Annotated in this window: 57 protein-coding genes (1 of these 57 cut by a window edge); 27 read left to right on the top strand and 30 right to left on the bottom strand. The window is 43.7% G+C overall.

Going from position 1 to position 56915, the window contains the following annotated elements; translation table 11 throughout:
• Positions 1 to 149: 149 nt before the first annotated feature.
• The gene (locus tag AB4513_RS16285; RefSeq protein WP_009845705.1) at positions 150 to 1358 is read right to left on the bottom strand and encodes a NupC/NupG family nucleoside CNT transporter; all 1209 of its coding nucleotides are present in this window, start codon (positions 1356 to 1358) and stop codon (positions 150 to 152) included.
• 611 nt (positions 1359 to 1969) lie between these two features.
• Between AB4513_RS16285 and AB4513_RS16280 the strand changes: the two genes are divergently transcribed.
• From AB4513_RS16280 to AB4513_RS16265, 4 genes are all read left to right on the top strand, one after another.
• Entirely contained in the window at positions 1970 to 2446 is a 477-nt protein-coding gene (locus tag AB4513_RS16280) for a hypothetical protein (RefSeq protein WP_009845706.1), read from the top strand.
• Between the two features lie 284 nt (positions 2447 to 2730).
• A complete protein-coding gene (locus AB4513_RS16275; protein ID WP_009845707.1) occupies positions 2731 to 3000 on the top strand; it encodes a PTS sugar transporter subunit IIB in 270 nt (89 codons plus the stop codon).
• Between the two features lie 10 nt (positions 3001 to 3010).
• The gene (locus AB4513_RS16270) at positions 3011 to 4267 is read left to right on the top strand and encodes a PTS ascorbate transporter subunit IIC (RefSeq protein WP_009845708.1); all 1257 of its coding nucleotides are present in this window, start codon (positions 3011 to 3013) and stop codon (positions 4265 to 4267) included.
• A complete protein-coding gene (locus AB4513_RS16265; RefSeq protein WP_009845709.1) occupies positions 4264 to 4713 on the top strand; it encodes a PTS sugar transporter subunit IIA in 450 nt (149 codons plus the stop codon). The genes AB4513_RS16270 and AB4513_RS16265 overlap by 4 nt, the downstream gene beginning before the upstream one ends.
• Before the next feature lie 167 nt (positions 4714 to 4880).
• Here AB4513_RS16265 and AB4513_RS16260 read toward each other — a convergent pair whose 3' ends face one another.
• On the bottom strand, positions 4881 to 5894 hold the full coding sequence (locus tag AB4513_RS16260) for a succinylglutamate desuccinylase/aspartoacylase family protein (RefSeq protein WP_102257520.1): 1014 nt from the start codon (positions 5892 to 5894) through the stop codon (positions 4881 to 4883).
• Between the two features lie 376 nt (positions 5895 to 6270).
• On the opposite strand from AB4513_RS16260, the gene AB4513_RS16255 reads away from it, so the two are divergent.
• The 3 genes from AB4513_RS16255 to AB4513_RS16245 all read left to right on the top strand — a co-directional run bounded on the left by AB4513_RS16255 (position 6271) and on the right by AB4513_RS16245 (position 8992).
• A complete protein-coding gene (locus AB4513_RS16255; protein ID WP_029225491.1) occupies positions 6271 to 7260 on the top strand; it encodes a porin in 990 nt (329 codons plus the stop codon).
• 155 nt (positions 7261 to 7415) lie between these two features.
• Positions 7416 to 8306: a DMT family transporter gene (locus AB4513_RS16250; RefSeq protein WP_102257521.1), complete on the top strand. Its 891-nt coding sequence runs from the start codon at positions 7416 to 7418 to the stop codon at positions 8304 to 8306.
• Positions 8307 to 8374: 68 nt separating this feature from the next.
• Positions 8375 to 8992: a glutaredoxin domain-containing protein gene (locus AB4513_RS16245; RefSeq protein WP_012600280.1), complete on the top strand. Its 618-nt coding sequence runs from the start codon at positions 8375 to 8377 to the stop codon at positions 8990 to 8992.
• Positions 8993 to 9148: 156 nt separating this feature from the next.
• Here the strand turns inward: AB4513_RS16245 and AB4513_RS16240 are convergent, their stop codons facing one another.
• The 3 genes from AB4513_RS16240 to AB4513_RS16230 all read right to left on the bottom strand — a co-directional run bounded on the left by AB4513_RS16240 (position 9149) and on the right by AB4513_RS16230 (position 11299).
• On the bottom strand, positions 9149 to 9283 hold the full coding sequence (locus AB4513_RS16240; protein WP_004731825.1) for a hypothetical protein: 135 nt from the start codon (positions 9281 to 9283) through the stop codon (positions 9149 to 9151).
• 337 nt (positions 9284 to 9620) lie between these two features.
• Positions 9621 to 9971, bottom strand: coding sequence for a hypothetical protein (locus tag AB4513_RS16235; RefSeq protein WP_004731829.1), 351 nt, complete (start codon positions 9969 to 9971; stop codon positions 9621 to 9623).
• A 122-nt stretch (positions 9972 to 10093) separates the two neighbouring features.
• Positions 10094 to 11299, bottom strand: coding sequence for a multidrug effflux MFS transporter (locus AB4513_RS16230; RefSeq protein WP_012600277.1), 1206 nt, complete (start codon positions 11297 to 11299; stop codon positions 10094 to 10096).
• 108 nt (positions 11300 to 11407) lie between these two features.
• Between AB4513_RS16230 and AB4513_RS16225 the strand changes: the two genes are divergently transcribed.
• Together AB4513_RS16225 and AB4513_RS16220 are read left to right on the top strand one after the other, a co-directional pair.
• A complete protein-coding gene (locus tag AB4513_RS16225) occupies positions 11408 to 12304 on the top strand; it encodes a LysR family transcriptional regulator (RefSeq protein WP_102257522.1) in 897 nt (298 codons plus the stop codon).
• Between the two features lie 180 nt (positions 12305 to 12484).
• The gene (locus AB4513_RS16220) at positions 12485 to 14329 is read left to right on the top strand and encodes a bifunctional diguanylate cyclase/phosphodiesterase (RefSeq protein ID WP_102257523.1); all 1845 of its coding nucleotides are present in this window, start codon (positions 12485 to 12487) and stop codon (positions 14327 to 14329) included.
• Between the two features lie 150 nt (positions 14330 to 14479).
• Here the strand turns inward: AB4513_RS16220 and AB4513_RS16215 are convergent, their stop codons facing one another.
• From AB4513_RS16215 to AB4513_RS16205, 3 genes are all read right to left on the bottom strand, one after another.
• Positions 14480 to 15772, bottom strand: coding sequence for a peptidoglycan DD-metalloendopeptidase family protein (locus tag AB4513_RS16215; protein WP_009845719.1), 1293 nt, complete (start codon positions 15770 to 15772; stop codon positions 14480 to 14482).
• A 222-nt stretch (positions 15773 to 15994) separates the two neighbouring features.
• Positions 15995 to 16294, bottom strand: coding sequence for an isoamylase early set domain-containing protein (locus AB4513_RS16210; protein WP_009845720.1), 300 nt, complete (start codon positions 16292 to 16294; stop codon positions 15995 to 15997).
• 123 nt (positions 16295 to 16417) lie between these two features.
• Positions 16418 to 17065, bottom strand: coding sequence for a hypothetical protein (locus AB4513_RS16205; RefSeq protein ID WP_009845721.1), 648 nt, complete (start codon positions 17063 to 17065; stop codon positions 16418 to 16420).
• 32 nt (positions 17066 to 17097) lie between these two features.
• Between AB4513_RS16205 and AB4513_RS16200 the strand changes: the two genes are divergently transcribed.
• From AB4513_RS16200 to AB4513_RS16185, 4 genes are all read left to right on the top strand, one after another.
• Positions 17098 to 17580 carry a GFA family protein gene (locus AB4513_RS16200; RefSeq protein ID WP_170962705.1) on the top strand — a complete coding sequence of 161 codons (483 nt, stop codon included), beginning with the start codon at positions 17098 to 17100 and terminating at the stop codon, positions 17578 to 17580.
• Positions 17581 to 17730: 150 nt separating this feature from the next.
• On the top strand, positions 17731 to 18405 hold the full coding sequence (locus tag AB4513_RS16195; RefSeq protein ID WP_009845723.1) for a YoaK family protein: 675 nt from the start codon (positions 17731 to 17733) through the stop codon (positions 18403 to 18405).
• 228 nt (positions 18406 to 18633) lie between these two features.
• The gene (locus tag AB4513_RS16190; protein WP_009845724.1) at positions 18634 to 20004 is read left to right on the top strand and encodes a YjiH family protein; all 1371 of its coding nucleotides are present in this window, start codon (positions 18634 to 18636) and stop codon (positions 20002 to 20004) included.
• Between the two features lie 456 nt (positions 20005 to 20460).
• Complete coding sequence (locus AB4513_RS16185) at positions 20461 to 22332, top strand: methyl-accepting chemotaxis protein (protein ID WP_009845726.1); 1872 nt, start codon at positions 20461 to 20463, stop codon at positions 22330 to 22332.
• Between the two features lie 166 nt (positions 22333 to 22498).
• Here AB4513_RS16185 and AB4513_RS16180 read toward each other — a convergent pair whose 3' ends face one another.
• Together AB4513_RS16180 and ppiC are read right to left on the bottom strand one after the other, a co-directional pair.
• On the bottom strand, positions 22499 to 23884 hold the full coding sequence (locus AB4513_RS16180; protein WP_009845727.1) for an alpha-amylase family glycosyl hydrolase: 1386 nt from the start codon (positions 23882 to 23884) through the stop codon (positions 22499 to 22501).
• A 283-nt stretch (positions 23885 to 24167) separates the two neighbouring features.
• Complete coding sequence (gene ppiC, locus AB4513_RS16175) at positions 24168 to 24497, bottom strand: peptidylprolyl isomerase PpiC (protein ID WP_269667539.1); 330 nt, start codon at positions 24495 to 24497, stop codon at positions 24168 to 24170.
• 232 nt (positions 24498 to 24729) lie between these two features.
• Here ppiC and AB4513_RS16170 point away from each other — a divergent pair, with 232 nt between their 5' ends.
• Positions 24730 to 25644: a chemotaxis protein gene (locus AB4513_RS16170; RefSeq protein ID WP_009845729.1), complete on the top strand. Its 915-nt coding sequence runs from the start codon at positions 24730 to 24732 to the stop codon at positions 25642 to 25644.
• A 53-nt stretch (positions 25645 to 25697) separates the two neighbouring features.
• Here the strand turns inward: AB4513_RS16170 and hutZ are convergent, their stop codons facing one another.
• The 3 genes from hutZ to hutW form a co-directional block, all read right to left on the bottom strand.
• Positions 25698 to 26228, bottom strand: a complete 531-nt coding sequence (hutZ, locus tag AB4513_RS16165; protein WP_004731858.1) for a heme utilization protein HutZ — start codon at positions 26226 to 26228, stop codon at positions 25698 to 25700.
• Positions 26229 to 26369: 141 nt separating this feature from the next.
• Entirely contained in the window at positions 26370 to 26891 is a 522-nt protein-coding gene (gene hutX / locus AB4513_RS16160) for a heme utilization cystosolic carrier protein HutX (protein ID WP_009845730.1), read from the bottom strand.
• A 58-nt stretch (positions 26892 to 26949) separates the two neighbouring features.
• Positions 26950 to 28359, bottom strand: a complete 1410-nt coding sequence (hutW, locus tag AB4513_RS16155) for a heme anaerobic degradation radical SAM methyltransferase ChuW/HutW (RefSeq protein WP_009845731.1) — start codon at positions 28357 to 28359, stop codon at positions 26950 to 26952.
• Between the two features lie 160 nt (positions 28360 to 28519).
• On the opposite strand from hutW, the gene AB4513_RS16150 reads away from it, so the two are divergent.
• From AB4513_RS16150 to AB4513_RS16125, 6 genes are all read left to right on the top strand, one after another.
• Positions 28520 to 29281: an energy transducer TonB gene (locus tag AB4513_RS16150; RefSeq protein WP_009845732.1), complete on the top strand. Its 762-nt coding sequence runs from the start codon at positions 28520 to 28522 to the stop codon at positions 29279 to 29281.
• A gap of 2 nt (positions 29282 to 29283) precedes the next feature.
• Positions 29284 to 29985 (top strand): MotA/TolQ/ExbB proton channel family protein, encoded by a 702-nt coding sequence (locus AB4513_RS16145; RefSeq protein ID WP_009845733.1) that lies wholly within the window; start codon positions 29284 to 29286, stop codon positions 29983 to 29985.
• The gene (locus AB4513_RS16140; RefSeq protein ID WP_009845734.1) at positions 29982 to 30395 is read left to right on the top strand and encodes a biopolymer transporter ExbD; all 414 of its coding nucleotides are present in this window, start codon (positions 29982 to 29984) and stop codon (positions 30393 to 30395) included. The genes AB4513_RS16145 and AB4513_RS16140 overlap by 4 nt, the downstream gene beginning before the upstream one ends.
• Before the next feature lie 175 nt (positions 30396 to 30570).
• Positions 30571 to 31461, top strand: coding sequence for a hemin ABC transporter substrate-binding protein (locus tag AB4513_RS16135; RefSeq protein WP_009845735.1), 891 nt, complete (start codon positions 30571 to 30573; stop codon positions 31459 to 31461).
• Between the two features lie 142 nt (positions 31462 to 31603).
• Positions 31604 to 32641: an iron ABC transporter permease gene (locus tag AB4513_RS16130; RefSeq protein ID WP_032555081.1), complete on the top strand. Its 1038-nt coding sequence runs from the start codon at positions 31604 to 31606 to the stop codon at positions 32639 to 32641.
• The gene (locus tag AB4513_RS16125) at positions 32641 to 33423 is read left to right on the top strand and encodes a heme ABC transporter ATP-binding protein (RefSeq protein ID WP_009845737.1); all 783 of its coding nucleotides are present in this window, start codon (positions 32641 to 32643) and stop codon (positions 33421 to 33423) included. The genes AB4513_RS16130 and AB4513_RS16125 overlap by 1 nt, the downstream gene beginning before the upstream one ends.
• Positions 33424 to 33814: 391 nt before the next feature.
• Here AB4513_RS16125 and AB4513_RS16120 read toward each other — a convergent pair whose 3' ends face one another.
• Positions 33815 to 34276, bottom strand: a complete 462-nt coding sequence (locus AB4513_RS16120; RefSeq protein WP_009845738.1) for a TetR/AcrR family transcriptional regulator — start codon at positions 34274 to 34276, stop codon at positions 33815 to 33817.
• 529 nt (positions 34277 to 34805) lie between these two features.
• On the opposite strand from AB4513_RS16120, the gene AB4513_RS16115 reads away from it, so the two are divergent.
• Positions 34806 to 35105 (top strand): YfcZ/YiiS family protein, encoded by a 300-nt coding sequence (locus tag AB4513_RS16115; RefSeq protein ID WP_009845739.1) that lies wholly within the window; start codon positions 34806 to 34808, stop codon positions 35103 to 35105.
• Positions 35106 to 35141: 36 nt separating this feature from the next.
• Here AB4513_RS16115 and AB4513_RS16110 read toward each other — a convergent pair whose 3' ends face one another.
• Positions 35142 to 35444 (bottom strand): YnjH family protein, encoded by a 303-nt coding sequence (locus tag AB4513_RS16110; RefSeq protein ID WP_009845740.1) that lies wholly within the window; start codon positions 35442 to 35444, stop codon positions 35142 to 35144.
• Positions 35445 to 35545: 101 nt separating this feature from the next.
• Between AB4513_RS16110 and AB4513_RS16105 the strand changes: the two genes are divergently transcribed.
• Positions 35546 to 36145, top strand: a complete 600-nt coding sequence (locus tag AB4513_RS16105; RefSeq protein WP_009845741.1) for a hypothetical protein — start codon at positions 35546 to 35548, stop codon at positions 36143 to 36145.
• 153 nt (positions 36146 to 36298) lie between these two features.
• Here the strand turns inward: AB4513_RS16105 and AB4513_RS16100 are convergent, their stop codons facing one another.
• Positions 36299 to 37405 (bottom strand): 1-acyl-sn-glycerol-3-phosphate acyltransferase, encoded by a 1107-nt coding sequence (locus tag AB4513_RS16100; protein ID WP_029223825.1) that lies wholly within the window; start codon positions 37403 to 37405, stop codon positions 36299 to 36301.
• 175 nt (positions 37406 to 37580) lie between these two features.
• On the opposite strand from AB4513_RS16100, the gene AB4513_RS16095 reads away from it, so the two are divergent.
• Positions 37581 to 38207 (top strand): hypothetical protein, encoded by a 627-nt coding sequence (locus AB4513_RS16095; RefSeq protein WP_009845743.1) that lies wholly within the window; start codon positions 37581 to 37583, stop codon positions 38205 to 38207.
• 115 nt (positions 38208 to 38322) lie between these two features.
• On the opposite strand, the gene AB4513_RS16090 is transcribed toward AB4513_RS16095, so the two are convergent.
• Together AB4513_RS16090 and AB4513_RS16085 are read right to left on the bottom strand one after the other, a co-directional pair.
• Positions 38323 to 38814, bottom strand: coding sequence for a hypothetical protein (locus tag AB4513_RS16090; RefSeq protein WP_009845744.1), 492 nt, complete (start codon positions 38812 to 38814; stop codon positions 38323 to 38325).
• Between the two features lie 22 nt (positions 38815 to 38836).
• Positions 38837 to 39358, bottom strand: coding sequence for a nicotinate-nicotinamide nucleotide adenylyltransferase (locus tag AB4513_RS16085; protein ID WP_009845745.1), 522 nt, complete (start codon positions 39356 to 39358; stop codon positions 38837 to 38839).
• Between the two features lie 109 nt (positions 39359 to 39467).
• Between AB4513_RS16085 and nadE the strand changes: the two genes are divergently transcribed.
• Positions 39468 to 40298, top strand: coding sequence for an ammonia-dependent NAD(+) synthetase (gene nadE / locus AB4513_RS16080; RefSeq protein ID WP_009845746.1), 831 nt, complete (start codon positions 39468 to 39470; stop codon positions 40296 to 40298).
• A 107-nt stretch (positions 40299 to 40405) separates the two neighbouring features.
• Here the strand turns inward: nadE and AB4513_RS16075 are convergent, their stop codons facing one another.
• A complete protein-coding gene (locus AB4513_RS16075) occupies positions 40406 to 42247 on the bottom strand; it encodes a hybrid-cluster NAD(P)-dependent oxidoreductase (protein ID WP_009845747.1) in 1842 nt (613 codons plus the stop codon).
• A gap of 218 nt (positions 42248 to 42465) precedes the next feature.
• Here AB4513_RS16075 and AB4513_RS16070 point away from each other — a divergent pair, with 218 nt between their 5' ends.
• Both AB4513_RS16070 and pyrC read left to right on the top strand, forming a co-directional pair.
• On the top strand, positions 42466 to 42624 hold the full coding sequence (locus AB4513_RS16070) for a YqaE/Pmp3 family membrane protein (RefSeq protein WP_008215717.1): 159 nt from the start codon (positions 42466 to 42468) through the stop codon (positions 42622 to 42624).
• Positions 42625 to 42816: 192 nt separating this feature from the next.
• Positions 42817 to 43845 (top strand): dihydroorotase, encoded by a 1029-nt coding sequence (gene pyrC / locus AB4513_RS16065; protein WP_009845762.1) that lies wholly within the window; start codon positions 42817 to 42819, stop codon positions 43843 to 43845.
• A gap of 113 nt (positions 43846 to 43958) precedes the next feature.
• Here pyrC and AB4513_RS16060 read toward each other — a convergent pair whose 3' ends face one another.
• Positions 43959 to 44864, bottom strand: a complete 906-nt coding sequence (locus AB4513_RS16060; RefSeq protein WP_102257524.1) for a DUF808 domain-containing protein — start codon at positions 44862 to 44864, stop codon at positions 43959 to 43961.
• Positions 44865 to 45039: 175 nt separating this feature from the next.
• On the opposite strand from AB4513_RS16060, the gene AB4513_RS16055 reads away from it, so the two are divergent.
• A complete protein-coding gene (locus AB4513_RS16055) occupies positions 45040 to 45966 on the top strand; it encodes a M14 family metallocarboxypeptidase (RefSeq protein WP_009845764.1) in 927 nt (308 codons plus the stop codon).
• Positions 45967 to 46166: 200 nt separating this feature from the next.
• Here AB4513_RS16055 and AB4513_RS16050 read toward each other — a convergent pair whose 3' ends face one another.
• The 10 genes from AB4513_RS16050 to xsc form a co-directional block, all read right to left on the bottom strand.
• On the bottom strand, positions 46167 to 47774 hold the full coding sequence (locus tag AB4513_RS16050; protein ID WP_009845765.1) for a BCCT family transporter: 1608 nt from the start codon (positions 47772 to 47774) through the stop codon (positions 46167 to 46169).
• Positions 47775 to 48268: 494 nt separating this feature from the next.
• On the bottom strand, positions 48269 to 48841 hold the full coding sequence (locus tag AB4513_RS16045; protein ID WP_009845766.1) for a malate synthase: 573 nt from the start codon (positions 48839 to 48841) through the stop codon (positions 48269 to 48271).
• Between the two features lie 235 nt (positions 48842 to 49076).
• Positions 49077 to 49997, bottom strand: a complete 921-nt coding sequence (locus AB4513_RS16040; RefSeq protein WP_009845767.1) for a cache domain-containing protein — start codon at positions 49995 to 49997, stop codon at positions 49077 to 49079.
• An 11-nt stretch (positions 49998 to 50008) separates the two neighbouring features.
• The gene (locus AB4513_RS16035; RefSeq protein WP_009845768.1) at positions 50009 to 51349 is read right to left on the bottom strand and encodes a TRAP transporter large permease; all 1341 of its coding nucleotides are present in this window, start codon (positions 51347 to 51349) and stop codon (positions 50009 to 50011) included.
• 37 nt (positions 51350 to 51386) lie between these two features.
• Positions 51387 to 51929, bottom strand: a complete 543-nt coding sequence (locus AB4513_RS16030; protein WP_009845769.1) for a TRAP transporter small permease — start codon at positions 51927 to 51929, stop codon at positions 51387 to 51389.
• 164 nt (positions 51930 to 52093) lie between these two features.
• Entirely contained in the window at positions 52094 to 53095 is a 1002-nt protein-coding gene (locus AB4513_RS16025) for a TRAP transporter substrate-binding protein (protein WP_009845770.1), read from the bottom strand.
• Positions 53096 to 53212: 117 nt separating this feature from the next.
• The gene (locus tag AB4513_RS16020) at positions 53213 to 54679 is read right to left on the bottom strand and encodes an FAD-binding oxidoreductase (RefSeq protein ID WP_009845771.1); all 1467 of its coding nucleotides are present in this window, start codon (positions 54677 to 54679) and stop codon (positions 53213 to 53215) included.
• Between the two features lie 48 nt (positions 54680 to 54727).
• Positions 54728 to 55165 (bottom strand): nuclear transport factor 2 family protein, encoded by a 438-nt coding sequence (locus AB4513_RS16015; RefSeq protein ID WP_009845772.1) that lies wholly within the window; start codon positions 55163 to 55165, stop codon positions 54728 to 54730.
• A 264-nt stretch (positions 55166 to 55429) separates the two neighbouring features.
• A complete protein-coding gene (locus AB4513_RS16010) occupies positions 55430 to 56245 on the bottom strand; it encodes an FRG domain-containing protein (protein ID WP_009845773.1) in 816 nt (271 codons plus the stop codon).
• A gap of 404 nt (positions 56246 to 56649) precedes the next feature.
• A protein-coding gene (gene xsc, locus AB4513_RS16005; RefSeq protein ID WP_004731917.1) for a sulfoacetaldehyde acetyltransferase crosses the window boundary here: on the bottom strand, positions 56650 to 56915 show its end. 1546 nt of this gene lie beyond the right edge of the window; only the last 266 of its 1812 coding nucleotides appear in the window; its start codon lies beyond the right edge, outside the window — the gene reads right to left on this strand; it ends in the stop codon at positions 56650 to 56652.

Raw genomic sequence — 56915 nt, 5'->3', positions numbered from 1 at the left:
CCTTATACACCGCATAGCAATAAAAGTGGTGGTTCAAAATCTGAATCAACTTAACGAGCAGGCACAAAAAAGCGGACACCCTTCTCACGTTAAATCCGCAAGAAAGGTGCCCGCTTCAACTGAATTTAGGCGCTTGAACTGAATCTCGCTTAAAGCAGGATGAAGATACCCGCTAAACACGCACTCATTAGGTTTGCAAGCGTACCAGCAGCGACTGCTTTCAAGCCTAAGTTTGCCACTTCAGCACGACGCTCTGGTGCCATAACACCGATCGAACCTAGCTGAATAGCGATAGAGCCAATGTTAGCAAAGCCACATAGAGCAAACGTCACGATGACTTGGCTATGTTCAGATAACAGCGCTTTGTTCTCAACGAAATCGATGAAAGCAACAAACTCGTTCATTACGATCTTCTGACCAATGTAAGAACCCGCCATTAAGACTTCATCACTCGGGATACCAATCAGCCATGCTAAAGGCGAGAACAAGTAACCGAAGATAGCTTGCAGCGTAATACCCGCAAAACCGAACGTCTCACCTAAGCTTTCTAGGCCAGTGTTCACCATCGCAATTACACTCACGAATGCAATCAACATAGTACCGACAGCCACCGCGACTTTCATACCGTTCATCGCGCCGCTTGCCAGTGCATCGATCACGTTGCTTTGGTCAGCTTTATCGAGTTCGATATGGTCGTAGTCACTTGGTGTGCTGCGCTCAGGAACGATGATCTTCGCCATTAACAGACTACCCGGAGCTGCCATGAAACTTGCTGCGATAAGGTATTTAAGTTCAACACCTAAACCAGCATAACCACCAAGCACACTACCCGCTACCGACGCCATACCACCTGCCATTACAGCAAACAGTTCCGAACGAGTCATAGACTTTAAAAACGGACGAATAAGAAGAGGAGACTCACCCTGAGAAAGAAAGATATTACCTGTCGCTACCAAGGATTCAGCTTTACTGGTGCCCAGCAGTTTTTGCACCGCTCCGCCCAAGATTTGAATCACTTTTTGCATGATACCGAGGTAGTAAAGTGCCGAAATCAGAGCACTGAAGAAGATAATGATTGGAAGTACGCGTATCGCGAAAATGAAACCTTCAGTTGCAAGGTCGCCGAAAAGGAATGCGATACCAGCGTCTGCAAAACCAAGCAGGCTAGAAACGCCATTACTTAGGCTCGTTAGCGCCAATTGTCCCCACGGGAAATATAACACCAAAGCCGCGAAGCCGATTTGAAGTAATAGTGCACGAGAGACTGTTTTCCAGTTAATCGAAGAACGACTTTCAGATAGCAGGTACGCACAAGCAATCAGTGCAAGAACACCGACAAAACCAAATAGAATATTCATAATGTGTCCTAGTAATCCTTAAAGAGTGAACATGAGCCAAACGAATGACATCAAAGGAATAGGACAAAGAACCGCAAGCAAAACGCTACGCGATGAAGGAGCTAACAGGGTTAGCGAATGTAACAACGAGTTGTTCATGTAAAAATCACCTTATACAAGCAGTGGAACGTAGCTGGTCCGGTCCGTGGGGTCATTCACATATCCATGTGACGGCTTGTATTGGCTAAGCACCGGCTTAAAACCGGAAAAGAAGTATAAACAGTTAAGTGAGACTTTCATCACATTTTTCAACGCAAACGATCGCGCGGTCAAGGATTAAACAAAACGCAGTGTTTATCGTCATTTTCGTTCTTCAAAAACTGTAAACAATCTGTATAAGGTTGAATTTGGAATGTTAAGTCCTTAAGCGTATGAGCGTAACCTCTCGGTTAATTCTGTGTGATTATTACCACTTTTCTGTGTTCTCCCTCATTTACTATGACTTCAAGATTCATCTTAAGTTTAGATGCGTATATACTTTGCATTATCTCCCCCATTCATTATCTATAAAACGAGAAGAGCTGATTAGATATAACAGCCATTGAGACTAAGAGAGGAAACACGTGAAGAAAATGGAAGCTCCGCACGACATGAACAATGGAGCTAGATTCAAAACAAATAGACACGGCTATGTGACAGTAGTTGAGTATTATAACACCTATACTGTTATTGTTGCGTTTGAAAACACCGGAAATATCCGCGCTATCAGTGCGGCGAAATTACGTACAGGTCAGTTAACCGATCGCTCTGTCGCACCTGAATCAATTATGATTGGTGAAAAGGTTGAATCCGTTAAGCATGGCATATTAACTATTACCCAAGTTGAATCTGAAAATATTGTGGTTCTGACCAATATCAATAATGAAGAAATTAGAATGTTATTGCCTGCCGTACAGAAAATGAAAGATAAAACCGAAGAAATAGATGGTGAAAATGTTACCTCGCCAAAACCGACTTCTCTTAGCCAACTAACTAAAAGAAATAAAAAGACCAAAGACGTTAATAGCATGCTTAAGAAAATGCTTACCGACTACGGTCGATACGATTAATTCTCTATTTCCTTCAACAGACCCTCTATATATTTACATTCCAATAGACAAATACATTCCCCCCAACCTTTCTCAATAGATACGTTGCATATTCGTGTGAAAAGTTAAATTTGATCAAAGTCTCACTCTGGATCTTTACCACACACAAGCGAGACCTCCGTCACAATCTCATTTTAGCTTTGTGATGGAGATCTTATTGAAATCTCAATATTTCCATTACTATGCTCCCGCACAATAAGAGAACGCAGTTTCTCAACCCCTAAAATCCAATTGAGACAAATATTATGAAAAAGATTCTTGTAGTTTGCGGTAACGGCCTTGGTACTTCACTAATGATGGAAATGGCAGTGAAAGAAGTGGCTAAAAAAATCGGTTTCGAAGCGGAAGTTGATCACGAAGATCTGTCATCAGCTGCATCAAGCAACGCGGATATTTGGGTAGCAGCGACAGACGTTGCAAACCAACTGAAAGAAGGCGGAAAAGAGAACATAATCAGCCTTAAAAATATTTTTGACAAAGCATCAATCGAAGAACAACTAAAAACTTTCATGTAAGGTCAAAATTATGCAGAACTTTTTCGAATTCATGCTCGGCTTATTAAAAGAGCCAGCAATCATGGTAGGCTTAATTGCTTTCATTGGCCTTGTTGCACAGAAAGCTGATATTTCCACCATTCTAAAAGGCACAATTAAAACCGTAATGGGTTTCCTAATTTTAGGTTTTGGTGCTGGCGCTCTTGTTGGCGCACTAAATAACTTCTCAGTTGTATTTACTGAAGCATTCGGCGTAAGTGGTGTTATTCCAAATAACGAAGCAATTGTTGCATTAGCACAAGAAGCATTCGGTTATGAAATGGCTCTAATTATGTTCTTCGCATTCGTTGTGAATATTTTATTGGCTCGTATTACTCCTTTAAAATATATTTTCTTAACGGGTCACCACACAATGTTCATGTCTATGTTAGTAGCGGTAATTTTGTCTACAGCAAACATTGAAGGCACAGTTCTAGTCGCAATCGGCTCTATCATTGTGGGTACATTAATGGTTGTGATGCCAGCGCTAGGCCAAAAGTACACTGAAAAAGTGATGGGTACTGATCAACTGGCTATCGGTCACTTCTCGACACTGTCTTACATCGTGTCTGGCTTCATTGGTAGCAAATTCGGTGACACATCAAAATCAACAGAAGACATCCAAGTTCCTAAAAGCTTAATGTTCCTGCGTGATACGCCAGTAGCCGTAGCAACAACAATGGCTATCTTCTTCATGCTTGCGTCTATTATTGCGGGCGGCGAGTTTGTAGAAACAGTATCAAGCGGTCAAAACTGGGTTGTATTTACCTTCATGCAATCTCTAATCTTTGCTGGTGGTGTTTACATCGTATTGCAAGGTGTGAAGATGCTAATTGCTGAAATCGTTCCTGCATTTAAAGGTATCTCTGACAAACTAGTACCAGGAGCAAAACCTGCTCTAGACTGCCCTATGGTATTCCCAGTAGCACCAAACGCGGTACTAATCGGTTTCCTTTGTTCTTTCGCGGCTGGCCTACTAGCAATGGCAGTTCAAGGTGCACTTGGTTGGACAATCATTGTAGCGGGTGTGGTTCCACACTTCTTCGTAGGTGGTGCGGCAGGTGTTTACGGTAACGCGACTGGCGGTCTACGTGGTGCAATTCTAGGTTCATTCACGCAAGGTCTGTGTATCTCTTTCCTACCAATGCTACTACTTCCAGTACTGGGTGGTCTTGGGCTTGAAGCAACAACATTTGCTGACTTCGACTTCGGTGTTGTTGGTCTGATTCTAGGATGGATTGTTTCATGAGCCTATTCGATTTAATCGGTAACCAAGGCGTTATCATCAACTCTGAAGAGAACCTAACGGTTGATGCTGCGATTGATTTAACCTGTTCAACACTGTTAGCAAGCAAGAAAATTGAAGCAAGCTATGTTGAAGCTATCAAGCAAAAGCACAAAGACATCGGCGCGTACTATGTTCTAGCACCAAAGATTGCGATGCCTCATGCTCGTCCTGAAGATGGTGTGAACGAAGCATCACTGCAGGTGACAGTATTCAAAAAGGGTGTTGATTTAGAGTCGGAAGACAACGGTGACGTTTACCTTTCAATCACTCTGGCAGCGATGGACTCAGATAGCCATATCCATACTATTATGGCGCTATCAGAGTTGTTCCAAAATGATGATGACATTGATGCCATTATCGCAGCGGAAACAGAGCAAGAGATCATCGAGATCTTAAAGCGATACTAGTTACGCTAAAAGCTGTTACTCCAGAGAAAAGCTATCAGACCGAGCCCTGCTCGGTCTTTTTTTTACACGTTTCAAATGACGATGCACCAGATTAACAAAGAGATGCCCGCCGAAGAGCTTTTCAACTCAGAACTTACCAACTACAGAGCTTCTCACCTAAAAGCATCTCAACTCAATAGTCGACAGACAAGCGCCCCCGGCTCCCTTAATGCATCCACGTTATAGCTAAGTACACGTCCGGCAGACGGCGCATGATAACGACGACATTCGTTACCAAAAGCGTCGTATTGAATCGCCAAAAGATCATCTTGCTCTACGCTTTGTAAAAGCTCGACATGAGGCAACACAAATCCACCAATATCAGCGCGGATAGACACCACATTATTGCCCTCTATCCAATCTATACTTGGCAGTGGCTTTTTGTCTCGTAAACCTTCAGCATCAAGCATCTCGTAGTAAGAAAGAATATTAAAAACACCATCTACGGCTCGTTGAATCATGTCAGGTTGAGTAAATTTCCCCATCCCGACCTCCACTGTAATGCTCGGAATTCCACTTCGATTCCAGACCGTTTCAAGAATACCCGGATCGCCGGGATCATTAAGAACACAATCGGGCTGCATTAACCTCGCCATCTCCAAACATTGCTCTACTCGGTAATCAGCAAACACATAAAGTGGATACACGGCACCACGAGTTTGGGTATGCAGATCAACAGCAAATGTCGCGTTGTGTTTGAGTAAGCGATCCCACAGAGATGCGACGAATCGCTCCGCGGCTAAGCCGTGTGCATCCCCCGGAAAGAGTCGATTAAGGTTGGCAGGGCAAGAGCCCGGATCCGAAGAGATAAAATCGCGGCTGTGGTTAAGCAAGCCAGACAAATTCACAGTTGGTACAACTGTCACCGTGCCTTTTAATGTGTTGCCTACTAAATCTCGGATAATTTGCTGAGCAGCCAACACACCGTTTAGCTCATCACCATGAATCCCGGCAGTGATCAGCAACTTCGGGCCGTCTTGACTGCCTTTGAAAACAGAAACCGGCATGTTTTTAGGTTGCCCTAACCCATCACTGGTTACTTGAAACCAAAACTGATGCTCTCCAATCGGTAAGTCTTCAACATTTAAGGCGCCAATAACCTGCCTACCTTGTAAAACATCGCCTAAGTACTCTGTTTTCATCCAACGTCTCCATCTTGTTGAGCAAAATTTATTCTTTTCTAAGTTTTGGCATCATAGAGGATATCTTAATCAGTACAAACAGTTAATAAGATGAAGAAGCTCTAACCTCACCATAAGGTTCACCCATATCATTATCACCTCACCCAAATAGAAACTTGAAAAAGTAACCGAATAAGGAAATACGAGTGGTATACCCATTCACAAACCACTCAGGTTCCTGAAATAAAAGTGCAATAAAATCAACACTTAAAAAGTTCCCTATTCACGAAAATGTAATTTTACAGAAATGAAAGCTTAATTTAGCTGCTCTAGATTAGTTTCATATCGAAACGGAGAGCGCATTGCTCACGGATTTTAAAATACAAGGTAAGTGATTATGAAAAAGGCAGTTCTAGCTTCTGCAGTGGTAGCGGCACTAGTTTCAGGTTCATCGTTAGCAGCAACGGTTTACAGCTCTGATGGTACAGAACTTAAAATTGGTGGTCGTGCAGAATTCCGTGGTGATTTCATTGGTTCCGGTGGTGCTGAAGTTGAAGGTTCAATGAAAGATAAAACTCGTTTCCGTTTAAACCTTGGTGGTAAAACAGAACTTACAGATACTGCAACGGCATTCGGTTTCTACGAAGCTGAGCAAGACACAGGTTCTGATAAGTTTGAAAACCGTTACATGTACGCAGGTGTTGATTTTGACGGCCAAGCCGTTTCTGTCGGTCGCCAAGATATGGCTTCAGTTATCGTATCTGACTTTACAGATATCACTGAGTTTTCTGGTGTGCAGCAAGCATTCGGTGCAGCTTCTGATAAAGAAGATGGTGTATTTGCATACCGTGGCGGCTTTGATGCCCTGCAACTAGAAGCCACTTACCAAACCAACAGCAAAAAAGACTCTGACGGCTACGGCATTTCTGGTGTTTACTCACTGCCAATGGGCTTAGATCTTGGCCTAGCCTACTCAGGTGAAGACCTAGGGGAAAATAAAGGTAGCGCAGACCAAATCCTTGCCGGCCTAGCGTATTCTCTAGACAACCTGTACTTAGCTGCAACTTATTCAACAGGCGACCTAGATGATAAAGCGACAGGTACCGATGCTAAGTCATTCACTGCTATGGAATTTGCAGCGCAATACAAATTCACCAAGCAAGTATCTGCTGCAGTCGTATATACTTACCAAGAAGATGAAATCAACAGCGGAGCAAAAGTAGACGCTGTCGACGGTATTGAATTAGCTGGTTACTACAAACTAAACAGCAATTTCCGCACATACCTTTCTTACTACGTTAATGGTTTAGACGAAGTTAAAAATGCAAAAGGTATCGTGACAGCTGGTGAAGACACACTTCGCCTAGGTGTCCGCTACGATTTCTAATCTAAATCGACTTTAGATAGAGACTAGAAAGGTTGGGCGGTTGCTCAACCTTTTTTCATATTCAAATATTCTGACCAACTTCATCAATGCTTTTTCTGGTTAAGTGGTGCTAAATCCGTATCATAGGTGAACCACATCAAATAATTAGAAGCATCATGTCACAACACCATCCGATCCAAGGCGCTAGCTGGATGCTAACCGCAGGCTTAGCCTTTGCCGTTATTAATAGCCTAACTCAAGTCGCTAGCATTCATTTCGGACTTACTTCTACCACCGTTGCCGTCATTCAATACGCCATCGCGTTGTTCGCTATTCTTCCTTATCTGAAAACGCTGGGCATTCGCCGCGCGCTAAAAACCGACAACCTAAAGTTGCACGTATTCCGTGTCTTCTTGTCTGTTATTGGTATTCAACTTTGGATATGGGCATTGGCTTACCCAGTACCTATTTGGCAAGGCATTGCCCTTCTCATGACGTCGCCATTGTTTGCAACCATAGGCTCAGGACTTTTCCTCAAAGAGAAAGTTGGGGCTGCTCGCTGGGGCGCGACCTTAGCCGGCTTCGCTGGTGCGATGGTGATTCTAGAGCCGTGGGCAGAAGACTTTAACTGGGCAACACTGTTACCGGTTGGCGCGGCTTTCTTCTGGGCATGCTACTCACTCATGGTGAAAAGACTCTCTTCGCAAGACAGTCCTTCAACCATGGTGGTGTACTTGCTGCTATTGATCACACCATTTAACATCCTGCTTGCCGCGCCAGATTGGCAGACTCCAAGCGGCGGTACAATTTGGGCTATCTTGATTGTTGTCGGTGTTATGACGGCACTCGCTCAATGGGCAATTGTAAAAGCCTACTCAGTTGCTGATGCTTCGTTTGTGCAACCTTTTGACCACGCGAAATTACCGTTAAATGTTCTAGCGGGTTGGATTGTATTTAGTTGGGTTCCACCGGGTCGTTTATGGCTAGGGGCTGCTATTATTATTGCGTCAGTTGCATTTATTACCCATTGGGAAACGAAAAAACCGGCGAAAATAAAGAAAGTTTAGGATCGATGAAATAAATAGTTCGACTGTCCGTTCTATATGGATAAGAGAATTCAAACGAGGCCGTAAGCATGAAGAAACCAGTCAAGATTACACTATACCGTTGGGCAGGCAGCTGGGGTCCATTTAAAGTTAATATCCCATGTGGGGAATGTACCCTTACCAAAGACATTCTTAAGGATACTTTTGAGAATGAGTTATCAGATGTCGATGTCGAACTGGAAGTGAAAGATTGGTTGTCTCACTGGTGGGAGCCGCTAAAACTGGGTTCTTGGCATGCTCCAATCCTTGTTGTTGAAGGCAAGGTTGTAAGCCAAGGCGAAGCGCTTAACCGCGGTGTGTTAGTTCAATCCGTGATCAAAGAGTGGACCAAACGCGACAGCCTAAAAGGCAACATCGTTTATGGTAAAGCGACCTGCCCATTCTGCGTTAAGGCAAAGAAAATGCTTGATGAAGCGGGTGTTGAATACCAATACCACGATGTCGTAAAAGACAGCGCAGCTTTGTATCGCATGATTCCAGAGGTCAAAGCGCACATTGGTGAGAAAACACCAGTAACCGTTCCTCAGATCTGGCTCGATGGTAAATACATCGGTGGAGCAGACAACTTAGAAGCATGGATGAAAGAAAATGGTTTAGATACCATCCCGAATAATGTTGTCGACCTATCCAACCAATCGACAGGTTAAACTCACACAGAGTTACAAATCCGATCGGGAATTAATCAGTGTTTTTTGTGTCCATCCACAACAAAACGAGCGATGACCTTCATTAATCGCTAAAACGAAAAAGGCCTTAAACTTCATCGAGTTTAAGGCCTTTTTAAATTCCGTTTTTGAAAATGCTTATTTCGCCATTTTCTTCATCATTCGCTTAAAGAATGATGCTTTTTTTGGCTTTGGCTTGCCATACAATGCTTCGTGCATCATGTTTTTTGCTACCATTTGACCAAGGTATGCGTGGCCTAGTTCGTAATTCATGCTTATCTCCGCACATAATCGATTTTCTTATGCGCGGATTCTACACTTAAAGCGGCCAAAAACAAGATCTAAATCACATTTTAGTGCAACTGACTCATCCTATTGCAACGTCCGTATTCTTGTTTCTGCGTAAATCAGCATTGTATCGTTATATCAATGAGTTAATGTTAAGTCCGTCTAACCTTGATTCACCATACCCATTTGCAATCCAAGACATTGGTTTAGACATTCATAAAAAAAGCAGCTCAAGAGAGCTGCTTTTTAAATACTTAGCTTAGAAACACTGACCTTAAAAAGGACACTATTCGCTAATGCCTAATAGTTAGTAACTAAAACACTAGCTACGCTTTGGCTGTCTGTAAGTTTTACCCGCAATTTGGTATGTGTCTTTTTGCTTTAATTCAAACATAGTTTCAAAGAACCAAGCTGCAAATTTGATTAAGTCATCGCCTTCATTCATGACATGTTCGATGTACTCTTGCTCTTCGCCTTGTTCATTTTCTTGAAGCGTCACGTGGTAAATACGCTTTTCGCCTTCAACTTCAGCTAGCGCAAATTGACCTGTTAGTGATCCAGCAGCCTCAGCGACTTCTGTATCCTCATTGGATTTCAATAACTCAAGTGCTTGAGGCAGGCCATCTAGTGCGCAGATAGCTTTTACCAGTACTTCAAATTCATTTTGCTGCATGTTTATTACCTATTAAATGGACGCTGGTATTGTAGAAAACCATCCATACAAATACAACGTATTAACGACTGTATGCTGAACTATAGCGAGCTAGCTGTTTAACTGGTCTGTACTTCAGCTGCTTAACTGTACTCAACTTCGGTAGCTGTGGCTTTCTTATTCATTCTCGTTGAAGACCAAAGTACTGTAGCCATACAAGCGCCAATAATCAGATAAAACACGCCGAGCTGTAGGTGAGTCGTCACCCAACTCTCGACTAGATATCCACCAAGTAAACCCGCCAAACACATCTGAATTGAACCTGACAGTGCCGACACCGCGCCCGCTTTCTTCTTATGAGGTTCTAATAGCATACTGATCGATAGAGGGAAGGAGATACCTTGAGCGATAGCTAACCACGTAAATGCCCACACTAAGTTAAAGATGGATAACTCATGAGTAAGTAACCAAGTCCCTGAAGCTAAAATGATCAAAATCGCAAGACTCATCAATTGTGGTGTACTAAACCTACGATTGAGCAAGTTCAAAGCCACGCTACCAATCAGTAAGCCAGCCGAAGGGACTATCATCAACGATCCGTATTCAGCGGCTGTCAGCCCCAATTGCTCTTGCATTAAGAATGGAAACAGCGATAGCGACACCAAACTCGCCATGTAACTCATCCAATTATAACTGGCACTGGTCAACACTTGGCGATTCGTCAACAAACGGCCATAGTTCTTGACCACTTGACTGACTTCAAAGCGGCTCTTCCCGTATGGTAAAGTTTCATGAAGAACAAAATAGCCGAGAGTGAATATCGCCAGTAAATACACAAGAACAAACAGGAACACCGCCTGCCAACCGAGGTGGAATGAGATCCAACCACCAAACACGGGCGCAATAATCGGCATGATCGAAGCGGTGACCGAAATATAAGACAGTGCTTTGGTCAGTTGAAGGCCATCATAGCTGTCGCGCAGCACACTTCGCCCAAGAACCGAGGCACTACCCGCACCTAGACCTTGCAACAAGCGACCAACCTCTAACGCCGTCATGTTGTCGGAAAAAACAACACAAACAACAGTACCAATCAAATAAACACCCTGACCTAACAAGAAGATAGGTCTTCTCCCCACGGCATCGGACATCGGCCCGTAAAATAGCTGAGACAAGCCAAAACCCACAAGAAACAGCGTAACGAGCAGCTGTACATCTACCTGAGTCACACTTAAGTCTGAAGCAATTAGCGGCAATGATGGTAAATAGATACTCACCCCTACCTGTCCTGTAGCTATGATCATCATGGCTAAGAGTAGCGGTGTTTTTTTAAAGGTCGATTGGCTCAAAAAATTCCCTATTCGTTTGTTATTTGTTCATCAGATGAGTTTACATTCAAAACCAATAATTGATAATTAGCTAAATTGGAATTTAATTAAGTCCCAACAGGAAATAGTATGGATTGGATTCTTAACGTAAAAAGTTATGTAAAAGTGGTGGAAGAAGGCAGCTTCAATGGCGCAGCGCGTAAACTCAATACCACCAGCTCAGCGATCAGCAAAAGAGTGAACTGGTTAGAAGAACGTATTGGCACTCAACTATTAAAGCGCACCACGCGCTCAATCAGCCAAACCGAAGCGGGGGCTCTCTTTTATCTGCGAGCCAAAGATCAGCTCGATAATTGGCAATCGATTATTGATGAAACCCGATCGGTTAACCAAACGCCTGCGGGCCTGCTAAAGATTGGCGCAACCATTGCTGTTGGTTCTAAGTTTCTCGTGCAATACATGGACGACTTCTTAGAAAAGTATCCAGACATTAAAGTACAGCTTATCACCACCACGCCAGGTCAATTACCTGAGCTTGGCTTGGACCTGGTGATCAGTCGTGAACTGGAACAACTCAACTCGTTAAGCTTCAAGAAAACACCACTATTTGAACACAAAGCCAGCTTTTATGCCGCTCCCAGTTACTTGGCTAAACATGGTTATCCCATCAACGAGCAAGACTTAGAACAGCACAACTCCTTAATATGGGGAGAGCGTCCTATTCGTGAAGTCACGCTAACTAAAGGACAACGCATCACTTTGAACGGTAACTTTGCGACCACCAATCCTGAGGCTTTGTTTCATGCCGCGAAGCGAGGAATGGGCGTACTGTTAACCATCAAAGCAATGATCAAAGAGGATCTTAAACAAGGGACACTGGTTCCAGTATTACCAAATATAACAGCCGACGAAGTGATGGTTTACGCGTACTACCCTAAGCTTGACTACTCACATACACGAACCAAGCTATTTTTAGACCACCTAAAAGATAGGCTAGACAAAGAAAGAAATAGTCAAATTTTTTGAAATATATCGCACTAAATTTGAAAAATCACACAACACGATCGATAATAAACTAGACGCATATCAAAATTATTAATGCAAGTTGCATTGTTAATATTTAAGACGGTGCTGCTACAAGATCGTATACACAAGATCATACACATACAGCTTACACACGATTCTGGTTGGCTACGGATGGTGACTATGACTCAACATACACGCAATTGCATGATAGACACAGAGCGCATTGGCCGCTTACTCAAATTGGAAGGTATCGACCTTTTAGAGTCTGCCGTGCTTACTTTGCATCAAACCTTCGGTACTCAATACACCAGTATCATTGAGAAAAAGCACTTCCCCGATCAAATGGTTCCTTTGGTCATTGCCCATTCTGACCATGTACTGCATGACAAAATAAACGCACGCCATGGTCACATATACCAACAAGCCGTTAATCAAAAACACCCAGATTGCTCATTTGCTCAGTATATCGTTCAGTCACTCCCAACATCAGCATTTAGACAGGAAATCACCTCACAGAACTCAATCGCTATCCCAGCACGCAGTCAAAGTGGCGAAGTCATGGGTGTGCTTTTCTCAACCTTTAGTTCGCCTATGAGTACAGATCAGCAACAAGATGTGATAAAACACCACCAGTTGTTCGCAGATATCGTCATTCACACCTTGCGTGAAATGTGGTTCAACGACCGTTCTGAGCAACTGGTTAATCAACTCAGTTACGAAGTATCACACGATAGTCTAACTGGGCTATTAAACCGTAGCTGCTTATCAGACACCTTGGAATCGATCACTCAGCAGAGTGTCACTCCCTTCACGCTCGCTCTGCTCGACATCAATAGCTTCAAAGCCATTAATGATATGCACGGTAATTATATTGGCGATAAGGTGCTTCAGTTCGTTGCAGAGACCTTGCGCCGAACCTTGCCCGACAACAACCTGACGTTCCGGACGGCTGGCAATGAGTTCGCATTCATTACCTATCATTCAGACCCAATAGCGGTTTGCAAACAAATACTGGATAAGATAAAGCAAGGTTACACTAGTATTGATATCAAAATCGATTTCGACGTCAGCATCGGCATTGCCCGGTCAGATGGAGACAATAAAGACGTAGAGCAAATCATCTTCAACACCAGTTTGGCGCTAAAAGAGTGCCAGCATAGTCAAGATACTCATATTCAATGTTACGACACTCACCTAAGGGTTCGTTACCAAAGGAAAGCCGAGTTAATCGCCGCCTTACGAAGTGAGCTTGATAGCACCATATCAGACAGTCAGGCACCTAATGACAATGGAATGTACGTGGTTGTACAACCAATCGTTGATCACATTGATACACGATGGGATTACTTCGAGGTGTTAACTCGTTGGAAAACCACAAGACATGGCGACATCTCGCCAGTGGAGTTCATTCAGGTAGCGGAAGAATCGGGGTTGATTGTGGAACTGGGTGAACGGATCATCGAATTGGTATGCCGCGCTAAAACAACATTGGAGCGAGGCTTAGGCTACAAAGTTAAGCTTGGAATAAACTGCTCCGCTCACGAGCTTACCGATTCTAAGCGTTATATTTCCTATCTCACTCGAACGATTGAACAGCATCACTTTAAAGCAAACGAGTTTGTCATTGAGCTAACCGAAACCGTGCTGTTATCTCCAACTCAAGAAACAAAGTCAGCACTCGACTTTCTAAGGGGACAAGGGTTCACGATCGCTCTAGATGATTTCGGTACTGGTTACTCAAGCTTAAATTACATTCATAGCTACCCTATCGATTGTATTAAGATTGATGCCACCTTTATTCGAAATTTGCTGACAAACTCAACATCCGAAAGTGTTGTGTGGTTGATTGTTCAACTGGCACACAGACTCAATGTGTCATTGGTTGCGGAAGGCGTAGAGAAGCGTGAGCAATTAGAAAAGCTGCACGCAATGGGGTGTGACAAAATTCAAGGATACCTCTACTCTCCACCTATGCGACCAGAAGCTATCGTTAGCTACGTCACTCACTCAGAACCTCTAGCCTAAACGCCGTTTACTACCTCAACCTAAAATCAAAAAGCCGCGAGCGTATCACTAAACATTTAAGTATTTAGTTCTGCACTCACGGCTTTAAAGGCTACATCATTACTCGCAACCATCTAGCTAACGGTTACCTTGACGACATATAGTCAGCTGCTAGCTATTATTCGATTGTTTTTCTAGAGCTTTCTTTAATAGCTTGTCGGCTTCATCTCTAGCGGCTACGAATGTCGCTTTTTCCTTTTTAGGTACGGAATCGGCCATCGGAATATTTGCTTTCATTGCATTGACAGGACGACCACGTTCGATCAATTCGTAATGTAAGTGCGCCCCCGTCACTCGGCCCGTTTTACCTGATAAACCAATACGCTGACCACGAGATACCGTTTGCCCTTTACGAACGAGGATCTTACTCAAGTGTAGGTAGCGTGTTTTGTATGTGCTGCCATGCTGAATCACCACATAGTTACCCGCATATGGGTGCTTACGAGTCATGATCACTTTACCATCACCTGTTGCTTGAACGGGTGTGCCAATTGGCGTCGCGAAATCTGTGCCGTTATGCGGAGAGACTCGCCCAGTCACAGGGTGTAAGCGCTTAGGATTAAACTGAGAACTTTGACGCCAACCACGGCTCACAGGGTAACGTTGGAAAGCGCGTTGTAAGCTATCGCCATTGGCATCGTAATATTGTCCGTCAGTGTGTAAGTACGCTGAAACAACACGGTTACGGTTCATGATCTTGATGGCTTCTATTTCACGTTTCCCGGTTGCGACACCATCAACGAATTGCGCTTTTTGAAGCACTTCAAACTGATCACCCGCACGTAAGTCTCGGCTGAAATTCAGCTTATCTTTAAGAAGAGTCACAATATGGTCAATCTCAATACTGTTCAGGCCAACTTTGTTCGCTGACATAGAGAAACTGCCATGGATATCGCCCACTAAAGGCTTTTGCTTCCATTCACCCGGAATAGAAATGTCTTCGAATTCGTAGCTGCCGTCATCAAGCAGTCGATAAACCACTTTGTCCGCGACACTAAATTGAAGTTCCATTTTTGAAAGGTTGCCCGTCGCTTCGTCACGCCAAAAGCGTAATGTATTACCCGGACGAAGCGTGTCTAACGCAAGGAAGTTCAAATCGGTTTCCATCACGCTCATCATCGAGTTATAAGAAAACCCAAGCTGAGTGAAAATGCTACTTAAGTTATCGCCTGATTGAATTTGATATTCAAACGTCGGTGGCTCGATAACGGTAGCAGAAGGAGGTGACAGAATTGACTCAATAACGGTTGAGTCTGGCAAATCAAGATCGATCGTTTTCGTCAGATTTGATGGTGAATATTGCAAAGCAACACTTATCACTGCAATAAGTGGCAGACCTAAAATTGCTGCTTTTTTTACAGGTGAAAGCTCAGCAAACGGAGAGGAAAATATTTTTGAATACACGGTAAACAGGTCTTTCTACGATATAAAAGCACAGGATATGCTTTTCAGGCGTATAAATCATCATTGCATTGTCATAATATGATGTGAATCTGCGCAATCTCGGCTAAGTCATTGAGTTACCGTTAATGAAATAGGCACAACTCAAAAAATTAATGAACCAACGATTTAGACATTAAAAAGCAGAAACATCTCGTTCCTGCTTTTTAATTCATGCTATTTCAACTAAGCGTTAACTGTCGATACCAAGCAATTATCTTCACCAAATTCATTCGGGATATAACGATCAGCATTCGCATCGTTCACCCATTGTTGATCATCAACTAGGTAGCGAAATTGAAACTCACCATCTTTCGGAAGACGAGTTTTAAACTTGTAAACCTTCCCTTTCGCCAGTTTTTTCATTGGGGTCGCTTTCCAATCCAGAAAGTCGGCAACGATAGATACGGAATTAGCTTCTTGAGCTTCTAGCTCGAAAGTCACTTCAACTTCATCTTTCGTCTTAAAAAAACGTTTATTAATCATTCGCAAGCTCCATTTGTAAAGTAAGCAGACACAAAGCTAAGTGTGTCTAAATTTCATTCATCTACTTAAGATAATATGTAATTTAGCTCACATAAACAACAGTTCCTTGTCCTAACAAAAATGTCACTGCCCATCAATTGATTGCATATTGAAAGAAAAACTCATTAACACCTTTTCAGATTGCAATTCTGGAAAAGATTGTCCCGCAGAATGTCGAGTAAAGCCGATAAAACCTTCCCCAGAGAGTTTGCTATGTGAATCGAGCAGCTGAGTAATCTCTAAAGTTTGGATTCTCACCCGGTCACCAAGAAAGAATTGGTCAACTAACACGACGCGGCTTCGATGCTGGTCATGTTTAAACAGGCCAAGGTAATAGAAAACGCCACTGCCTTGGTTAGATACCCACATAGGTGCAACAAAGAAACTCGCCTTGCCTAACGTGACACTTGAAAGGTTGTTGGTGTCTACGGTGACCACACCACGCTCAACACCGGAGTCATACCGCCCAAACGCGATTGATCTTGGTCCATCGACTTCATTAATAAAGGCGTAGGCGTTGGTTTCAGGAACTTTGATTGTCCATGGGTTAGTCGTCTTCAAATCAAAAACGGTTTCAACAACAGGGTCATAACTGACTTGAGAAGAAGGAAACTTCGCCAAGATCTCTTCGTCACTTAAGCTAAAGCGATAAATACCCGCCAGTATCACCACAACCAGCATGACAATAGGAATCAGTAAAATCAGAGGTATAGGTAAGATTTTCTTTTTCATGAGCAATTATATTCTTTTGTTTTCATCCAGTTGTGCAGACCATAAAGGGCTTTAGTATAATTATCAATACAGGGTTAACCAGAAGTGGAGCATGGATGGATATCAATCATATTAAAGAGAAGAATATCAGAAGTTGCGAATGCCGCTGTGGAGCCGTCAATTTAGTCTGCAGAGGCGAGCCTCAACGCACCTCCGTATGCCATTGTTATGAATGTCAGAAGCGCACCGGAAGTGTGTTCGGGGTTCAGGCTCGATTTCCCATAGAACAAGTGACACTCAACGGAGAGGTCACTTCCTTTTCACGTATCAGTGACACGGGCAATGAAGTCACCTACCAGTTTTGCCCTAAATGTGGCACTACCATGCTATTGCAGTCGGTTGCCGCCGCCGATTTTTATGTCGTCCCGCTCGGACTATTTAAAGAGCAAGACTTTCCGCTACCAAGCTTTTCAGTCTACGAAGAACGCAAACACGGATGGGTCAAATTTGACCATCAGATGAGTCATTACAACTAGCTTGTTACTGACCATTATCTCTATAAAGAAACAGTATTGGAACAAACTGCAAGACTGTTGCCTAAGATCAAATATCAACGTTCTACAACGCTAGCGTATCTTTTCGCTAGCGTTATAATCGGCTCCTCTTTTTAACCCAGGGTGAACCACATGATTTCAAAACTACCTCGCTGGGTTGAATACGGCGCCTTACTGTTAGCGGGCCTTGCTGGCAGCGTTAATGCTATTGGTTTACTCGGCTTCCAACATCAAGCTATCTCCCATATTTCAGGCACCATGTCTTTACTTGGCAGCAGCCTGCTCACGCCGACTTCAACTTCTATGCACCTCCTGCTAATCATTATGAGCTTTATGCTAGGTGCCGCGTTCAGCGGATTCTTTATCGAAAATCAAGCATTGAAGTTAGGACGCCGTTACGGTGTTGCGCTATGTATTGAGGGTGGATTGCTGTTCTTGGCGCTTTGGGCACTGTTACAAGGCTACACTTCAGGCCAGTATTTCGCTTCAGCCGCGTGTGGTTTGCAGAACGCAATGATCACCACCTATAGCGGGGCGATCATTCGCACCACACACATGAGCGGGATCATCACAGACCTTGGGATCATGATTGGCGCACGCTTAAAGGGGATGCCTTTTGACCGCCGTAAAGCCAAACTTCTTATGTTCATCGTTGTTGGCTTTCTGTTTGGTGGTTTAAGTGGTGCTTGCCTGTTCCAGCGCTTTGAAATTTTGGCACTGGCTTTCCCTGCCTCTTTCGCGTTCATTGTCGCGTTTAGCTACTGGCTCTACCTAACTTATCGAACTGAAGCCTCAGTAAATTTATAAACGCCTAGTAATAACCATGAGAATATGTAACATCTGCAACACTTTATTCTAAACTCATAATTTGTTGCAGAATAACCTGCGTGAATATTTAGCGATATTTGATGAATAGTATTGCAAGTGATATTAATACTCGGTAATCTTGCACCCAATGAGAAAATACGGATGTTTAGAGAATAAAAATGCCAAGGATGTGGCTTTTTTACATGTAGAAATACGAGAATAATTAACATGTCTAACAACACGAATACTGCTCAACCAGAGAAATCTAAAGGCAGTTTCTGGGTTTTCTTAATCCCATCTCTGATTGGTTTGTTCCTCTTCATGGCGCCAATTAGCTACCAAGGTGATCTCACGATCCCTGTCGCTATTCTAGCCAAATCAATTCAAGCGGTTTTCGGTGAGTCTCTAGTTGCTATTATCACTGCAATCGTTGCCTTCATGTCTGTAGCTTCCGTGTTAAGCACCATTTTCAAACCTACATTCATTAAATCGAATTCATTTCTAAACGGCCTTTTCAACCCATCTCCACTGTGGTTGTTGGTTCGTATTATCGGTGGTGCTGCAGCATTCATGGCTTTCTTCCAAGTTGGCCCTGAGTTTATCTGGGAAGAAAACACCGGTGGTCTCGTGTTAGAGGGCCTATTGCCGACTCTATTTTCAGTATTCATCTTTGCCGGTTTACTATTACCACTTCTACTTAACTTCGGTTTGTTAGAACTGTTTGGCACCTTACTAAGTAAAGTGATGCGTCCAATCTTCAACCTGCCGGGTCGTAGTGCTATCGATTGTATGGCTTCTTGGTTAGGTGACGGCAGCGTTGGTATCCTGCTTACAAGCAAACAGTACGAGAAGAAATTCTACACTCAACGTGAAGCCGCTGTTGTTGGTACGACTTTCTCAGCAGTATCTATCACGTTCAGCCTTGTAGTGATTGCTCAAGTAGAACTAGAGCACCTATTCCTACCCTTCTACGCAGCAATCTGCTTAGCAGGTATTGTGGCCGCGGTAATCATCCCTCGCCTTCCTCCACTGAGCATGAAGAAAGACACCTTCATTGATGGTACAAAACCTCACAAAGATGCTGATGCAATCCCAGCGGGTCACTCGACTTTCTCTTGGGGTCTTGAACTCGCGGTAAATAAGGCATCACAAGTGAAGTCTGCTAAGTCTGTATTTGGTGAAGGCATTCGTAACGCAGTCGACATGGTATTCGGCGTTCTTCCTGTTGTAATGGGGCTAGGTACAATGGCATTGGTAATTGCAGAATACACCTCTGTGTTCTCATTCCTAGGCCAGCCTTTCATTCCATTCCTTGAGCTACTTGGTGTACCTGAAGCGGTTGCAGCATCTGAAACCATTGTTGTTGGTTTTGCGGATATGTTCATCCCAGCGATCCTTGCCGCTTCTATCGACAACGAGATGACTCGCTTTGTTATTGCAGCAATGTCGGTAACTCAGCTGATCTACATGTCTGAAGTGGGCGCTCTGCTTCTAGGCAGTAAGATTCCCGTGAATATCCTTGAACTGTTTATTATTTTTATTCTACGTACGTTAATTACACTTCCGGTTATCGCTGGTGTAGCGCATCTAATATTTTAAATTAGACGCACTGATACAGTGTAATAAATAACCTGATTTATAATAGCCTCACTTTTGTGGGGCTTTTTTTGCCTAATATATTCACTCTCCGGTTTAAAATACATACACTCTCCTGTTTGAAATATCGCCAATATACGAATTGAGAATATCATTTGATTTCATATTAATTCCCTTACACCTCTCCCTTATATAGTAAATCATACGCATATTAGCCTAATTAATACCCTCCTCACTTTGTTTGCCTTTGATTAAGCCAACTCTTTAACTCATTGAACCAAAAAACAAAAGTAGCAAGTATGTAATTAACTGAGTTTTACGTTGTGCGGGTTGTTGTATTTTTGTAGTCTATTTTGTGAAATTACATTCAAGTAAATCCCAACAATGTCGATATATATATAATTACAAAAACACGATTAGCTTTAGTTTTCGCAAAGCTTGTGAGAAGAGGAAAACACAATGAAATTTAGCCATAAGGTGGTTGCAGCATCATCAGCCTTGCTATTAGTGACAGTATCATTGCTTTCAATACAGCAACTTTACACCGTAAAAAGTGCTGTAGAGAACCACGTCAATGCAAGCCTGAAAGAGATGGTCTCTGGTATTAAGAACACCGTAGCATCAGAGATGAATGCTAAGAAAGCACTGGCTCAGTCGACGACTGAAGTCATTGAAATCAACCCTCAAGATCGTACCTACGTTCAAAACATCCTAGAAAAGCCAAAACTTAAAGGCAGTTTTCTCGCGGTTGGTTTTGGTTATGACGCAAACGGTTTCGTGATTGAGAATGATGACGGTTGGGACGCGGGGCCAGATTATGACCCACGAATCCGCCCTTGGTACATTGATGCTAAATCCAAAAACAGTTTAGTTGTGACAGCTCCTTATGTGGATGCATCAAGCAAAAAAGTCATCATCTCAGTGGGTACGCCAGTTAAAGACAACGGCCGCTTTACTGCGGGTATGTTCTACGACCTAGAACTGACCAACCTTGCGACCTTGGTAAACCAAGTGAACTTGTTTGACGCGGGTTACTTATTCCTAGTCACTGCCGACGGCACGACGATTGCTCACCCTAATGCTAAGAACAATGGCGAAACGCTATCAAGCTACCTGCCACAAGCGACTATTCGCGAGGGATCTCAACAAATTGAAGTCGACGGTAAAAAGTTCCTAGTGAACTTCACTCACATCCCAAGTGAAGATTGGTACATCGGCGCAATACTTGATGAAGAGATCGCTTACCAAACCGTTGAAGATCTGAAAAACAGCTCGATAATCTACTCTTTAATTGCGGTTATTCTCAGCATCATTGCATTAACCGTCCTTATTCGTGTGTTAATGCGCCCGCTTGAGACGCTTAACCAAGCCATTCAAGATGTTGCGAGCGGACAAGGTGACTTAACTAAACGTCTAGATACCAATACAGATAAAGAGTTCTCTGACCTTGCGAAAGGCTTCAACACCTTTACTGAAAACCTGCAAAATCAAATCATTCAATCCAAAGCGATTGGTGTTGAGATTAAACGTGGCACTGAAATCACAGTAAAAGGCGCGGGTGAGTCAGCGAATGCGATGAATACTCAGCTGCAAGAGCTTGAACAGCTAGCCACCGCAATGAACGAGATGGCCGTTACCGCAACGGAAGTAGCAAACAACGCTCAAGGCGCAGCCGCCGCGGCTCGTGAAGCTGACGATGCGACACTAGACGGTACATCTGTAGTAAGTGACACGACTCAAGCGATTGATAACCTTTCAGCACGTATCGACCAAGCGGTTGCAGAAGTACAAGTACTTGAATCAGCAACAGCAAATATCGAGACGATTCTTAAAGTAATCAACGATATCGCAGACCAAACCAACCTACTTGCATTGAATGCTGCTATTGAAGCGGCGCGTGCTGGTGAATCGGGCCGTGGTTTCGCAGTCGTTGCCGATGAAGTTCGCACTCTGGCGCAACGTACTCAAGAATCGACCACTGAAATCCGCAACATGATTGAGCAGCTCCAAGCGGGTGCAAGCTCTGTATCTAACGCGATGAATCAAAGTAAAGACACAGCCACTGACGCCGTTGAACGCGCTCAGCAAGCAAACTCTTCACTTGACCGCATCCGCGACGCGATTCAGCGCATCTCTGATATGAATATTCAGATTGCTTCAGCAGCTGAAGAGCAGAGTTTAGTAGCGGAAGAGATCAACAACAACACAGTTAAGATCAAAGACCTTTCAACACAGGTATCGAACGCAGCTCAAGACGCAAACACAGCAATGCAAGTTCAAACTGACAATGTTCGCCAACAAGACGAACTATTAAACAAGTTTACGGTTTAACCGCCTTAGCGTTTAGCTAACTAACACCTTGTTTAACTAACACCCTGTTTAGTAAGCAATAAACAGCTTTATATAAAAAACCCCGCTTACTGGTAATCAGTAAGCGGGGTTTTCTTTTCAAGGTTTTCTTTGCAAAATTTGCTTTCTAACTCGTAACAGGCTCGAGCTAGTTGGTCGTCAGCATCATGCACTGGTTGGATTCAACCTTAATAGTTAAGTCCTTACCAACACATTCGAACACTTCGCCAGACAACAGATCCGTCACAGCGCCTGTCCAATTTAATGAGGCCGTCTTGCTTCGTTTCGATTTATTAATCACCACAATGCCTTTGTCGCCACGAACAAACACCAACAAGTCATCATTGGCTTCAACCACCTGCATCGCTTCGCCATGAACATGGTTATGGAATTGAATCATGTTTTTCATATAAGGCGCTTGCCAGTCGTTAAGCCAACGAGGTTGGCCACTCTTGTCCAGAATACCGCTGGTGCTGAGCTCACTGTAAACAAGCGGCACACCGCCATCTCGTCCAAGAATAAAGGCGTGAGCTAATTGCTCGTCGACTTCATCCATCACATGTTCCAAAAACACCTCGTTATTTGGAATGTCATGAGTGACAGCAAAAGTGATCGCTCGCATGTTCGACAGAGCTTGACCAAAACAGTATGGGTTGATCAGAGACTTAAAACTGCCCTGCTCTTCAAAAGCTTTGAAGATGGTATTGAATAGCGGAAAATCATACGCCCCTAAACGAGTGTGTTTAAGGTAAGGCTCGAGGAACAGTTCGTACTCTTCTTTGGTTGCACCACCGTCAGTAATGATCTCGCCAAAGATATGCATTTCTTCACAGATATCATCAGTCCAAACCTTACGTAGATGTGACAGTGTCATGTGTTTCGCTGCGTCGATGCGAAACCCTTTCACACCAATCACTTTCAAGGCTTTTAGGTAAGCTCGCTGCTGTGTAACCACATTGTCGTTGTCTAACAGCGTTGGCAGGCCTGGATCGCTTGCTCCACCAGTAATACGTCCGTTTTGCACCTCCCAAGTGTCTTTCCAGTTCTTGATACCAAACGCTTCGACAAAGTCGTTCTCATCAAACAAAGGTTTAGAAAGATCACCAAACAAACGAACGGATTCGTAATACTCAGAATCTTGTTGGTAAGACGCCATGTCTTGTTGATTTGGATACGTCAAATCACCGCGAATACTCGACTCGTTAGCCATGTGGTTAAACACAACGTCCACATAGGTACGAAGCCCATGTTGCTTTAACGTGTTCACCATTGCAGTGAAGTCTTGCGTATCACCAAGCTGATTATCGATCACACGATAATCTTGGGGTTGATAGCGCTGCCACCATTGGGTACCTGTATCTCGATCACAGCCTTTAGGCCCTCGTAACGACTTCATTGCCGGCGAGACTAAAACAGATTTATAACCCAACTCTTGAATCAGAGGGGCGTTCTTCATTACGTCAGCGTAGCACCAGTCAAAAGCATGCAATATAACATCTGTCGCTGGGGTGCTTAACATAGCTGAACTCTCCATGTTGTTCTCCTACCAAACTCGTTTACAGCTTTCTAGATAAATACAAAGGCTAAAAGGCAAAGCTGCATAAATTTCCTTAAGAATGGTATTTATTATATGAGTTACTCATTAAAACCCCTCCTCCTCCCACCGATTAGTCAAGGTGGATAGTTAAGGGCGTAGCGCCAATTATCGCATAACGTCCGGGATGAACACTCAGCCATAATGTTTTTAAATGCGCCCAAAAATGACAAAAAAGGAGCGTATCTACGCTCCTTTTATTCAATCTAACACATATCAATGACTAAGTTCGGTAAAGAACCTTCACTACGTGCCAGCCAAATTTTGTTTTTACCAGATGTGGTACAAGTGTCTCGCCAGAGAAACAAATCTTATCAAACTGAGGCACCATTTGACCTTTTTTGAACTCGCCTAGGTCGCCGCCCTTTTTACCTGATGGACAGGTTGAATGCTTCTTCGCTAGCGTTTGAAATTTAGCGCCCTTTTTAAGCTGCGTCATGATGTCTTCTGCTAATTCTTTATGCTTCACCAAAATATGAAGCGCTGCTGCTGTTCTTGCCATGATAATTCTCAGTTTGTTGCTGTCAGTTGATTTGCGATGATTACGTAGAATTCATCAACGTACTGACTGTTGTAATTCTGCTTACGGCTAACGACTTGTCGACAAAAGTCCATCAAACGCCTGCGTTTAGCGTGATTTTAACCCAAGAATCGTCATTCTTCACTCTATAACCGAAAACAACCCCCTTAAAGATCTTTAAAAACCGCATAGTGACTTGCTGCGAATGCCATTTCCCTTTAAATTAATCCTTATAGATTAAGCGCGTATTAAGTAGGAGCCACTTATGGCCAAACCGATAAGTAAAGCGAGTCAGTCACAGGGAATGCTGATGTTCAAGTTATCCCTCACTCAAAGTTTTGCGATAGGCACGCTTAAGGTCAGAGAAATCGTTCCTTTCCAGCCAATGACCCAAATCCCTTACTCTCATCACCACGTGATTGGTACCGTCACTATTCGCGAACTTACGGTTCCAGTTATTGATATGTCTGCGGCTATTGGGTTTCGACCGATCACACCGACTGAATACCAAGACTGTGTGCTCATCGTGACAGATTGCTTAAGAACCGTTGTAGCATTCTTGGTTCGTTCGATTGATAAAATCATTGAATGTGACTGGAAGAGTATTGAGTCGCCACCCGCAAGTGTAGGAACCAATGTGTTTGTTACCGGCATTACACGTTTTGAAGATCGTATCGTGCAGATGCTCGACGTAGAGTTATTACTTTCTAAGATTTACCCTGCTTATGAAAACGCACATATTCCGATGCTGACTGATGTCGAAAGAGAACGCCTAAAAGCGCTGAATATTCTACTGGTTGATGACTCTTTGATCGCACGAAAACAGCTGTCTGATGCCTTAGACAGCATCAACATCCCTTACAGCATTTGTAATAACGGCTTAGATGCGATTGACCTGATGCGAGGTGAGGCTGCAAAAGGTACAGCAATTGATCTTCTCGTGAGTGATATCGAGATGCCCGGGTTAGATGGTTATGAACTTGCATTTGAAGTACAAAACGACAGCGCACTCAGTCATGCCTACTGTATTTTACATACTTCACTATCCAGTGAGATATGTGTTGACCGAGCCAATCAGGTGGGAGCACATGAAGCGCTAGAGAAATTCAATGCAGGCGAATTAATCGAAGCCATGTTGCGCGGAGCGAAAGTCCTAAACGACGCGGCTATGACTGCTTAGACACAAAAAAGCCCTCACATTAGAGGGCTCCTAAAGTAATCCGTTAAACGAGCTTACTCGTTAGACACTTTTTTGTGACCTTCTTGCAGGTGAACGAAATCCACTAAGTCGTCGCCAGATACTTGGTATGCCTGACCGAAACCTTTTACGAACAGGCCATTCTCTGCTTTAAGGTTGAATAGAGAAAAATCTTGAAGTTGGCTTAAACCATCAATGATCTCGCCGAAACGCTCTTGCATCTGGCCGATCACTTGAGTCCAAAGCTCCGTTTCACGCTCTACAACACTTGCCTGAGCATCAAACGTTAAACGCTTACGTGCATAAAGCTGCTTCGAGCTCTCTTCGTCTTCAATCATCATCAAAGAGACTTGAGGGTTTGCTTTCAAGTTACGAGCATGACGAGCAATATCAGAAATTAGAACAAAATAACCTTCTTGGTTCTGAACGAAAGGGGCGTAACTTACGTTCGGGCGACCTTCTTCATCAACCGTTGCAAGTTGAAGGGTACGGCGCTCTTGGCGAAACTCTTTGATTTCTGGACCTAGGCGACCTTGTAGGCGTTCTTGTTTTACTTGTTGTTCCATCGATAATTCCTTTCTTCACTTTCTCTTATTTATTATTTTTACCCGAGGTTGAGCGTTCATTAGTAAACTAAGTGGACCTCGAGCATTCATATTTTCTTTAAGCTAGCTGGCAATCTTATTTAAGCTTGATGTTGACTGTACTTAAGCTCGTTCTTTTAGTGCTTTGAAGCGTTCAACTTGGTCGACAATCAGCTCTCGCTTTTCATTGCGACCTAGGTAAATCTTAAAGATGTTCTCGCCTGTTTCACTGAAGAAACCGAAGTAATGACTTTCACGCCCCATGAACGCCTTGCTCACCAAACCAATATGTTTGATGTTATCCAGTTTTAAGTGGCCATGCAGCTCGCCTTCTTTACCCATCAGATTGTAGTAACCACGCGCTACTTTGCCTTTAGGGAACGGCGCCTTTACTTCGAAGATTGAGCCAAATGAATGGATAATTGTGGTCACTGGGCCCCAACCAACCAAACCTTCTAGAATATCTTGAGCACGGCTGCCATCTAACATCACCGCCATGTCTCCAGGAAAAGCAGCGACAACTTCAACCTCTGAAACACCTAGCTTCTCAGCAATCGCTGTAGGAAGCAGTTTTGATTCTTCTTCTAGAATGCGTGCGACACGTTGTTCTAAAGTTTCTGTCATTGCGAATGTTGTATCTGTCATTGAATAAGTTTCCGTATAAACGAGTGATTTACGTAAGTTATAAACTAAAAATTCGAGATTAAGCGTGCTTCAAACTTGCATGCGGGTGAGCACCCAAGCCAGAGGCAGTTGGTGCTGGGTGCAAGGTCTGATACTCAGTGTTAAGCACTTGAATCACACTCTGTGCAAGACTTACCGCCCAGAAGCTGCCAGCTATAGTCAGGCTCAGGTAATCTTCCGAAAGATCAACTAGGCCATTCTTTTCCCAATGTGAAAACAGAGGCTTCAGGTAGTCAAACGTGTCTTGCCCCATAAAACTCGGCAACGTACTTCTTCTTACAACACCAGAATCAAAACCGGCTTTCAATGAAGAGAAGATTGGCTCTAGTGAGCTTTGCTTGGTCATCATGGCTATTGGCAATTGACCTTGCTTTATAGACTCCATGTAGCTGTCTAAAGTTCGATGTTGCATCACACCATGACCACCGATGTTGCCACCAGCGCCACAACCAATGGGTAGAACTTCGGCATAAGTTTTCGCTAAGCTGTTGTAAATGCTGCGTTCGCGGTTATCACGAGTCCAGTGATTCACGCTCAGTTGCTTAACCTTGTGCTTTGCCATGAACTCAACGCCCGCCAAGTACATACTCGCCTTATCTGGCGTATTAGCAGGTGGTGGGATTTTTCCTTTCTCAACAAGATTAAGCATAGGCGCGTTGCCCGAAACAATCAGTTGGTAGAGGTCAATACCGTGTGCGCCAGTCGACATGTAGTCTTCTAAATCTTGTTGAAATACTTCCATAGACTGGTGTGGCAACCCGTATAGCAAATCAAGAACGATAGGCGCTTGTTCAGTGCGACTCAGTGAACTGATACGTTCCAACACAACTTCTCGGTCATCCAAGCGCTTAGCACTGCGTCGAACTTGAGTATTGAAACTTTGAATCCCGAATGAGAAACGATTGAAGCCACCTTCCAGCGAACGAGCAAACATCTCGTCGCCAAATCGATTAATCCGCCCTTCTAAGGTCATTTCCACATCGTTCGCTAATGGGAAGTGTTGACGAATAGCCTTACCTAACAGCTCAACTTGTAGAGGAGATAAATCGGTGGGTGTTCCACCACCAATATAGACGGCGTGAAATAGTCCAGACTGAGCCCAAGAGGTTTTGGCTTTTTGCATTAGCTCAACCATCAGTGCATCAAAATACTCATCCACTAATTTACGGCTTGCGGCATTTTGGAAGAAATTGCAGAACGTACAACGCACGCGACAAAAAGGAATATGGATATACAAACAACGTTTATCCTGTTTCTTTCCTTCACTCAGCATCAATTCATCAAAGATTTCCAATTTCTTGCTCGGGTCGACCGGGATTGAGCTTCCCCCAGCATGTGCAGATTGCTTTTTGGCAAATGCAAAACGAAGTGGGTCTGGGCTAGAAATGCCCAGAATTGATTCATCAAACTTATGTATATCAACGCTCATATAATCTCTCTAAACACTTATATAGCAAAGCCTGGAAGACTGTTTGCTAAAACTGAGAGAATCATAAATAGACGCAAATGATAATGCAATTGATAATTGATCTTATTTAGATTCTAAGCAATAATCCGATACATATTTTAGATTTGGTGAAGGATTGAATGTGAACGTACCTAGATATGTTATTGCAGGCGGTGCATCGTTAGTGATTCATGCGGCGATGTTATTTGTCGCTCAAGAATCCAAAGTCTTTGCAATGCCTGCAGGTAGCCAATCGAACACGGTATCGATCAACTTCACTCCAAAGAGCGCTCCCTCACAAGATCAGAAAAAAACCGTTACAGAGCCAGTTGAGCCTGAGCCAATCAAGGAAACGGTCTCACACCCAGAACCTAAACCTGTCGAACCGAAAGCAGTAGAGCCAAAGCAAGCTAAACCTGCACCAAAGAAAAAAGCGATCACCAATAAACCTCAGCCCAAGAAAGTAGAGAAAAAGGTTGTGGAGAAGACAGCCGAGAAAAAGCCGATTCAAAAAAAACCGGTGACTCAACCAGAAAAGCTGGCCGACAAAAAAGTCGATAAAAATATGGACGAGTCCGCCAACCAACCTCGACAAGTTAATCAAGGCGTATCTAACCAAGAGCCGGTGTTAATCACTAGGCCCTCTTTTTCAGCTCGTCCAACACCACCAAGCTACCCACGCCAAGCAAGGCGCCGAGGCGTTGAAGGTGTCGCAACTTATGAGATCTGGTTAGATGCTGAAGGAAAACAAATTAAACAGGCATTAGTCAACTCATCAGGCGCACTAATGCTCGACAACGCTGCCTTGAAAGCCATTAAGAAATGGAAGTTCTCACCTCATACTGTAAATGGTCGAGCAATTGCTCACCGTGTGCAAATACCTGTTCGTTTTAAGTTGGATTAACCATGCAACAAATCAGTTACTTACAAGATCAACTTGGCCTAATGACATGGCCTCTTCTAATCTGTTCAGCATTAACAGCAATGATCATCGCAGAGCGTATCTTCCAAGTCATGCTAAGCATTGGGGTTGGCAAACGCGCTATTCGTCATGAACTCAATCAGATTTCACCAACCAATAGCAAAGAAATCGAAGCATTAGCACAATCTATTTCTGGTAAACGACCTCTGCTGTACAAGGGCGTGTCGATGCTGCTTGCTCACCACTCTTTCTCAAAAGGTTTACGTGAAGATGCAGCAGGGATTTGGCTACAAGAGAAACGCCACCAGCTTCATGCTGGTTTAAGACTGCTTGGCTTGATCGGCGTCATCAGTCCGCTAATTGGCCTGCTTGGCACAGTACTTGGGCTTATTGAGATGTTTAAAGGCGTTGCCGCTACAACAGGCAGCATCACACCTAATGATTTGGCAGACGGCCTTGGATTAGCAATGAGAACCACTGCTGCGGGTTTGATGATTGCGCTTCCTGCGATTTCAGGAGCACAACTACTCGGGCTATGGGCCGATCGAGTGCTAGCTCAGTTAGAACACACTCTGAATTATGTGAATGTTTGGCTAGAAGGCATGTCAATTCAAACCAGTCAGTCTGGCGACACTCAAGCTACTCCTGTCAGCAAAGCCTCTATCGGTGATGTGAGCCAAGCATGATTAAAACGCCACACTCATCTCAAACACAGAGCTTAGTTCCGGATTTAACACCCTTACTGGACATTATATTTATCGTGATGGTTTTCCTTTTGCTGACAGCATCAGTGAAGTTGGAGTCATTAGAAGTGGAGCTTCCGAGTTCTGATATTAAAAACGTTTCTGAAGTTCATAAAGATTCAATTAGCGTCAATATCTTAGATCACGAACCTTACTGGGCGATCAACGGCCAAGAGTACATCGACTGGGAAAATTTTAAGATCGCACTGTTAGAAGAAACGGGCACATCGGATAAGAAGCCAATCATCATTGGCGCCGATAAAGCAGCTAACGTAGAGAACTTAGTGAAGTTGTTGTCGTTCTTACAAGAAAACGGCATTCCAGCAACCCAACTACTCACGGAGGAAGGCTAGAACGACTCTTAAATTTTCATGAGACCTAGCACCTTTTATGAGATTGGACTCTTGATTGATAAGACCAAATAACCAAAGCCAGCTCTCTATCAATTCAAACTCAACATGCGGACAGGCTGTTCACAAAGCATCTTCGCGATTACGTTCCATCAAAAGAAAGTACAAATAAATTATTATGAAAGACTTAAAAGTGCTCAATAAATTAAAGAACAACAAACATTTACTCGCAATAGCGGCGATGGGGTTGGTACTTGCTGCGCCTATCGCCAACGCTGACGACGTAAAACAACTTAGAATCATCAGTGCTGGCAGTGCCGTTACCGAATTAGTTCTTGCTCTGGGTGCTGAAGAGCAGTTGATTGCAATTGATGTGACCAGTCGCTTACCTCAATCAAAAAAGCTGCCAAAGATTGGTTATCACAGAAACCTTTCTGCAGAAGGATTGATTGCCTTATCGCCAACCACACTGATTGGCTCAGATGAGATGGGGCCAGACAATGCCATTTCTCAATTAAAATCTGTGGGTATCGATGTCGAGATCGTTAACACCGAAGCAAACGTTGAAGGGCTACTAAAGCGAATCGACCAAATAGCTAAGATAACGCATACCGAAGATCACTCACAGCAAGTGAAAGCCGAAGTGAATCAAAAAATCGCAGCACTGAAAGCGAATCAAGTACCAAACAACGAAGCGAAGAAAGTTCTGTTCCTATTACTGCATGAAGGCCGTCCTGCAAATGTTGCTGGCGGTGAAACATCACCCAACGCGATCATTGAACTGGCTGGCGGTGTTAACCCTGCGGCTCAAAGCCTAACGTCATACAAGCCATTATCGATGGAATCACTGGTAGAAATGCAACCAGATGTGATTTTAGTCAGTGGCCGTAGCTACCAGAAAATGGGCGGCGCTGATGCCATTCTTAAATCGTTACCTATGCTAGCGGCAACGCCAGCAGGCATGAACAAGCAAATCATTACCGTAAAGGGCAGCGCTCTAGTTGGAGGGCTTGGTCTTGAAAGCCTTTCTGAAGCGAAGCGATTAAACGCACTTATCTACCCGTTATAGCTTATCTACCCGCTATAGCTTATCTACCCGCTATAGCTCAACCACCCTATTTTTACTGTTGCTTGCTCAATGCTCATCACCGCCTCGCTTTTCGCAGAGTCGTGATGAGCATTGAAGCGGATGATAGACATTGAGGCCCCTTATGTTGCTACGATCCGTCCCACTGAAAACATCGATGTTAGGCCTAGGTGCAACCCTAGTCTTCGTTGCACTGTTCTCCATTACTGTAGGGCCAATGAACATTAGTTTAGCTGACAGCGCAGCCAGCCTATTCCAACCCAGCAATGACTTAGCTCCCCACATCAATTTAGTGATTCAAGAGATCCGTTTACCGAGAACCATCTTATGTATGCTAATAGGCGCGATTCTCGCATTATGTGGTGCCGTCATGCAGGGGCTGTTTCGAAACCCGCTTGCGGAACCTGGGGTCATAGGCGTCTCTGCCGGAGCTGCATTAGGCGCGGCGTTGGCTATTGTTCTTTTCTCTGAACTTTCATTGCAATACCCTGCTTTCATGAACTTTGCGGCCGTACCTGTATTTGCCTTTTTAGGTGGCGCTTTAACCACCCTGCTAGTTTATAAGCTAGGTACGGGAAAATTCGGTACCTCGGTGACCATCATGTTATTAGCGGGTGTTGCGATCAGTGCATTGTCAGGCGCAGGTATTGGCTTCTTGAATTTCATTGCTGATGACCAAATGCTGCGTGATCTTTCGTTGTGGTCGATGGGGTCTTTGGCGGGGGCTAAGTGGTCCGGCATTTTACTTGCTGCTGTCACGCTCGTTGGGTTGTTTGTTGTTTTCTACCGCCAAGCAATGTCACTGAATGCTCTATTACTGGGCGAGTCAGAAGCGCAACACCTTGGCATCCCAGTACAGAAACTCAAGCGAAAGCTCATTCTACTGACTGCCGCAGGCGTTGGTATCACGGTTAGCTTGTCTGGCATGATTGGCTTCATCGGACTGGTTATTCCTCATTTAGGCCGCATGTTAGCGGGCCCAGATCATCGAGTCCTACTCCCATTGTCTGCGGTATTAGGCGCGTTACTATTAACAGCTGCAGACATGTTCTCTCGCGTGGCACTGGCACCAGCTGAGTTGCCAGTTGGCATTGTCACTGCAATCATCGGTGCTCCATTTTTCTTGTATCTACTATTTCAACAGAAAGGGAGAATCCTTTAATGTTTCCTGCAGCGTTAAAAGCAACCGACATCGAAGTGAAGTTTGGCAACAAAGTGATTTTAGACCGCGTTTCTATTGAGATTGAAGCAGGAAAGGTAACCACACTACTTGGACCAAACGGCGCAGGAAAAAGTACGCTGCTGAAAGCTTTATGTCAGGAGATATCGAGCACTGGTGATATTCAGTATTTTGGACACACCAAAGATAAGTGGCCTTCGCAGAAGTTGGCGAAACATTTAGCGATGCTTCCTCAACACAGTACCTTGACCTTCCCCTTTCTGGCACATGAAGTTGTTGAGCTTGGTGGTATCCCGTTGCAAGAGTCCAACAAGAAGCTCACTAGCATAGCTAGCCAGAAAATGGATGTTGCCGATGTGTCTCACCTAAGTAAAAGACTCTACCCTTCTCTATCTGGCGGTGAAAAACAGCGTGTTCACTTGGCTCGAGTACTAACCCAACTTCACTATTCTGGTGACCAATGTATCTTGATGCTTGATGAACCCACATCAGCACTGGATCTTGCCCATCAGCACAACACGTTAAAGATCGCGAGAGAGTTAGCCGACAACCACAACGCAGCGGTTATCGTAGTTTTGCATGACTTAAACCTAGCCGCTCAATACTCAGATCGATTGGTAGTTTTGAAAGAGGGAAACTTAGTTTGCGATGGCAGCCCTTGGGAAGCACTTAAGCCTTCGATGATTGAAGATGTGTACGGCTACACAAGTATTGTCGAAAAGCACCCAACCATGAACTTCCCCCAGGTTCATCCCGCACAATAAGTTCGATTAAGAACAGGTTCGTTTTGAGTATTCGCTTTCTCTAACAACCACACCATTCACCGCCTCGATTTCTTCGAGGCTTTTTATTGTCTCACAGTCCCTCTCTCGCCTTAAAATCAATTTTATTAGTTACCATGGCAATACCCCTTAAAACGGCTCACCTTGAGCGTTTGAGGCTCTAGAAATAAACACCATCAGTTAATGTTAGTAAGCTTTTAGTTACTCAGAAAGATGTAGGCGAAACCCTAAACATCTAAAAAGAAAAGAAATAACTTTATTCGGCACAAAGACAGCATAACGACAACGGTGTGAAAGCTAGAGAAAAAAGGAAGAAAAGTGAAACTACAGGTACAAAAAAAGCCCCCTCAGGAGCTTTTTTATTGCGTGTTGATTATTGGCTCATATGAATCAATGATTTACCAATCAACCACTCTAATTCTTTACCACTAGCATCACCAAACTGAGTTTCAGTTAGCTTGTACAAGCGGTCGATACCGTTTGCCGCGAACTCATGTGCATTCTCAGCAGTAACGATATGATGGAAAAGTAAACGTAAGATCGCTAGGAACTCAGCATCTTCAAGTGCAGCAACCCAGCTAGCCGAAAATGCATCAAGGCCATTTTCAAAGTCAATGTGTTCCATGAACATCTTGAAAATACGACCGTCTAGAGCAGCAGTAAAATCCGTTTTCTTTGGAAAGTGATGACTTATACCTGTACGAGAAACGCCTGTTTGTTGACTCAACGTCGTGTATGACATTTTGTCGTAACCCAATCTCAATAACTGGTCTACAACGGCATCCATGATCTTCTGGATCGTGATTTCTGTATCTTCTTTACTACGCTTTGGCATATTCAGGTTCTTCTCTTTGTAAATCCATCTAACTCAACCGAATGAAGTCAGAATGAAAATCGTTATCAGCATTATGTGAGCAAGGTATTTTTTCGCAAGTATTTCCATTAAATACCCACAAATACTTTGTACGAACAATTTTACAGTGTTGCCTCTTTGGGCACTTTGTTTAATTATTCTTCGAAAATCACCTTACAATCCTAAGTCGATAAGTTTAAATAACTACTTAGAATATGAAATACCCAACGAAAAATTCATTGTATAAATAACTGTCAAGCGATAGATACTCTTATAAAATCAATCCTGGCGCAACTAAGTGAATGATATTCTGACAAATAAATAACGTACCTCTTCAGGAAAACGTGATATTAATCACATACATATTTATCGTCGCGAATATACATATTCATTAAATATCCTATCAAACAGCATAGCATACTAGTAAAAATTAGTTCAAAGATTTTGATTTTTGTAGATACAGTTCAAATTGCTCGCTAGAATAACCGCAGACTTTGTAAGAGGATTATTTATGAGCCAAGATATTGGTAACAATGATGTATGTGAGGCTTGCGGCTGCGCAGGTGAAATCGGGTTTATCATTAAAGAAGGCGACGATGTTGCCGAAGTAACGGTTTACGGTAACTCTAAAGCACTCATTGAAACTGAGTTTGCTAAGTACGTTGAGCTTGCTAAACAAGTGTCTAGCAACGTTGAGTTTGAAGCATCAGAACTGACAGAAGAAAGCACAGAATTAAATGCTCGCTTTAAGTTTGAAGTCAGCGCTGAGAAGATTATTTTCGAACTTAAGACTCGCTCTCTAGCTCGTTAATATAAGCACCAACACTCATACCAATGAAAGACGAGTTTATTTCTCGTCTTTTTTTATAATCTCAATCCAGCCTAGAGCACCATTGGTCTCAAAATCATTTTCGGCAGCACATCGAATCAACACTCCTGAAACTTCAACGACCGCACCTAGGCTATAGGCCTTATCATCATAATAACAAACTCGTTGCTGTGAACCACTCTGAGTGACGACGACTGCAGCCTTAGCGGGCGTTGATATTATTTTATTAGCATTCGCTGATACTGAACAAAATACAGAAGTTACAATCACAAAGCCTTTTAGAATTTGACGCTTTATTTCAATCACAGATTCGCCTTTCATTGTGTTCTATTCTTTTTTACCGACCAACAAATGAGTAAAACACTATGCGAGAATAATTTTTTCATTATAGTGTTAACGTCTATCGTAATAAGAAGCTTGTTATGCTCCGAATAATTGTACTTATTATTGGTTCTTTAACCATAACAAATGTGACTGCAGAACCACTCGATCAGTATCAAATATTGAACCATCTGGATAATTACGGAAACTTATATTTACGAAATAAGCCCTATACATCGCTACCGACAGGATTGGTCGTCGATGGCAATTTAAATATAGAAAACACCGCAATCACTCGCCTTCCGAAAGGGTTAGAAGTTAACGGAAGCCTTAAAGGCGGTAACAGCCTACTAGCCAGAGTTCCATCGGGCGTAAAAATAAAAGGCTACGCCGACTTGATAGGAAGTAAGATTACCCGTTGGCCAAAAGGTGTGAGAGTGGGTGGATTCATCAACCTCACAGATACCCCCCTAATACGGCTTCCCAACGGCTTTAGAGTGAAAGGAGACCTAAGCGTGATCCGTACTCCTTTAACCGAGCTGCCAAACGGGATAGTGGTTGATGGCGATTTATATATTGGCGGATCTGCAATTACTGCATTCCCCGATACCATGACGGTCAAAGGCAATATCTATCTAGGTGGTAACACGATTACCACGTGGCCAACCAATTTAGATCTTGGTGGCGCGGTTGCTCGCTAATCTTCATTTCGATTAATTGATTATTTGGTTGATTGTTTTTTTAGCTTTGGCTTTGGCTTTGGCTTTTAGAGAAAAACACAGGCACGCCGATACAAAAAAGGAGCCTAAGGCTCCTTTTTCAATTCAATCAACGAACTTGTTTGCTAACGCTCGTTAACCAATATTCTTCACTGGGTTCGCATAGCTATCGATCAAGTACTGGCGAGCACCTTGTGGCAAACTCGATAGTTTATCTTCAAACTCTTGCTTCACCGCAGCGGTAATCGACTCGTCTTCTTTTTCTGCAGCCAATAAGTTCACAGGAAATAGTTTGTAGTTGTCGTGGATCTGGCGGTCAATCTCTTGAGCAAGTGCTTCAGGTGTATCGAAATCTTGGTCAATAACCTGACCAAAACCAACATGAACACGCCCTTTATTACCGATGATGCCTTGAATGATACTTTCGATATCTTCAAACTCACCCTTTTCGTAACTGCCGTTTACGTCTTTTTCAAAAAGCTCTATTGCTTTCGCTGTGTCACATGGATCGTTTTCGTATGAAATAGCCACAGGAACGATCTTCAATGATTTCACGTACTCAGGAAATACGATTTTTTGCTTACGCCCTTCAACATGGAACATCTTCAGAATTGCTGGCTCTGTGAAGTCATTGCCGTCTTTTGCACGACCTTCTTTCTGAGCGATCCAAATAGAGTTACCTGTTTCTAGAGAGTGCTTAATATACGAAGACAATTGTCCAAGCGCTTTCATCATTTCACGTGGCCCTTTTAGAGAACGCTTTACGATGAAGCTTTTGTTCAGACGCATCAATTCAGTCGCACATGGCTTCTTTAGTAGGTTATCACCAATGGCAATACGGCAAGTTTGATGATTTTTCAGATGCAAAGCGTAATTAACTAACGCTGGATCCATAGCAATGTCACGATGGTTTGATACAAACAGGTACGCTTGGTTCGCATCCAGTGACTCTAAACCCGTGTATGTCACCCCTTTGGTGGTTTTAGCGAGCGTATCGCGTAAGTACTTTTTCACTTCGATCTGAATGGATTCAACGCTAGTCAGCTTGCTCCATTTCATTTTCAAGTACACTCGCAAGATCGGGCTCATTAACGCTTTGAACCAAGACGCATGGTTTGAAAAACGATAGTGCAAGATCGCACTGATAAATTCTTCATCATTAATAAGACGGTTTAGTGCCGCTGGAATTTCATCATCGCCGTAAGGACGAATATCAACATATGGATCGGTTGGAGAGGTCATTTTTTCATTCATATAATAAAAAGCTGGCTCATTCTACGCGTTGTTTTGACTTATCGCAGCTACAGAGCCCATACTTTTGACAAGGTCAGACCAGAAACATCGAAAATGCCCTGTTATTATTGGCATTCTTTAAGATTAACGGTAATCTTGACGCCCCAAGACTAAGGTACTATCTATGAACTTCGCTATTGAATATACATCGGCTTACTTTTCACACCTGGTGATTACACCACGCAAAAAAGTACTTAAGCATAGCCTTGTATCGGTTCAAAGTGGTTTGGTTTTGATTAAGCTGGGCAAACAAGAGTATGCCGTCGAGCCAGGTCAGAGCGTCTGGGTTCCATATGACTGCCTAACATCACTGACCTACTTTCCAAACACACAGGTCAATCGTGTCGACTTTTCTGTGCGCTTGACGGATTCATTCCCAAGACAAGCGGGATACGTCACGCAAACGAACCTCTCTTCTGCGTTGCTAGAAAAGCTAGAACTTACTAAGTCTCGTAGTGTAAAAACGAATAATACTGAGCAAGCGTTTAAAGATATGCTTTCTGTATTGAAGCAAGAGGTGTTGGCGTTTAAGCCACTGCTTTGTGAAAGTGCTCTGTCTCAGCGATTCAATCAATGGAATGTTGATGACTCGAACTTACCGCAAGAGCACACATTGGTGATGGTAATGCGCGAGGCGAAGAAACGCATGCAATCAGGTCAGAAACGTACTCTTGTGATTGATGACCTGTTCTCAGGTAAAGAAGAAGAGTTCGAGCAACTGTGCATGCTCGTGTTTGGTGAAGATTTATAACCTGGCGATCGGTGACATTAAAAGCAACAGACTAGATACTAAAAAGCCGCAAAAACTCAGTTTTTGCGGCTTTTTTAATTCTTAGCACTTAGACAGAAAAGAATGAACTACCTGTCTAGAATGGCAGCTCAACCTGCATCATTAAGTCTGCATCACTAGAGTCATGCCAACGGTAATCAAAACGCATACGCGGCTGCCCTTCAACTTTATCACCAAAACCGATGCTCAGCTGAAGACCATGGTTCATCAACCACTCTTCTGTCGACATATTATACTGTTCATCTTCCAGCTCTTCTGGAAACCACATACCGAGACCAACATAGTTAGACTCAAGGCTCTGAGTTAACAAAGGCGCATCTTTGCTTTGAATAACCCAATCAGACCAGTAATCAGGCTTAGTTTGAGGTTCTGGTTCGCTTAACCCACTAAGCTCCAACATACTTTGGCCGAAAGCTTCAAGGCTCGTAGAAAAGTCTAAACAGCTATTTTCGTCATCAGAAGTCAGCATTACCGAATCTAGGCTAAAAAAATCACACTCAGCATATGCAGGTAAACTGCATGCTGCAATGATCATCGTCGCTGGTATCGCGCGCTTTAGCATAGTCATCAGACCTCTTGAGTGAGTGAATCTACATTATTGTATACAGTCCACTATCTTGCAATATCTTTGTAACTGACTTTGTACTCAGTTTTGCAACATCGCTTCCACTTATCAGCGCATTGCGGATATCAGTACTACGAATTTTCACTTTTTCAGGGCAAGCCATTACAGACCACTGCTCAGTAATCTCATCTGATTTATAAAAAGATGAGAACTTAAAGAAGTTGTCAGGACCTATAACGAACGTGAGTTCCGCATCACGATGTAACTTCTGAAGTGCGCTGAGCACCGCATAAGTCGTTACGCTTTCACCTGGAGTAAATAGGCTCTTTTCGACCAAAGAAAGCTCCACTTGCTCCAATGAAAGATCGCTAATAAATGCGTTAACTAACTGACATCTCGTATCAAAGTCTAGCATCTCTTTTCCCCAAGCATGGGCAATACTTGGAACGAGCAGGATTTTGTCAAAGTGAGCCAATGAATCAATCACACTTTTATGCCCTAAACTCGGTGGATTAAACGCACTACCGAAAATGGCTATTTTTTCCATTACTTATTACTGCCTTCTCTTTCTAAGCTTGTGCAAAGAGGTTTTTAAATCGGATGATTTAGGTATGATAACACTAGATTTTTAATTTGCTTGCAGGAAAGGAATACGAATGGAACAGTTAATTCGTGACGAAATGCGCGTACTACCTTCAATTGACCCTCACTTCGAAGTGACTCGTCGTGTGGAGTTTATCAAAACGAAACTTCAACAGTCAGGATGCAAATCACTGATCCTTGGTATCAGTGGTGGTGTCGACTCAACAACCTGTGGCCGCTTGGCACAGATGACCGTTGATAGCCTAAATGAAAGCGCTGGTAGCGACGAGTACCAATTCATCGCGGTTCGTCTACCTTACGGTGAACAAAAAGATGAAGACGAAGCACAGCTTGCTCTCTCTTTCATTCAGCCTTCTCAATCTGTTTCTGTCAACATTAAAGCGGGTGTTGACGGGCTTCACGCAGCCTCTCACGTTGCTCTTGAAGGCACAGGTCTACTACCAACAGATTCAGCAAAAATCGACTTTGTGAAAGGCAACGTGAAAGCTCGTGCTCGCATGATCGCACAATACGAAATTGCTGGTTACGTTGGCGGTCTGGTGATTGGTACTGACCACTCAGCGGAAAACATCACTGGTTTCTACACTAAGCACGGTGACGGCGCATGTGATTTAGCACCACTATTTGGTTTGAACAAACGCCAAGTTCGTGAGCTTGCAGCAACGTTGGGCGCTCCAGAGCAACTTGTTAAGAAAGTACCCACTGCTGATCTAGAAGAGCTTGATCCACAGAAAGCCGATGAAGCAGCATTGAACCTTTCTTACGATCAAATCGATGATTTCCTTGAAGGTAAAACAGTACCTCAAGACGTATCCGATCGCTTAGTTGGCATCTACAAAGCAACACAGCACAAGCGTCAACCAATCCCAACGATCTACGATTAATCTTTGAATTAGCTCAGAATCAAAAAGGCCGGAAGCTCATTTACGAACTTCCGGCCTTTTCTATTTAGTGTTCTTTAATGCGTTTTTCGTAATGATCTAACGAGTCGTTAATCTACAACTTCGATATCGGTTTGAGGCACGCTACAACACGCCAAGATCTGCCCCATATTACGTTCATGATCTTGCAATGCAGGGACATCCGGTTGATGAACTTGTCCGGACTCAAGCGTCACTTTACAAGCACCGCAGAAACCCGCACGACAACTTGAAGCAATAGACACCCCCGCCGACTCCGCTTGCTCTAGCAAGGTTGATTGATTATTACCTTCGAACAGGTAGCCGTTCACACTTAACTGTAGCTGCTTCACCGCTTCCTCGGTCGATTGAGCCACACCAAACGCTTCTTGATGGTAATGCTGAGGGTTGAGCCCCATTTGAATCAGCAGTTTCTTTGCATTATCCATAAAGCCGTCAGGGCCACACACGAACGCTTGGCGCTTGTGTAACTCTTCAATTTTAGCGATATGCGACACGCTCAAACGGCCAGATAAACCATCCCACTCTTTGGTTGGTTGGCTTAATGAATAAATAACACGAAGACCCGCGTGCTCACTGGCGATCTTATCAATCTCAGCTTGGTAAGGGATGTCTTCTTCGCTGCTGCATTGATGATAGAAAACCACATCATCAATTTGGCCATGATCGGCCAAATAACGAAGCATCGACAACATTGGCGTAATGCCGCTGCCTGCAGACAAAAGCAGTAACGGGTGAGTTGGATTCGCTTCTAAGTAGAACGCACCATCTGGATTTTGAGCAACCAAAGTATCACCCACTTGAAAGTGATCATTTAACCAGTTAGAGATTTGGCCATCGTCCACTCGCTTCACTGAAATCGCTAAACGACCCGCTCGTGAAGGGCTAGAAGATAACGTGTAACGACGAGAAACCTTCTCGCCATTAATCACCATCTCAATCGGCAGATGTTGCCCAGGCTGATAACTTGGTAGTGAGTGGTTCTCTTTGGCAGGCTCTAACCAAAAGGTCGTAAAGTCACGAGCGATCTCTTCACGCTCAACACATGTTAAATGTAACGACTCAACCCAAGTGTCTTCATAGTGTTCTTTCTCTTTGGTTTCGAGTACTTCAACCACATCACCCGCTTTAACCAAACCTTCATTTTTAGCCACAAGATTCTGACCAAAGAAAACGCCACCACGCTCGTTAGCTCTGAATGTAGAGAAGGTATTAAGAGGCTCTTTTGTTGCTCTAAATTCGCCACGCTCAACATCAACTGTCGTTAGGATACAACGCTCACAAGGCTTCACCGCTTCGAACTCAACCTCACCGATACGGATACGCTTCCAACCATCTTCAGCAAAGGCTTCGGTATTCGAAACAACAAAGTTGGTGCGGAACTGATCCATCGAGTGAACTTCAGGGCTGCGGCGATTAAGCTCATCTAGAGAGGCTTGGCTGATCACTAACATTGGATAGCCGTCAGCGAAACTGACATTATGGCCAAGCTTTTCACGAACACGATTCGATTGCTCGCCAGAAAACAGTAGCTCAACGCGCACGCCCAACACATCACTGAACCAATCATCGGCTTCATCACATGTCGTGTATGCCGTGAAGCTGTCTTTCCACACCGTTGCTGGCGCTTCTTGCATCTTGAAATTTGCATACTTTAGACGCAAAGGCTCTTTGCCTTCATAAGTGAAGATCAAACCGTCAGGCTGCAAGCTTGAAGATACCTTGACCATTTTAGGGTACTTACGCGCCGTCACCATTGAGCCGTCAGCCAACGCCAACATAAAACGTCTGTCGAAGGTAAGGCCCTGTTTTTCGACCCAAGCAGAAGAGAGTGCAATCCCACCTACTGATTTAACCGGAAACACATTGATTTGAGATAAAGAGAGAGCTTGATCTAAAGGTGACTGCGACATAACGATTCCAATGTTTTGTTGTTTGTCTCAATGCTAACAAATGGTTATAAATAGATAAACTGGCAGGCATTAAACACTTGATACTAAGCTAATATCTTGAAATGTTTAAATCACTGCCTTGTATACATTAAGACAGCAATGCATTAACACTCTCTATACGTTCTATAATATGAACACGGTTATCGCATTGAACTTTCATTGAATAAAAAGGATTTATCATGAACAAACTCGTCATTATCATTTTATGTGTATTGCTTCCGCCCGTTGGTGTGTTCTTCGCTCGCGGTGCAGGTAAAGATTTGCTGATTAACATCGTCCTGACCTTCTTCTTCTGGGTTCCAGGAATGATCCATGGTCTGTGGGTAGCCACCCGCTAACCCTTATTAACAAATAGATACCGAATAAAATATCCATAAAAACAAGCTCCTAACCCTGAAGAGTTAAAAATAGGATGAAATGAAAGTGCTTTTCCACTATCATCCTGTCGCCTAAACGTAAGCGATTGCTTTCACAGATTTCGCTGAGTTTAGGCTCCAACTACATAACACTTCAAATGGTGGGAGCCTTCAATGACACAACTTACGATTACTCGTCCTGACGACTGGCACGTTCATCTACGCGATGGCGAAGTATTAAAAGATACAGTCCGCGATATCAGCCGCTACAATGGTCGAGCGTTAATCATGCCAAACACCATCCCACCGGTAACCGATACCGAAATGGCTCTAGCTTACCGTGAACGCATCATGGCAGAGCAGCCAAGTGAACAGTTCCAGCCTCTAATGGCACTTTACCTAACAGACAACACAACACCTGACGAAATTCGCAAAGCGAAAGAATCTGGCGCTGTTGTAGCGGCGAAGCTATACCCTGCTGGCGCGACGACAAACTCGGATTCAGGCGTAACTTCAGCTCAAAAGATTTACCACGTGTTAGAAGCGATGCAAGAAGTGGGTATGTTGCTGCTTGTACACGGTGAAGTAACGGCTCACGATGTTGATATCTTCGACCGTGAAAAAGAGTTCCTAGACACAGTTCTAGCGCCGATTGTTAATGACTTCCCTAACCTGAAAATCGTTCTAGAGCACATCACGACGGCAGATGCAGCGACTTTCGTTAAGAACGCTAACGAGAACGTAGCGGCAACCATCACAGCTCACCACTTGCTTTACAACCGCAACCACATGCTGGTTGGCGGCATTAAGCCACATTTCTACTGCCTACCTATCCTTAAGCGTAACACACACCAGTTAGCACTTATCGAAGCGGCAACAAGCGGTAGCAAGAAGTTCTTCTTGGGTACCGATTCTGCGCCACACGCTAAAGGTGCTAAAGAGTCAGCATGTGGTTGTGCAGGTTCTTACACAGCGCACGCTGCAGTTGAACTGTACGCTGAAGTGTTCGATTTAGAAGGCAAGATAGAGAACCTAGAAGCGTTCGCGAGCCACAATGGTCCGGATTTCTACGGCATGCCACGTAATGCAGACACCATCACTCTTGTTAAAGAAGAATGGAATGTTGCTGAAACCATGCCTTTCGGTTCAGACATTGTTGTGCCAATCCGTGGCGGCGAGACGATTGCTTGGTCTGTAAAATAAGCGCTTGGGCTGTTAAATAAACGCCCTCCATTTAACGAAAAGGGTCACCATAATAATTATGGTGACCTTTTTTTTCGATGAAAGACTGTCTTATTATAATAAATAATGAACGATTACTTACCGCGCATTTTTCCAATCGCAGTCCAAACAGCAACGACAATCAAGCCAGCTAAAATCCCAATCACACCGTTTAATAACGTCGGTACCACCGCTGTCGCAATCGTATGTCCACTAAAATCCATAATAATCGGTTCAATTAAATGATGAATCGCAGGGACGTTGTGCACCACAATACCGCCACCAACCAAGAACATCGCAGCCGTACCGACCACAGCAAGCATCTTCATCAGCTTTGGTGCAAAGGCGACTAACCCATCACCCAAACGGGTTTTAATGGTACTGCCATTCGACGTGCGCTGGAGATAGAAACCTAAATCATCCAACTTAACGATCCCTGCCACTAAGCCATAAACACCAATCGTCATCACAACGGCTATCAAACTCACGACAAGAATCTGAGTAAGGATACTTGTACCCGTTACGGTACCTAGCGCAATCACAATGATTTCCGCAGATAATATGAAGTCGGTACGAATCGCGCCTGAGACCTTTCTCTTCTCATGTTCCTCTATGGATTCGCCAGTACTCGTATCCTCTTCCTTCTCGTCATGTTGATGAGTATGAGGAAAGAGCTTCTCTAAGATTTTCTCCGCCCCTTCAAAACAAAGAAACAGGCCACCAATCACGAGTAGTGGCATGATCAACCAAGGGATGAACGCACTGATCAATAATGCCGCCGGAACCAAAATCAGCTTATTTTTAAGTGAGCCTTTTGCGACCGCCCATACCACTGGAATTTCTCTTTCAGCAGAAACACCGGATACCTGCTGAGCGTTAAGGGCTAAATCGTCACCCAATACGCCTGCGGTTTTTTTAGCTGCCACCTTAGACATCAGTGCGACATCATCCAACACGGTTGCAATGTCATCTAGCAGTGTTAATAAACTTGCTCCAGCCATTTTATTGTCTCTTTATAAAAGATTGAACCATCGATGAAATGTAACATCATCAATTCACTCATCAAAGTTATGAGTCTGTAAAAAATAAAGTCACAAGTTGTGTTTTCTATTGCTGTCTCTGTTAGACAGGAATAATCTGTCTTAATCTTTCACGAACATAAAAGAAAAAGTATAGATGAAAAGTGAATCTACCTACCCAATTGGTAAGCCAGGACAAAAATGGCAACAAGCAGAACGTGAAGCATGGTTAGCTCAAAGAACGGTTAAGCGTGAATACCAACAAGAAGTTGTGCCAAAGATTAAAGCACTTGCAGACCGTTTTGACATCGAACAATACGGCGCACTGAGCTACGACGAAGCTCGCTTCCCACTTTTCGCAATTAAGAGCAAAAACAGGGACGAGTCAAAGCCGACCATTCTCGTTACAGGTGGCGTTCACGGTTACGAAACCAGTGGTGTGCATGGCGCTATCAAATTTGCAGCGACCCAAGCAGAGAAATACGCAGCGCACTTCAACATTGTAGTAGCACCTTGTGTAAGCCCTTGGGGTTACGAAGTGATCAACCGCTGGAACCCAAATGCTGTTGATCCAAACCGTTCTTTCTATGACGATACGCCAGCAGAAGAATCAGCAAACCTACGAGCTTTAGTGGCCTCTTTGCCAGAAGTATTGGTTCACGTTGACCTGCATGAGACGACAGACTCTGATGAAACTGAATTCCGCCCAGCACTTGCTGCTCGTGATGGCATTGAGTACATCGAAGGTATGATCCCAGATGGTTTCTACACGGTTGGCGATACAGAAAATCCGCAACCAGAATTCCAAGCGGCAGTAATTGCTTCAGTAGAAAAAGTAACGCACATTGCGCCTGCGGATGACGAAGGCAAGATCATTGGTTCAGACGTCACTCAACACGGTGTGATCAACTACCCAATGAAGAAGCTTGGCCTATGTGGCGGCGTGACCGACTGTAAGTACGGAACAACCACAGAGGTTTACCCAGACAGCGACAAAGTGACTGACGAAGAGTGTAATGACGCTCAAGTTGCTGCTGTAGTCGGTGCTTTGGATTACGTAATTCAACATGAATTGAACGCGTAAGCTATTAGCTAAAGCTGCTCCCTAAAACTAAAAAGAGCCACAAGTGACAATCCGCTTGTGGCTCTTTTTTTGTCTTTTCTCTTACCTTTGATTTCTTCTTGGGCATAAAAAAGCTCCCTTGCACACAGCACAAGAGAGCTTTGAAATAACGCTGAATAAGGAGTAATTAGCGAACTATATACTCCCCATACTCGATTACTTTATTTAGCGGTTTCACTAACGTTTTCTTGTCCTTTATCTACTTCAGTCAGTAGACCTTTCAACAAGCTAAAACAGCCAATCAGAAGAATGATCGTAAACGGCAGTGCAGCAATGATCGTGATCGATTGCAGAGCTTGGATAGATTGAGTACCACCAATCCACAGCATTACCATTGCGATAGCACCTGAGATAACCGCCCAAACCACTTTCTGTTTAACAGGAACTTCAAGCTTACCACCCGCTGTCATGCCATCGATAACGATAGAGCCTGAGTCTAGCGTTGTAACGAAGAACACAATGATCAGTGCGACTGCGAGAACTGACAGAATGCTACCGAACGAGTAAGCATCTAGCATGTAGAACAAGCTTAGAGATACGTCTGTAATGCCTTGGTCGAGGCCAAGTTGTCCCACATGGTTAATTACTTGCTCGATAGCCACGCCACCGAAGATCGACATCCAAGCCGACGTTACCAATGTTGGGATAATCAGTACGCAAAGTAGGAACTCACGAACCGTACGGCCCTTAGAAATGCGCGCTACGAACATACCGAAGAATGGTGCATACGCAACCCACCATGCCCAGTAGAACACAGTCCAACCATGCAGCCATGTTGTGTCTTCACGACCCGCACTTTGGCTCAAAGCTACGATGTTTTTCACATAGCCCGTTGCCGCAGTCGCCACAGAATCAAGCACTGTCGTAAAGTTCAATACAGCGATAAGACCAAGGAATACGAACGCTATAACCATGTTCAGGTTACTTAGGAACTTAACACCACCGTCCATGCCACGCATAACAGAGATGATCGCCAAACCCATAATCAAAACGATAATAGATTGCTGAAGGTAGATGTTGTTTTCCAAGCCAAACACGTGGCTAATACCACTTGCTGCTTGCGTACCACCTAGGCCCAATGAAGTCGCAAGGCCAAACAGAGTAACCAGTACCGTTAGTACGTCGATCACATCACCTGTTTTACCCCAAACTCGTTCACCCAGTATTGGGTAAAACACAGAACGCATTGATAGCGGTAAGCCTTTGTTGTAAACAAAGTACGCTAGACAAAGCGCCGTCATGCCATAGATAGCCCATGCATGAAAGCCCCAGTGGAATACGGTTGCACCAAGTGCCAGTTCACGGCCTGCTTCTGTAAAAGGTTCCGCATCTAATGGTGTTCCGAACCAGTTCGTGAAGAACGCGGTTGGCTCAGCAACACCCCAGAAAATAAGCCCGATACCCATACCGGCTGCGAATAACATCGCAATCCAAGATGACATCGAATAGTCCGCCGTCGCATCTTCGCCACCTAGACGAATCTTGCCCAACGGTGAAAATGCTAGAACAACAGCAAACGCTAGCATGATGTTAGCTCCCCACATAAACAGGAAGTCAAACTTTGATAAAACAGCACCCTTAATAGAATCAATAGCAGCTTTAGCGTCTGCTGGAGGAAGAGCAAGAAGAGTGATGATGAAGAGAAGAGATAAGCCTACTGAGGCTATGAAGACGGTGTTGTGGACATCCATGCCCCATTTACTGACGTTATCTTGACCAACTTGATAGTCAGTAGAATCGATACTGTATTTTTTTGATTTAAAACTCATAAATTATGATGTTCACATATCCGAATCAACGAATATAAGGACGCTCTCCATATCCAATTACTACTTGATTGGCTCGCCGCACCACCTAAATAGAGGCGATAAAAATCACAATGGTTGGTGATAAATGGACTTACTGGCTCAATCCCAAGGCGCGCATTATAGCACAGGTCGAAGCATTTTGACTGAGTTTTAGCTCAATAGTTACCCAGACTACCATTGATAGTGATAGTTAACCCAATAAAAGCAGAATAAAACAAACAGAAAAAAACATTAAAATACAACATGTTAAATTAAAATGACGCACCGTAAAATCTCATGCAAACTTTCTACAGATAATATTAACAATAGCCTGATTTATTTATAGCTCTAATAAAAAAGCCCCGCTATAGGGGCGGGGAAATTACCAAAGGTAAAAGAGAAATCAGTATTTAAATGTCAGTGCTATGTCTTGCTACGCTTCTCGCCACAGAACTGCACATTTCAAAGGCAGTACATTAAATCGCGAAGCAAAAGCCTAGGTTGTAATCTTCGCCATTCTTTTCAGTGAACTCTTTATCTTCACTCGAGGCGCTTGGTCGGCCGCTTTCATCACCCTTCACTAAGCTAACCCAGTGGCGAATACCAGAAGAGAGGTTCGCTTCAGTTTGGCCAAACGTGGTGCATGTCTCTAATTGAATGTCTTCGATGTTCACCAACTCTAAATTACCAGTTCCTTTGCGAGCACCTATCGTCACTTCAACATGGGTACCGCTCTCGTCTCGAAATAGAATTGACGATGGTTTAGATTTATCACCCGCATAAGCGACAAAGTGCTTCGCTCTTTTCAAGCCGGTGTGCTCGCCGTTTTTGAAGTAAACCTGAACATGTCGATAATCAATCTCGTAGCTCACTGCATCTTCGTGTGAACCCGCCTCTAAAGGGAATAGAGTATCAAGCAACTGTTTCGCCATTTTTTGTTTTTCGAGTTGCTTGTCTGCTTTCACCATTTCTACGGCAAAGACAGCTTCAGCAATAAATGTTGAATGGTTTCTGTGAAGTTCTGTTTTGTCTAGTGTCAGCATATTCATAATCTTTCCCTCTTACGGCTTTGAATTTCATGTAGGTCAAAAATCCTGATTGACCCTTTTCAAATGTGTTCTTTACTGTGTCGCTTCCATGTATTTCATACTACTTGTATTTTTTAAACAATTTCACAACAAAAATTTCACAGTGTGAATTTTACTAAATTGATTTTTTACACAAACCGGAATTTCCGCCCCCAGCCCTTTATCTAATTGGGCTGAGAGCTCATTAGACACACTTTTACGTGTTGTTTGATTTTGTGTAATAACCGACCCCAACCAATTTATTGTCGATCACTCGATAGTAGGTGTGCTTGGTTTCGACTTTGCTCGACAGGGGATTTAGCCATCGATAGGTGTAAACACCACGGCCATTTTCTTTGGCGAGATTTAACATCTCAGTGAGAATTGGCTTATCGTCAGGGCTTAGAATTTCGTTGTGTGAACGTCCAACAAGCTCAGGGGATACACCATGTGCAAGCAGCTTTCCAGAGCTCATGTCCATCACAAACACATATAAGTCTCCTTCAACAAAGCTACCCTCAGCGTCATTGAACTCAGTCAGGCTCTCTTGTTCTGACTCCACTATCGCTGTCATGGCTCTCGCCAATAGATTCTTTGCCTCAGCAGCACTTGAACGTTCTGGGTAATAACCCACCGCCACGATCACATCGCCCACTCGCTCAAAGAAGGTGGTTTTAGGCTCCCCCATGCGATCAGTTGGGTTGGTCCAGTGATACTTCACTTCACCGAAGCCGTTGTGTACCGCTTTCGTGATCATTTCTCGGAAAAATGGATTACCGTAAACGTCCTGAGTGTCTAAAACACTGTCGCCCACCAACACCATTGAAGAACCGCCACTGGCAAGGAATTGACCATCAATCCCCAAAGCGAATACATACAACTCACCATCTATGTATTCAGCATCGCTCATAAAGTCTTGAACGCTTTCATCGCCTTCTTTTTGTACATGGACAACCGCTTTAGCAAGCAGGGTTTTGGCTCTTCTTTCCGCGTCACTGACCACATGTGGCTCTGAAATATCGAGCACATTGACTGGCTCGTTTTCTTTCGCTGTTTCTGAATGTTCAGCACGCAATCCAATGCCACTGATCACTGCAAATACGGCACAACCAATAAGGATAATTCTTGATATATTCATAGTGACTTCTCCTAATAGCCCACTAAGGACGGTAGCCAAAGCGTAATTTGTGGGAAGAAAGCGATAACGAACACGCCGACTACCGATGCAAGAACAAAGGGATGGATCTTCGCGGTGATCTGCTCGACCGTGGCTCCGCCTATCCCCGAGGCGACAAAGATATTTTCACCGAGCGGCGGTGTAGCAAAACCTATCGATAACGTACACACCACCACAATACCTACGTGGGTTGGATCCGCGCCTAGCATGTACATGATTGGCAGCAGCACTGGCACGATAATCATGATCGCGGCTAACGTTTCCATGAACATACCGACGAAAAGCAATAGCACAATAGTCAGTGCCCACACCATGTACATGTTGTCAGTGAAACCTAGCAATGACTCAGCCACTACGACCGGAATTTTTTGTTCGATTAACAAGCGACCAAATACCGTTGCAGCGAATAGAATCAGCAACACACGCCCGGTAATCCATGTGGTTGTCGATAATGATTTGATGGTGCTTTTGAACGATAACTCTCGGTGAATAAACACACCCACAAACAGCGAATAGAAGATAGCCACAACCGCTGACTCTGTTGGTGTGAACATACCACTATAGATACCTCCGAGAATCAAAAATGGAGCCAGTATCGACCATATGCCACGGCGCAAAGCGTGTCTTACTTCGCCAAAGGACCAATTCTCAGACAGCCCTTTATAGCCTTCTCGCTTGGCAATGAAGTAGTTGGTGACGACGAGTGTAGATGCCATGATGAAGCCAGGAACAACGCCTGCAACAAACAATTTAGGAATAGATAAAGAAGCAAATTGCCCGTGTTGAGCGATGGCTTCAGGCGGTGCCATTAATCCCATTGCTGAGATGCCGAAAATAACTAACGGGATGGATGGCGGAATGATAATCCCCAAGCCCCCTGATGCGGCCGTTACTGCCGATGCGTAACTCTTATCATAATCTCGCTTAACCATTGCAGGCACCATTAGCATGCCTACCGCAGCTGTGGTTGCAGGGCCTGAACCTGAAATAGCACCAAAAAACAAACACGCCATGACCGTTGCAGCGCCAAGGCCACCCGTCACGGGTCCGGCTAAGCTCTCTGCAATATCCACCAGACGTTTGGAGATACCCGCCGCCTCCATTAATGCGCCAGCAAGAACAAAGGCTGGTAGTGCCATTAACGGGAAGTTACCCACCGAGGTAAACGCGATTTGTACTAAAGCGATGGGATTTTTATCGAGCAACATATAGGCCGCCATTGAAGCGCCGGCCAGTGATACTGTGATTGGTGCACCCAGAATTAACAGGGTTAAGAAGCCACCAAATAAAATTAGAGTTAAATAGGATTCCATTATTACATCTCTCTATTACGGCTATTCTCTGTGACGACTACTGTGATGACTTTTGTGCCGTCATTTTGCGCAGTTCTTTGACTTCAGGATCTTCGTTCTTAGCGCCCTTAAATAAGCGCTCGTAGTTGTTCCAGATAATGCGCAGCATCATTAGAGAAAATGCGATTGGCAAAATCATATAGAAGTATTTCATTGGGATGCCTGTCGTCTGAGACTTCCAGAACAAATTCATTTTGTTGAACACGAAATCGTAGCTGAGATAAACAAAGTAGCCGTTAAACAACAACCATAAGAAGTCAGCGATGGTTTCACAGACGGTCTGAACAATCGGGGGGAAGAACTTGAAGTGAAAACTGACTCGGTTATGCGCCGACATCTTGGCCGCAACAACAGCTCCTAGATAGGCAAACCAAACAAACATGTAAGTAGCGACTTCATCACCCCAAGGTATGGAGTAATCGAAAAGCTGACGAGTAAGGATTTGTGTGAACAGCAATAGGACAAAGCTTGCTAGCAACAAACAACATGTATATTCCTCAATGTTGTTAAGGTGCTTTTTTATTGTTTTAGCGACTGACATATAACCTCCAATGTTGATTTCCACATGACAACCAGTCGCTCGCGGTACTAAAAAGATCAGGTACTGGACAGATCAACGAGTAAAGCCATGTAAATGCCCTATCTAACCGTTCTATCGCTAGGTGATTAAGTAGCGAAGAACAGCAGATAGGGCGAATCTAATCGTTACTTTCTACCTAGTAACTCAAGAACGTCGTCTAGCTTGTCTTTGCCTCCAATGCTTGAATAGAACTTAGGCCAAACTGACTTAGTGACTTTGCTGATCCACTCTTGCTCGTTGTCTGCTGGGTCAGTGAAGACCATGCCTTTTGCTTGCAGTTCTTCACGGATCTTGTTTTCAGTATTTTCTAAGTATGCAAAGCTGTGCTCTGTCGCTTCCTGACCCGCTTCAAGAATGATCTTTTGCATTTCAGGCGTTTGTTGTTGGAAGACAGTTTCACTGACGATTAGCGGCTCAAGAGAGAAGATGTAGCGAAGGTTTGTGACGTACTTTTGTACTTCATTGAACTTCATCGCATGCACAGTGATGTATGGGTTGTCTTGACCATCAACCACGCCTTGCTGTAGGCCAGTAAATGTTTCTGACCATGCCATTGGTGTTGGGTTTACGCCCCATGCTTGGTAAGAAGCAATCATGATTTCGTTACGAGGAACACGAATCACTAGTCCTTTTAGATCCTCTGGTGAAGCCACTGACTTTTTAGAGTTAGTCAGAACTCTAAAACCAGAATAAGCCCAACCAACGATACGAACGCCTGCATCACGAATGGTGTTATCGACAAGGTCTTGACCCACTTGGCCTTGAGTTAATAGCACCGCTTCTTCTGCACTTTGAATAACATAAGGCATGGTCAATAGACCAACCGTTGGAGAGAAAGGCGTCACGTTGTTGATCGCCAATACTGAGAAGTCGAGAAGGCCGATTGCCGCGTCGTTGACGGTGTCTTGCTCGTTGCCCAATTGACCATTCGGGAACAGGTCGATTTTGACTTTACCGTCTGTTTTTTGCTCCATCAATTCAGAAAATGATGTCGCTAATTCCCACTGCGTACCACCAGCAGCATCGCCGATAGCCATTTTAAAATTTGCTGCTGCCGCGGTATGAGATAGCATCGCTGTTGCTACAATTGTGACGCCAGCAATAATTTTATTTTTAATCAATTTCATAGTCTTAACCTTTCATATCATACAGACGTCCTGCCTGTACTTTGCTCACAAGGTGACCTGGTACAACTTTCCTGGTCGTAGTTCTATTTCCCTATTTTGGAAACAATGTTCGAGTAGCTAAAGCACTTCATCCTTTAACGAATACCACTGATAAAGGAACTGTTGCCCTACTCTACGAAATGGTGCAAACATCTCAGATTCCACCACTTCCCTCACGTTGGGGAACGGAAGTTTTGATTCAAATATTGGCAAGTCAAGCTTATGACCTTCACCTGCGATCCACTGGGCAAGGCGCTTGCCTGCTTGAGCGGAGTACATCACACCATTGCCGCCATACCCTAGTGCGTAGAATATGGATTGCTTTGGATTCGGCTGATAGATTCTTGGCATCATGTCGTGGCTAACATCCACCCAACCCCACCATGAATAATCGATTTTGATCTGATCGAGAGAAGGGAATTTTCGGGTTAAATCCGCTCTCAACATATCTTCGTATTTCTTTTCAGGTGCATTCTTGCCACTGATGGCACTGCGTGTACCAATTTGCACTCGGTTATCCGGTAACAAACGGTAGTAATGACGCAGAATTCTGGTATCAGTAATCACCTGATTGGTTTTAAAGTTACACGCGGCGATTTCGTCTTGAGTTAACGGACGCGTCACCATCGAGTTAGAAAGTACGGGTAATAGGCGATTCTTAAGCTCTGAATGCAAACCTTGGCTTGTGTATCCGCCGGTACAAACACCGACAGAACGAGCCTTAACCACACCACCTGGCGTTTTCAGGTAATGCACACCGTTACGTGTTTCCCAACCCATCACAGGGCTTGCTGGGTGAACTTTTACACCGAGTGCTCTCGCCTTTCTTAGATAACCAAACGCCAATTTCCCAGCATGGATACCAATACCTTCTGGCTCATGCATTGCGCCTGCCGCTTCTTGATCACCAACGTAATCACGTTTTACGGTTTCCGCATCTAAGATCTGCGCATCGTAATCGAACGTGTCACGCAGCAACTTGGCTTCTTTCTCGAGTGTTGCCATCACTTTTGGACGGTGAGCAACGTATAAGTGGCCACCCGGCTGCGGGTCACAATCAATGTCTTTGATTAGAGATTTAAATGTGTTCATGCCATCGACGCATTCGCGGTGCATTTTTAGCGCGGTTTCGAGTCCCCAGCGTTCAATCCACTGAGAACGCTTCAAACGTCCTGACGCACACTGAGCCTGACCACCATTTCGGGTACTGCAGCCCCAACTCATACGGTTAGCTTCAATCACAGTCGCTTTAATGCCGTACATTTCAGCAAGGTGTATCGCGGTACTTAGGCCTGTGTAGCCTGAACCGATTATCGCCACATCGACATCCATATCCGATGTAATTGGGCCATCATCTTCAGGTGGTGCACCTGCGGTATCTACCCAATAAGTCGGGGCGTATTCCTTACCGTGACCGGGGCTCTTGTCTTTAAGTGGATCGTATTTTGGATCGTATTTATCTTGTGCTTGGGTGCTTTCTTTTGCTTGGGTGCTTGTCACCTTTGGCGGCACATCGGCTGCCGGTTGTTCCATTACTAAACTCATAATTCGACTCTCCTAGTCATAACACGTGAACGGGGTGCGATTTCGTGTCTAGCTCTTGGGAGTATTGCTGGGAGTCAAAAGAGGTCGTGTTTTACGGAAGGCATTTTTTACGCTGATTTTTCCCTCTTTCAGGGTAAACACATCAACCATACGAGCTTCGATGACAGTGCCATCAGGGTTAGTTGCAGAGAACGTTGATTCACTCACTGCGCGGTCACCACACACAAAGTGGACAGGGTCGCTCCAGGCTGCATCTGGAAAGTTCTGCCAAACCAATTCAAAGCTATTGCGAACGGCTTCGTACCCTTCGATAGTGTTTCCAAGTTCGCCTTCTCCTGCCACGGTGTGGAAGACACAGTCTTCGGTCATAAACGACATTAGCGCTTCAATATCATGGTTATTCCATGCATCACTAAAAGACTGTAAAAAGGCGGTGTCGACTTGGTTTTCCAGCACGAATGTCGCTGCATTGGTTTGCATATTCATATTCCAGAATCCTTTATGTTTTCGTTATTGGTTTAAATTTCAGTAGCTTTGCGCCACTTTTTTATTAGAGTGTTTAAACTAGATCTGTGAAATTTAACAACTTGATAACAAGCTTCGCCACTCTAACTTCGAGTTACTTTATAAACAATCTTTAAGCTCACAGATTTCATCTTTTTATAAATTAATTAGTGTTCTAATTTTATTTACACAGTCACTCACTAGATTTATACGAGGTCTAAATAAAATAATTATAAATATTAGACTTTAGTCGAAGTCAAAATCTTGATGGTACTTTCTGCCATACTGTTCAAGCTGGCGATCATGAGTATTAACTTGTAATTCGATATTACCCTCACCTTTATTAATTGCTTGATTGTTATCTACATGGGCTTCATTTTTCAAATCAGCCAGTTTCTCTTCAATATATTCTGTCGGTTCATTTAAAACATTCATGGAGGTTAATTCCTTTATCAGGTTTACTTTCGCTGATGGAAGAATATGAACGGACACTAGACCGTTTGAATATTCTTTCTCATCGTACAAAGGCTGAATGGCATCATTGCCACCTTCCTTAAATGGGTGAATGGAATACCACTTGTCCTTGCGTGGCTCTTGCTGATCACAATCAGCCACATTGAATATCTGAGTCTTATTGAAGTCACAGGGTGAGTTAAAAACACTAACCTTATGATAATCAATGGCTTTAATAATATTGATACAGTCTTTGCTTTGGCTATGACACACAGACCACAACGCATTTACCAGGTTATCTGTCCACTCAAGTAAACGGGTTGGAAACCCCTGTTTCTTGGCTAAACACATCAATAACCAATCGTTTATCTCGTGTGCATTCAACGAATGCCCGCCATAAATTCTCACGGTCGAGAGAAGCTCTTGTTCGACACGGCGAATATTCTTTCGATTTGAGCGACCTAAGCTTGGCATCAGGTTATTATTTTCATAATCACACACGTTATAAATTAAACCACGATGTCCACTACACTCAGCAATTAGCGAATCGATTATTTCATACAGTTCTTCTATTGAACTTATATAACGTTTATTTTTAACAACATGCATACTACGATTCACTTAATTTAAATCCGGAAAAATCCAAATATCAACAACCCTATCAATCGATGATAAAAACCAACCAATAATAACGATTGATCAATAGTCAACGAGTGTCGTTATTGTATTTTTCTAAAATGATAATAGGTATATATATTCATAAACAAGTATCAGTAATAGAACCATTCGCTAAGGCGCTATGAGTTAATGGTCGATTAATAATAGCGAGTAACAAAGTTTATATAGCTAGAACCACCTATGTACCGACGGAACATTTAATTAGTGTTCTAATGTTTAAGTAGAAATTATTGAACTAAGCGTTTACGTTCTTCACTTAAGCACTTTGCCAATACCCGTTAATATTGCCCGACCACGCTCTTTATAATGCGGTGGCCGGACAAACTTCCTATGACTTATACGTAATCTTTGTATTTATCTAGGAAACGAACCGGTGTTGATAGTGCATCTCGGCGGAACGGGTCGCCCAATTCCTGAGTACACATGATTTCAATGATGGTTGTTTTGCCTTCGTTCATCTGCATGTCGATGGCTTTTTGCAAGGTTGGACCTACATCTTCTAGCTTATCAACCGTGATACCTTCAGCACCCATTGCTCGTGCAATCTCTGCAAAGCTTTGGTTTTCAAGTTCACCGGCAACAAAGCGTCGGTTGTAGAAGT

It is taken from the genome of Vibrio sp. 10N.222.54.E6 (assembly GCF_041473955.1).
GTDB lineage: Bacteria > Pseudomonadota > Gammaproteobacteria > Enterobacterales > Vibrionaceae > Vibrio > Vibrio tasmaniensis_A.
This window is presented reverse-complemented; position numbering and strand designations above follow the sequence as displayed.

What these genes read in the sequence shown, in the direction of transcription:
- AB4513_RS16055 (WP_009845764.1), top strand. Translation starts at nt 45,040, where the DNA reads ATGAAAAGTGAATCTACCTACCCAATTGGTAAGCCAGGACAAAAATGG.
- AB4513_RS16145 (WP_009845733.1), top strand. Translation starts at nt 29,284, where the DNA reads ATGCAACAAATCAGTTACTTACAAGATCAACTTGGCCTAATGACATGG.
- pyrC (WP_009845762.1), top strand. Translation starts at nt 42,817, where the DNA reads ATGACACAACTTACGATTACTCGTCCTGACGACTGGCACGTTCATCTA.
- AB4513_RS16060 (WP_102257524.1), bottom strand. Translation starts at nt 44,864, where the DNA reads ATGGCTGGAGCAAGTTTATTAACACTGCTAGATGACATTGCAACCGTG.
- AB4513_RS16115 (WP_009845739.1), top strand. Translation starts at nt 34,806, where the DNA reads ATGAGCCAAGATATTGGTAACAATGATGTATGTGAGGCTTGCGGCTGC.
- AB4513_RS16270 (WP_009845708.1), top strand. Translation starts at nt 3,011, where the DNA reads ATGCAGAACTTTTTCGAATTCATGCTCGGCTTATTAAAAGAGCCAGCA.
- AB4513_RS16245 (WP_012600280.1), top strand. Translation starts at nt 8,375, where the DNA reads ATGAAGAAACCAGTCAAGATTACACTATACCGTTGGGCAGGCAGCTGG.
- hutX (WP_009845730.1), bottom strand. Translation starts at nt 26,891, where the DNA reads ATGACAGATACAACATTCGCAATGACAGAAACTTTAGAACAACGTGTC.
- AB4513_RS16050 (WP_009845765.1), bottom strand. Translation starts at nt 47,774, where the DNA reads ATGAGTTTTAAATCAAAAAAATACAGTATCGATTCTACTGACTATCAA.
- hutW (WP_009845731.1), bottom strand. Translation starts at nt 28,359, where the DNA reads ATGAGCGTTGATATACATAAGTTTGATGAATCAATTCTGGGCATTTCT.
- AB4513_RS16255 (WP_029225491.1), top strand. Translation starts at nt 6,271, where the DNA reads ATGAAAAAGGCAGTTCTAGCTTCTGCAGTGGTAGCGGCACTAGTTTCA.
- AB4513_RS16010 (WP_009845773.1), bottom strand. Translation starts at nt 56,245, where the DNA reads ATGCATGTTGTTAAAAATAAACGTTATATAAGTTCAATAGAAGAACTG.
- AB4513_RS16170 (WP_009845729.1), top strand. Translation starts at nt 24,730, where the DNA reads ATGGCCAAACCGATAAGTAAAGCGAGTCAGTCACAGGGAATGCTGATG.
- hutZ (WP_004731858.1), bottom strand. Translation starts at nt 26,228, where the DNA reads ATGGAACAACAAGTAAAACAAGAACGCCTACAAGGTCGCCTAGGTCCA.
- AB4513_RS16085 (WP_009845745.1), bottom strand. Translation starts at nt 39,358, where the DNA reads ATGGAAAAAATAGCCATTTTCGGTAGTGCGTTTAATCCACCGAGTTTA.
- AB4513_RS16285 (WP_009845705.1), bottom strand. Translation starts at nt 1,358, where the DNA reads ATGAATATTCTATTTGGTTTTGTCGGTGTTCTTGCACTGATTGCTTGT.
- nadE (WP_009845746.1), top strand. Translation starts at nt 39,468, where the DNA reads ATGGAACAGTTAATTCGTGACGAAATGCGCGTACTACCTTCAATTGAC.
- AB4513_RS16190 (WP_009845724.1), top strand. Translation starts at nt 18,634, where the DNA reads ATGTCTAACAACACGAATACTGCTCAACCAGAGAAATCTAAAGGCAGT.
- AB4513_RS16210 (WP_009845720.1), bottom strand. Translation starts at nt 16,294, where the DNA reads ATGATTAATAAACGTTTTTTTAAGACGAAAGATGAAGTTGAAGTGACT.
- AB4513_RS16240 (WP_004731825.1), bottom strand. Translation starts at nt 9,283, where the DNA reads ATGAATTACGAACTAGGCCACGCATACCTTGGTCAAATGGTAGCAAAA.
- AB4513_RS16120 (WP_009845738.1), bottom strand. Translation starts at nt 34,276, where the DNA reads ATGCCAAAGCGTAGTAAAGAAGATACAGAAATCACGATCCAGAAGATC.
- AB4513_RS16280 (WP_009845706.1), top strand. Translation starts at nt 1,970, where the DNA reads ATGGAAGCTCCGCACGACATGAACAATGGAGCTAGATTCAAAACAAAT.
- AB4513_RS16130 (WP_032555081.1), top strand. Translation starts at nt 31,604, where the DNA reads ATGTTGCTACGATCCGTCCCACTGAAAACATCGATGTTAGGCCTAGGT.
- AB4513_RS16045 (WP_009845766.1), bottom strand. Translation starts at nt 48,841, where the DNA reads ATGAATATGCTGACACTAGACAAAACAGAACTTCACAGAAACCATTCA.
- AB4513_RS16225 (WP_102257522.1), top strand. Translation starts at nt 11,408, where the DNA reads ATGGATTGGATTCTTAACGTAAAAAGTTATGTAAAAGTGGTGGAAGAA.
- AB4513_RS16260 (WP_102257520.1), bottom strand. Translation starts at nt 5,894, where the DNA reads ATGAAAACAGAGTACTTAGGCGATGTTTTACAAGGTAGGCAGGTTATT.
- AB4513_RS16015 (WP_009845772.1), bottom strand. Translation starts at nt 55,165, where the DNA reads ATGAATATGCAAACCAATGCAGCGACATTCGTGCTGGAAAACCAAGTC.
- AB4513_RS16275 (WP_009845707.1), top strand. Translation starts at nt 2,731, where the DNA reads ATGAAAAAGATTCTTGTAGTTTGCGGTAACGGCCTTGGTACTTCACTA.
- AB4513_RS16250 (WP_102257521.1), top strand. Translation starts at nt 7,416, where the DNA reads ATGTCACAACACCATCCGATCCAAGGCGCTAGCTGGATGCTAACCGCA.
- AB4513_RS16265 (WP_009845709.1), top strand. Translation starts at nt 4,264, where the DNA reads ATGAGCCTATTCGATTTAATCGGTAACCAAGGCGTTATCATCAACTCT.
- AB4513_RS16110 (WP_009845740.1), bottom strand. Translation starts at nt 35,444, where the DNA reads ATGAAAGGCGAATCTGTGATTGAAATAAAGCGTCAAATTCTAAAAGGC.
- AB4513_RS16020 (WP_009845771.1), bottom strand. Translation starts at nt 54,679, where the DNA reads ATGAGTTTAGTAATGGAACAACCGGCAGCCGATGTGCCGCCAAAGGTG.
- AB4513_RS16070 (WP_008215717.1), top strand. Translation starts at nt 42,466, where the DNA reads ATGAACAAACTCGTCATTATCATTTTATGTGTATTGCTTCCGCCCGTT.
- AB4513_RS16105 (WP_009845741.1), top strand. Translation starts at nt 35,546, where the DNA reads ATGCTCCGAATAATTGTACTTATTATTGGTTCTTTAACCATAACAAAT.
- AB4513_RS16185 (WP_009845726.1), top strand. Translation starts at nt 20,461, where the DNA reads ATGAAATTTAGCCATAAGGTGGTTGCAGCATCATCAGCCTTGCTATTA.
- AB4513_RS16035 (WP_009845768.1), bottom strand. Translation starts at nt 51,349, where the DNA reads ATGGAATCCTATTTAACTCTAATTTTATTTGGTGGCTTCTTAACCCTG.
- AB4513_RS16095 (WP_009845743.1), top strand. Translation starts at nt 37,581, where the DNA reads ATGAACTTCGCTATTGAATATACATCGGCTTACTTTTCACACCTGGTG.
- AB4513_RS16030 (WP_009845769.1), bottom strand. Translation starts at nt 51,929, where the DNA reads ATGTCAGTCGCTAAAACAATAAAAAAGCACCTTAACAACATTGAGGAA.
- AB4513_RS16040 (WP_009845767.1), bottom strand. Translation starts at nt 49,997, where the DNA reads ATGAATATATCAAGAATTATCCTTATTGGTTGTGCCGTATTTGCAGTG.
- AB4513_RS16195 (WP_009845723.1), top strand. Translation starts at nt 17,731, where the DNA reads ATGATTTCAAAACTACCTCGCTGGGTTGAATACGGCGCCTTACTGTTA.
- AB4513_RS16180 (WP_009845727.1), bottom strand. Translation starts at nt 23,884, where the DNA reads ATGGAGAGTTCAGCTATGTTAAGCACCCCAGCGACAGATGTTATATTG.
- AB4513_RS16220 (WP_102257523.1), top strand. Translation starts at nt 12,485, where the DNA reads ATGACTCAACATACACGCAATTGCATGATAGACACAGAGCGCATTGGC.
- AB4513_RS16125 (WP_009845737.1), top strand. Translation starts at nt 32,641, where the DNA reads ATGTTTCCTGCAGCGTTAAAAGCAACCGACATCGAAGTGAAGTTTGGC.
- AB4513_RS16100 (WP_029223825.1), bottom strand. Translation starts at nt 37,405, where the DNA reads ATGACCTCTCCAACCGATCCATATGTTGATATTCGTCCTTACGGCGAT.
- AB4513_RS16075 (WP_009845747.1), bottom strand. Translation starts at nt 42,247, where the DNA reads ATGTCGCAGTCACCTTTAGATCAAGCTCTCTCTTTATCTCAAATCAAT.
- AB4513_RS16140 (WP_009845734.1), top strand. Translation starts at nt 29,982, where the DNA reads ATGATTAAAACGCCACACTCATCTCAAACACAGAGCTTAGTTCCGGAT.
- AB4513_RS16090 (WP_009845744.1), bottom strand. Translation starts at nt 38,814, where the DNA reads ATGACTATGCTAAAGCGCGCGATACCAGCGACGATGATCATTGCAGCA.
- AB4513_RS16205 (WP_009845721.1), bottom strand. Translation starts at nt 17,065, where the DNA reads ATGAAAAAGAAAATCTTACCTATACCTCTGATTTTACTGATTCCTATT.
- AB4513_RS16135 (WP_009845735.1), top strand. Translation starts at nt 30,571, where the DNA reads ATGAAAGACTTAAAAGTGCTCAATAAATTAAAGAACAACAAACATTTA.
- AB4513_RS16235 (WP_004731829.1), bottom strand. Translation starts at nt 9,971, where the DNA reads ATGCAGCAAAATGAATTTGAAGTACTGGTAAAAGCTATCTGCGCACTA.
- AB4513_RS16025 (WP_009845770.1), bottom strand. Translation starts at nt 53,095, where the DNA reads ATGAAATTGATTAAAAATAAAATTATTGCTGGCGTCACAATTGTAGCA.